General features: G+C 35.7%; 34 protein-coding genes, 1 other RNA gene and 2 pseudogenes. 21 read left to right on the forward strand and 16 right to left on the reverse strand.

What is annotated here, in order from left to right; genetic code table 11:
* Positions 1–308: 308 nt before the first annotated feature.
* From rsmI to F6K40_RS04355, 5 genes are all read right to left on the reverse strand, one after another.
* Positions 309–1,148 (reverse strand): 16S rRNA (cytidine(1402)-2'-O)-methyltransferase, encoded by an 840-nt coding sequence (gene rsmI, locus F6K40_RS04335; RefSeq protein ID WP_293131887.1) that lies wholly within the window; start codon positions 1,146–1,148, stop codon positions 309–311.
* A 544-nt stretch (positions 1,149–1,692) separates the two neighbouring features.
* Positions 1,693–2,124, reverse strand: a complete 432-nt coding sequence (locus F6K40_RS04340; RefSeq protein ID WP_293131890.1) for a hypothetical protein — start codon at positions 2,122–2,124, stop codon at positions 1,693–1,695.
* An 86-nt stretch (positions 2,125–2,210) separates the two neighbouring features.
* The gene (locus F6K40_RS04345) at positions 2,211–2,582 is read right to left on the reverse strand and encodes a phasin family protein (RefSeq protein WP_293131893.1); all 372 of its coding nucleotides are present in this window, start codon (positions 2,580–2,582) and stop codon (positions 2,211–2,213) included.
* Positions 2,583–2,610: 28 nt separating this feature from the next.
* Positions 2,611–2,707, reverse strand: an RNA gene (ffs, locus tag F6K40_RS04350) — signal recognition particle sRNA small type.
* A gap of 23 nt (positions 2,708–2,730) precedes the next feature.
* Entirely contained in the window at positions 2,731–2,997 is a 267-nt protein-coding gene (locus F6K40_RS04355) for a YciI family protein (RefSeq protein ID WP_293131896.1), read from the reverse strand.
* Positions 2,998–3,029: 32 nt separating this feature from the next.
* Between F6K40_RS04355 and F6K40_RS04360 the strand changes: the two genes are divergently transcribed.
* Positions 3,030–3,584 (forward strand): 2'-5' RNA ligase family protein, encoded by a 555-nt coding sequence (locus tag F6K40_RS04360; protein WP_293131898.1) that lies wholly within the window; start codon positions 3,030–3,032, stop codon positions 3,582–3,584.
* 457 nt (positions 3,585–4,041) lie between these two features.
* Here the strand turns inward: F6K40_RS04360 and F6K40_RS04365 are convergent, their stop codons facing one another.
* Together F6K40_RS04365 and F6K40_RS04370 are read right to left on the reverse strand one after the other, a co-directional pair.
* Entirely contained in the window at positions 4,042–6,489 is a 2,448-nt protein-coding gene (locus F6K40_RS04365; RefSeq protein ID WP_293131900.1) for a MinD/ParA family ATP-binding protein, read from the reverse strand.
* Between the two features lie 10 nt (positions 6,490–6,499).
* The gene (locus F6K40_RS04370; RefSeq protein ID WP_293131903.1) at positions 6,500–6,811 is read right to left on the reverse strand and encodes a hypothetical protein; all 312 of its coding nucleotides are present in this window, start codon (positions 6,809–6,811) and stop codon (positions 6,500–6,502) included.
* Positions 6,812–7,934: 1,123 nt separating this feature from the next.
* Here F6K40_RS04370 and F6K40_RS04375 point away from each other — a divergent pair.
* Together F6K40_RS04375 and F6K40_RS04380 are read left to right on the forward strand one after the other, a co-directional pair.
* Positions 7,935–9,344: a DUF2157 domain-containing protein gene (locus F6K40_RS04375; protein ID WP_293131906.1), complete on the forward strand. Its 1,410-nt coding sequence runs from the start codon at positions 7,935–7,937 to the stop codon at positions 9,342–9,344.
* A 363-nt stretch (positions 9,345–9,707) separates the two neighbouring features.
* Entirely contained in the window at positions 9,708–10,415 is a 708-nt protein-coding gene (locus tag F6K40_RS04380) for a GDYXXLXY domain-containing protein (RefSeq protein ID WP_293131909.1), read from the forward strand.
* Between the two features lie 41 nt (positions 10,416–10,456).
* Here F6K40_RS04380 and F6K40_RS04385 read toward each other — a convergent pair.
* From F6K40_RS04385 to F6K40_RS04400, 5 genes and pseudogenes are all read right to left on the reverse strand, one after another.
* Positions 10,457–10,675, reverse strand: a pseudogene (locus F6K40_RS04385) (element excision factor XisI family protein); the annotation flags it as partial.
* Between the two features lie 104 nt (positions 10,676–10,779).
* A pseudogene (locus tag F6K40_RS40635) lies at positions 10,780–10,950 on the reverse strand (element excision factor XisH family protein); the annotation flags it as partial.
* A gap of 266 nt (positions 10,951–11,216) precedes the next feature.
* Entirely contained in the window at positions 11,217–11,420 is a 204-nt protein-coding gene (locus F6K40_RS04390; protein ID WP_293131912.1) for an element excision factor XisH family protein, read from the reverse strand.
* A 603-nt stretch (positions 11,421–12,023) separates the two neighbouring features.
* Complete coding sequence (sppA, locus tag F6K40_RS04395; RefSeq protein WP_293131915.1) at positions 12,024–13,850, reverse strand: signal peptide peptidase SppA; 1,827 nt, start codon at positions 13,848–13,850, stop codon at positions 12,024–12,026.
* A gap of 318 nt (positions 13,851–14,168) precedes the next feature.
* A complete protein-coding gene (locus tag F6K40_RS04400; protein ID WP_293131918.1) occupies positions 14,169–14,306 on the reverse strand; it encodes a hypothetical protein in 138 nt (45 codons plus the stop codon).
* A gap of 1,783 nt (positions 14,307–16,089) precedes the next feature.
* On the opposite strand from F6K40_RS04400, the gene F6K40_RS04405 reads away from it, so the two are divergent.
* Entirely contained in the window at positions 16,090–16,731 is a 642-nt protein-coding gene (locus F6K40_RS04405) for a cupin domain-containing protein (RefSeq protein ID WP_293131921.1), read from the forward strand.
* A 197-nt stretch (positions 16,732–16,928) separates the two neighbouring features.
* On the opposite strand, the gene fni is transcribed toward F6K40_RS04405, so the two are convergent.
* From fni to alr, 4 genes are all read right to left on the reverse strand, one after another.
* Complete coding sequence (gene fni / locus F6K40_RS04410; RefSeq protein ID WP_293131924.1) at positions 16,929–17,978, reverse strand: type 2 isopentenyl-diphosphate Delta-isomerase; 1,050 nt, start codon at positions 17,976–17,978, stop codon at positions 16,929–16,931.
* 402 nt (positions 17,979–18,380) lie between these two features.
* A complete protein-coding gene (locus F6K40_RS04415) occupies positions 18,381–18,893 on the reverse strand; it encodes an N-acyl amino acid synthase FeeM domain-containing protein (protein WP_293131927.1) in 513 nt (170 codons plus the stop codon).
* A gap of 57 nt (positions 18,894–18,950) precedes the next feature.
* Positions 18,951–19,676 carry a class I SAM-dependent methyltransferase gene (locus tag F6K40_RS04420; RefSeq protein ID WP_293131930.1) on the reverse strand — a complete coding sequence of 242 codons (726 nt, stop codon included), beginning with the start codon at positions 19,674–19,676 and terminating at the stop codon, positions 18,951–18,953.
* Between the two features lie 614 nt (positions 19,677–20,290).
* Positions 20,291–21,502 carry an alanine racemase gene (gene alr / locus F6K40_RS04425; protein ID WP_375340546.1) on the reverse strand — a complete coding sequence of 404 codons (1,212 nt, stop codon included), beginning with the start codon at positions 21,500–21,502 and terminating at the stop codon, positions 20,291–20,293.
* Positions 21,503–21,894: 392 nt separating this feature from the next.
* Here alr and F6K40_RS04430 point away from each other — a divergent pair, with 392 nt between their 5' ends.
* The 17 genes from F6K40_RS04430 to F6K40_RS04510 all read left to right on the forward strand — a co-directional run bounded on the left by F6K40_RS04430 (position 21,895) and on the right by F6K40_RS04510 (position 40,351).
* Positions 21,895–22,392 carry an HNH endonuclease gene (locus F6K40_RS04430; RefSeq protein WP_293131932.1) on the forward strand — a complete coding sequence of 166 codons (498 nt, stop codon included), beginning with the start codon at positions 21,895–21,897 and terminating at the stop codon, positions 22,390–22,392.
* An 894-nt stretch (positions 22,393–23,286) separates the two neighbouring features.
* Positions 23,287–23,787 (forward strand): phosphohistidine phosphatase SixA, encoded by a 501-nt coding sequence (sixA, locus tag F6K40_RS04435; protein ID WP_293131935.1) that lies wholly within the window; start codon positions 23,287–23,289, stop codon positions 23,785–23,787.
* Positions 23,788–23,883: 96 nt separating this feature from the next.
* On the forward strand, positions 23,884–25,026 hold the full coding sequence (locus F6K40_RS04440) for a citrate synthase (protein ID WP_293131938.1): 1,143 nt from the start codon (positions 23,884–23,886) through the stop codon (positions 25,024–25,026).
* 763 nt (positions 25,027–25,789) lie between these two features.
* On the forward strand, positions 25,790–27,148 hold the full coding sequence (locus F6K40_RS04445) for a chloride channel protein (protein WP_293131941.1): 1,359 nt from the start codon (positions 25,790–25,792) through the stop codon (positions 27,146–27,148).
* 892 nt (positions 27,149–28,040) lie between these two features.
* Positions 28,041–28,280: a hypothetical protein gene (locus F6K40_RS04450; protein WP_293131943.1), complete on the forward strand. Its 240-nt coding sequence runs from the start codon at positions 28,041–28,043 to the stop codon at positions 28,278–28,280.
* 481 nt (positions 28,281–28,761) lie between these two features.
* The gene (gene nuoH / locus F6K40_RS04455) at positions 28,762–29,880 is read left to right on the forward strand and encodes an NADH-quinone oxidoreductase subunit NuoH (RefSeq protein ID WP_293131945.1); all 1,119 of its coding nucleotides are present in this window, start codon (positions 28,762–28,764) and stop codon (positions 29,878–29,880) included.
* A gap of 480 nt (positions 29,881–30,360) precedes the next feature.
* Positions 30,361–30,975, forward strand: coding sequence for an NAD(P)H-quinone oxidoreductase subunit I (ndhI, locus tag F6K40_RS04460; protein ID WP_293131948.1), 615 nt, complete (start codon positions 30,361–30,363; stop codon positions 30,973–30,975).
* Between the two features lie 683 nt (positions 30,976–31,658).
* On the forward strand, positions 31,659–32,282 hold the full coding sequence (locus F6K40_RS04465; protein ID WP_293131950.1) for an NADH-quinone oxidoreductase subunit J: 624 nt from the start codon (positions 31,659–31,661) through the stop codon (positions 32,280–32,282).
* Between the two features lie 41 nt (positions 32,283–32,323).
* Positions 32,324–32,629: an NADH-quinone oxidoreductase subunit NuoK gene (nuoK, locus tag F6K40_RS04470; protein ID WP_293101206.1), complete on the forward strand. Its 306-nt coding sequence runs from the start codon at positions 32,324–32,326 to the stop codon at positions 32,627–32,629.
* A gap of 1,749 nt (positions 32,630–34,378) precedes the next feature.
* A complete protein-coding gene (locus F6K40_RS04475; protein ID WP_293131952.1) occupies positions 34,379–34,651 on the forward strand; it encodes a hypothetical protein in 273 nt (90 codons plus the stop codon).
* A 236-nt stretch (positions 34,652–34,887) separates the two neighbouring features.
* Positions 34,888–35,088, forward strand: a complete 201-nt coding sequence (locus F6K40_RS04480; protein ID WP_293131954.1) for a hypothetical protein — start codon at positions 34,888–34,890, stop codon at positions 35,086–35,088.
* Between the two features lie 913 nt (positions 35,089–36,001).
* Positions 36,002–36,184 (forward strand): hypothetical protein, encoded by a 183-nt coding sequence (locus F6K40_RS04485; RefSeq protein WP_293131956.1) that lies wholly within the window; start codon positions 36,002–36,004, stop codon positions 36,182–36,184.
* A 189-nt stretch (positions 36,185–36,373) separates the two neighbouring features.
* Positions 36,374–36,685: a co-chaperone GroES gene (gene groES / locus F6K40_RS04490; RefSeq protein ID WP_293131958.1), complete on the forward strand. Its 312-nt coding sequence runs from the start codon at positions 36,374–36,376 to the stop codon at positions 36,683–36,685.
* 157 nt (positions 36,686–36,842) lie between these two features.
* Positions 36,843–38,477: a chaperonin GroEL gene (gene groL / locus F6K40_RS04495; RefSeq protein WP_293131960.1), complete on the forward strand. Its 1,635-nt coding sequence runs from the start codon at positions 36,843–36,845 to the stop codon at positions 38,475–38,477.
* Between the two features lie 22 nt (positions 38,478–38,499).
* Positions 38,500–38,664, forward strand: coding sequence for a hypothetical protein (locus F6K40_RS04500; RefSeq protein ID WP_293131963.1), 165 nt, complete (start codon positions 38,500–38,502; stop codon positions 38,662–38,664).
* An 861-nt stretch (positions 38,665–39,525) separates the two neighbouring features.
* Complete coding sequence (locus F6K40_RS04505) at positions 39,526–39,831, forward strand: BMC domain-containing protein (protein WP_293131965.1); 306 nt, start codon at positions 39,526–39,528, stop codon at positions 39,829–39,831.
* Between the two features lie 166 nt (positions 39,832–39,997).
* The gene (locus F6K40_RS04510) at positions 39,998–40,351 is read left to right on the forward strand and encodes a carbon dioxide-concentrating mechanism protein CcmK (RefSeq protein ID WP_293131967.1); all 354 of its coding nucleotides are present in this window, start codon (positions 39,998–40,000) and stop codon (positions 40,349–40,351) included.
* The last annotated feature ends 769 nt before the right edge of the window (positions 40,352–41,120 follow it).

Raw genomic sequence — 41,120 nt, forward strand, 5'->3', positions numbered from 1 at the left:
TATAGTTTTGAGTAGTCGATGAAAGATACTATCTGTTTGCCTTAATCTGAGAAATGCTACTATAGGACAACTCCAAAATTATCCTGATTTTTCAATTTTGAATTTGAGTTTTGCCGAGACTTGAGCCTAAATCTGCAACGTTATAGTTTTGAGTAGTCGATGAAAGATACTATCTGTTTGCCTTAATCTGAGAAATGCTACTATAGGACAACTCCAAAATTATCCTGATTTTTCAATTTTGAATTTGAGTTTTGCCGAGACTTGAGCCGAAATCTGCAACGTTATAGTTTTGAGTAGGAGGCCAATAACTATATTTTTAGAGCTATCTGATAAATTTTACTACGGGATAAGTTAATTTTTTGAGCAAGTTGGCGACTAGCTTGGGAACGGGAAATTCCTTGGGCAAAAAGTTCTTGTAACTCCTGTTTAATAGTCTCTTCTGATAATACTGGTAATTCTGGTTCAGCACCTGCAATGACAAGAGTAAATTCTCCTTTTGGTTGATTATTTTGATAATGAATAATTGCTTCTCCAACTGTTCCACGCCAAAATTCTTCATGGAGTTTTGTTAGTTCTCTTGCCAAAACTATTTTTCTATCTCTACCTAATACTTTTTCCAAATCTTCTAGAGTTTGTAATACTCTATAAGGAGACTCATATAAAACTACAGTTTCTAATGAATTAGATAATTTTTCTAGCTGTTCTTGCCGTGGTTTAATTTTGGTAGGTAAAAAACCAATAAATATAAATTTGTTGCTTGGCAGTCCGGAGGCACTTAATGCTGTAATACTAGCAGTAACTCCTGGTATTGGCACTACAGAAATATTTGTTTCAATACAAGCTTTTACTAATTCATATCCAGGATCTGATATTCCTGGCATTCCCGCATCGGTTACCAGAGCTATTGTTTTTCCTTGATTTAGTTTTTCTATTAATTCCGGTATGCGACTTTGTTCATTATGTTGATGGTAACTTAATTGTGGAGTTTGGATTTGAAAATGTTGCAATAATTTGCCTGTGTGACGGGTATCTTCTGCTGCGATTAAGTCTACTTTTTGTAATGTTTTAATTGCTCTAAATGTTGTATCTTCTAGATTGCCTATTGGTGTACCAACTATGTAAAGACTGCCTGAATTTACTTCACTCATAATTTGACTATCCTACTTCCTATAACTAATAACTGAAGAGGGTAACTTAATGCTCAAAAAAATCTAATATAAACTTATAAGCAAATTAATAATGAAGTTTTAACTATAATAGCTTTAAGTATTTCTGACCAAAAAATCAGCTCAATAACCTTTCCTTTTCAGGGGATGAAAAGAATAAACTTTAGTGCTGGGTAATGATAACTGATAACTGATAACTGAAGAGAGTGACTTCATGCTCAAAAATATCTACTTCAAACTTATAAACAAATTAATAATGAAGTTTTAGATATGATAGCTTTAAGTATTTCTGACCAAAAAATTGACTAAATAACCTTTCCTTTTCAGGGGATGAAAAGAATAAACTTTAGTGCTGGGTAATGATATAATAACTGATAACTGAAGAGGGTGACTTAATGCTCAAAAAAATCTAATTTAAACTTATAAGTTATAAGCAAATTAATAATGAAGTTTTAACTCTAATAGCTTTAAGTATTTCTGACAGAATTGATAATCTGTAACTTGATTAAGTTGCTTTATTCTTGGTTTAGTTAAAGCTACTATTACTTGATTCCCAGTCTGGACAACTTTCATCTTCTACACCATGAGGATGCATTGCACAAACTAATAGATTTCCTCCATAAACTTGACCATGATAGTTAATACATCCTCTACACGCTGGATGTTTTTCTAATGTAGGTTCTACACGATCAACTAAATAGTAATCTATATCTTCTTCTTCCTGTGTCTCAACATCAGAGTCTGAGTATACTTCAATGGTTGGATCAATTAAATCATTTAAATACTCATTTATTTCGGCAGCAATATTAATCTGTATTTCTTCAGTAATCTCCTCAGAGAGCTTTCCCCACTCATCAAAAACTTCTGAAATTTCTTCTGCCATTTCATTGAAAAAATTTTCTACCTCCAACACGGCAGTTTCAATTACTTCAAAGAAGTTTTTTGACCAATCTTCCATTATTACCTGTCTTTGCTTTGCTTTAAAATTATGAATACTCAGATTCCTTAAATCTTGCCATGAGCCATGATTTTTAGGTTATAGATTTAGTCTTTTTGTAGGCGACGTAATTCTTCTTGTAAGCTATTTACTTCTTGGCGCATTTTATCTACTTCTGTAGGATTATTATCTGATGAATTGTCATCCTCCGAAAGAATCTCTATACGACGTGGTTCATTAGGTCTTGTTTCTGGAGATGAATCTATAGGTGCTTGCTGCATAGCTTTATTCATCATATCTTCCACAAATTTACGAGCTTCTTCTGTGGACATTTCACCACGCTTAACCATTTCATCTGCCAGTTTTTGGGTTTCTTTCCTTAATTCTGTTAATTTCTGGTTGGCTTTCTCGCCTGCATAGGATGCTAATCCTACTCCTAGATAAACGGCCTTTTGAATAATTCCTCCGAAATTATCCATAACTATATATCCTGGCTCCTTGAAATTGGGTGACCCGGAGTCAACGCCTACCACAAGCATCCCGTGTTGCTGCTACCTTCCGGTCCTGACAAGGTTTGGGCGTTCTGGTCGCGCTGGTCCGAATCGTTTACTACTATAACACAAATTTTTATTCTGCAACTATACACCACTGAAAAATTTCATAAGTGACACAATTATTTTTGATGAGGGGGTCTTCAGCTACTATTTTTTCTGCTTCTGCCATAGATGCCGCCTCAAATAGTAACATTCCGCCTCCCATTTTTGCCCAGTAACCACTTTTGGCTTTATGTCCTTTAGCATTTAATTCTTGGACATAAGCTATATGGTCTGGTACATACTGGTCAAATATAGATTTTTCAACTATACCTTTTTCTATTTTGGCAAACCAAGGCATTTTATTTTTTTATTTTTTTATTTTTTTATTTTATGGGTCAATCAAAACGTTTATTATTTGTGGCTATTGTGCCACCTGAAAATATTCAAAACCAAGTTACGGAAATTAAGGAATATTTTGCTAGAGAATATAATAGCAGTCATGCTTTAAAGTCTGTGCCTCATATTACTTTACAGCCTCCTTTTAAATGGCCGACTGAAAATTTAGCTCTTTTGCAGGAATCTTTAGAGACTTTTGTTCAAAATTGCTCTGCTTTTCCGATTACTTTGTCTGGATTTGCTGCTTTTCCACCTCGTGTTATCTATATTAATGTTGTCAAAACTCCAGAACTTTTAAAAATACAAAAAGACTTAATTGGATTTACAGAAACTACTTTGGGAATTGTACATCCCGCTTCTAAAAGTCGTCCTTTTTCTCCTCATGTTACTGTAGCTTTTCGAGACTTAACTAAACAGAATTTTAGAGCAGCTTGGTTAGAATTTCGGGAGCGATCGCTTGACTTTGAATTTACAGTTTATCAGTTAACTTTATTAATTCATAATGGTAAGCGGTGGGATATTTGTAATGAGTTTCCTTTTCAGGGTTGAATAAATGCGGAATAATTTTAATAATTTTGCAGCATAGGTATCTTGCCTTTTCAAGTGGAAATTGGGTTTGGAGACCAAAACCCTACAGTTTTTTTTCAGCAATAAATAATTTACGATTACTATATTAGTCAAGCTACGTTTATTAATTATAATAAGCTTTAAATTACATCTCCTATATTTTTAACTCTTCTATTCCTAACAGAAATTTCTACATCATACCTAGACGAATCATTTCAAAACCATGAGCATATATATCCATAAATTTATAGCGTTTTTCTTTCTCCCGAAATTCAATAATACCTATTTCGTCCAGAAAAGAAACAAACTCTTCAAAATTTCCGACAACGTTTGCTGCTGAATTCTCCCATATTTGTTGTAATTCTTGTTTTTTTAAAAAAGCCGATTTGTCCTTAAGAGAATAAAAGAAATTATTTAGATTAGGATACTCTTCTTTAATTTATTCACATCGCTTTCTTGATGCTTCTTTTAACCCAAATTCTAGAGATTTTCCTTGCAATAAACGCTCTGCACTAATTTTAGTTGATGATTTTCCTCTGTAAGTTAATTCTTGTTCTTTTGCTGCTTCTAGTAATATACTTAAACTTCGAGGAAAAGTTGTACCACTTGAGTCTGTTAATCTTTCATAAACCCATTGAGATACTTTTTTCCCTCTTTTTCCGGCTCGCATACGGCTTCCCCACAGTAATTCTAATGCTTGATCGAGTTCTTCTTCATCTGCTAGATCAATACTTTCAATAGCAACAGGAGAAACTCGCTCAACTAAATTTTTGAAATCTTTAGACTGTATTGCCTGACGAAGCGCTAAACGTAAAAAGTCTATTTGAGTCCACTGTAAAATAATATCCCTTCCAGTAAAATGACTTTTATTATCAAAATTTAAACGATTCCAAATATCTTCTCTCAAGAAAATTTTAAATCTAATTTCCGTTAGTCTACTCGCATTACAAGACTGAACGAATTTAAATAATCCTGTTAATGCTTGTTGTCTTAATTCTCCTGCTTCTGAAAAATGTTCATCTAAATCATCGTAAAGAAACCACCATTTTTTAGAGTTGTCTTTCGCTTCTTTATGAAGAATAATATTTACTACGTCTTTTACTATCAGCCTTAATTTTGAGTTAGTAGATAATTCTAATAAAGCTTCAGTTGATTCAGATTGCCATATATCTTTTGGTAAATTATTAATTATTTTTTTCAACTCACTAAACTTTTCTCCTTGCTTATTTTCTGGAAATTTCAGTAATTCTTCCTGATAACATCTAAATAGTAAATAAGCTCTCCAAAAAGCTTCCCATGTTCCATTATTTTGTTGCAAATTTTGATGAATAATTTGAAATTCATCACTGCCGGGGGAATCTTTTCTAAATCTACCATGTCCCGACAAAAATAAGGTATTATCTAACCTTCCAGGAGCTAACATTTGAGCCAGCTCTTGATGTTTTAAAAATAACCAATATAGGGCAGTTTTACCTGTTCCTTTTTTTCCTCGAATTAGACAGGTTGTATCATCTAAAAATTTTTCAAAATCAGCAGTCCGCTGAAACAATAATCCTAAATTCTGATTAAGATCGGCTGCATTTACTTCAGGAAATTTTAGACTTTCAATAATTTCCCATCTTTTTTCAGCAATATTTAAAATACTACTGCGTTGAATTTCATCATTTTTTTCATCAATTAGGTTAGCAATTTTACTATAATAAACTTGCATTTCTAGTATGGGATAGCTATTAGCAAAGGCAATTGGTTGAAGATAAGGAACTATTAATAATTCATCATTTTCTGGTTGTTCGTTACTTGTATTTGAATCCTCTTCATCGGTATCATAGTTTTCATCTGTTCTATTTTTTATACTTTCAAACAATGACTTCCAAGTTTGTTTGACTTTATCTAAACCACTATTTTCCACATCAGGTACAGGAGAAAAAACAAAATTAATGGATAAATTTTTCAGACTTTGAAGAGATTCTAGTAGTACCTCTATTCCTTGTTTATTTTGTTTATTAGGAAAAATAAAAATAATTGCTTCATCAGCAGCTTGAATTAATGATAAAGCACCCCATTGATTAATCCCAGTTCTTGAGTCAATTAAGAGAATATCTGGTTTTAATTGTTCTTGAATTTCCTGCTTAAAAATAGACCAAAGATTTTTGTCTCCATCTATAACAGTTGTGGCATGAAGATCGTCAACTTTAGACACATAATCAAGACTAAGATATCCAGCAGGAACTACAAATACTCTCCCTGTGGCGTTAGGTATTTTAACTTCACTAAATATATCTGTAATTAAAATATTGGGGTCTACTTCTTCTGGTAAATAAGAACGTTCATAGAAATAATCAACAATTCCATATTTTGGTTGTAACTTAAGGTTAAATGCTGTACTTAAACCAGGTGCTTCTAGATCTAAATCTACAGCTACAACTTTACGACCTCGCATTGCTAAAATTGAGGCTACATGAGTTAATGCAGTAGTCCTTCCTACTCCTCCTTTAAAAGAATAAAATGTTACTGTTCTAGGTATACTAGGTTCTTTTTGGGGTAGTTGAAGTTGATTTTGTGGATTTGCTGCTTGGATAGCTAAATCTTGCCAAGTTACTAATGAAAATGTATCAGAAATTTGTGGAGGTGAAATATTTAGTGATTCAGCTTCTTGAGGTGTATATAAAGAAAGAAACCCAGGAGATAAATGAGGCACCTGAGATTCTAATAAGTTAGAAATTTCTTCTTTCCGCTGAGGGATAGATAAACCAAAAAAGCTGTTGCTAACTAAAGTTAAATTGAGCAAACCTGATGTGGAAATATTTACATCAACCCACTCTTGAGAATTTTGAATGTATTTGTCTTGGATATGTTGCTTTAGTAATACTTGCCAGTTTTCTTGCATTTTAAACTCCTTAAAGTGTAGTGGTTTGTTTCTGTAGCCATCCTATAAGCTTCTGATATGTGTTGAACCAGCTTTGATAATTTTCATTATTAACTTCAATACTAGAATAACGTATATCTATGAAATGTTGACCGATGGGGTTCTCAATTTCATCCAACCATTTTCGTACTTGAGGGAACTTATCAATTCTAGATTTAAGTTTATTATGTCGTTTTAATGCTTCTGTATAGCTATGTCCTGGATTAGTAAAAGTATGCCCTGGATTATTGTTATCTGTTTTCCATTCTTTAGTCGCACTTTTTGGTAAAGTGGCGAAAATCATTGCTTTTAATAAACACTCAATAGTTACACCTCGAAAGTGCATAGCTGCAATTTTTATTCCCGATTTATCTAATATTTCTGTATCAGAATAGCGTTCTAGAAAAGCCGCTTGTTCAACAATTAATAATTAATAATTAATAATTAATAATTACCTCTCCTTGAAACTGATAGGATTGACTAATTATGAAAATTTTTATTTATTATATCCTATCCAAGGGGAGGCTTTAAACCAGAATTTTTCGGTAATCTTCCATAAATCAAAACTATATTTTTTTGATAATTTAACTTTAATATTAAACCTTGGAGGTTTTAACTAATTCAGAAGTCAGAAGTCAGAAGTCAGAAGTTGTTTTTGTAACGGGGATTAGAGCAACACTTTAAAAACATTTCGCCTTAAAAGTCCTTGATATAAACCCAATTATTTTAGTAAGTTGCCAAACCTAACTCTAAAGTGTGGCAATTGAAAAACTGGCATCTTTATCTCAGAAGCAATTTACTATTTAAAGGAGAATTTAACTAATCTAACTTATAAATTATATAGCAATCCTAGATAGGTTTTCATTAATGGATAATCGATAATTACCTCTTTCTAAAAGGGAAAGGATTGACGCGGTAGGGAAAAAATTTATTTCTTGAGGGGAGATTGGATCTGGCGCCGGTAACCCATCCATCCCATCCTAACGGACTGCTCCGCTTGCCAACTGCTTTTTTGCCCTTGAAAGACGAGGTTATAAACCTAAATTATCTAATTATTTAATCGTTTAATTATTAATTATTTCGGTTAGATTTTATCTAACGGGGAAATTCCTTATGCGCTTGGGGAAAGGAGACCAAACCCCTACAGTTTTTTTCAGGAATGATTTATTATGGCTATATAAGTTGCCAAATCTAAGTATAACAAGCAAATTATCCTCCTAATATGTACTTTGTCAATCAGCTTTTATGCCAGTTTCGAGAAGTACAAGTTATACAATGTGGCAATTGAAAAACTGGCATCTCTCTCTCAGAGACGATTTACTATTTAGAGGAAAATGTAACTAACTTCGGTTCAATAATTATTAATTAAAAAGGAGATAATTTAAACCTTAATCATTAATGATTTAGTCAATAAAAATTAAAAACTAATGATTACAGAAAAGTTTCGTCGCCAACTCCGCCAAGAAGCGAAATTATGGCAAACAGAAGGATTAATTGATAATTATCTCTATCAACAATTATCAGAGCGTTACCAATTTGATTCTTTAGAAAAAGCTGCTAGTTCTCGCTTTATTACTATCCTTATTTCCCTGGGTGGTATTCTCCTTGGATTAGGTATAATCACTTTTGTTTCTGCTAACTGGCAACAATGGTCAAGGGAATTAAAAATAGTTATTTTGTTAACTTTATTTATCGGAGTTAATACCACTGGTTTTTATCTCTGGCGACAGCCAAATACTCCACCAAATACTATCAATAAAAAACAAAGATTAGGTCACGGACTATTAATATTTGGGGCATTACTTTTAGGAGCAAATATAGCACTAATGGCTCAAATGTTTCATATTGGTGGTTCTCCCTACGGATTATATATTGTTTGGGGATTAGGAGTTTTAGTAATGGCTTATAGTCTACAACTAAAAACTCTGGGAATTATTTCTCTTCTGTTAATAGGATTAGGCTATTTAATGGGGTTATCAACTGTATTTTACCCAGGAGAATTTTCCTGGTTACAGTTTATAATAGAATATATGTCTTTGGTAGGAATATTGTTGTTTATTCCCCTAGCTTACTGGTGCAATTCCCGAATAATTTTCTTTCTAGCTACAATGATCATTCTACTAGCTTTAGAAATTAGTCTGTTCCGAGTTTTTGATTTTTCAAATCATGGTTTATGGGGAGCGATCGCTTTAACTTTACCTCCTGCTTTATTGTGGGGATATGACGACATTATCTTGCCTAAAATAGATAGCAGAATTTTTCAACCTCTAACAAGAAATTTAGCTATTTGGTACTTGAGTATTGGATTTTTATTTTTGTCTTTTAGAGCAATTTGGCAGGATTTTCCATTTAGAAATTATTCGGAAACATCATCAGAAATTCACTGGTTAACTTTAGTTGAAGTTCTAATTTTTATAGGATTAACTATCTGGGAATGGTTGTTTTTAGCACGACCAAATAAAAGAGATTTTCAGAGTTGGCGATTAGATTTAGTTAGTGGTGTGATTTTAGGCTTTATTGTGGGAACAGCAATATTGTTTTTCTGGCATTTGAGTATTAATAAAATTCCAGAAATAGCAACTTTTATTATCAATATAGAAATGTTTCTTTTAGCAGCAGGCTTAATTAGGATAGGATTAATGCGAGGAATTAGAGGTACTTTTTGGGGTGGTTTAGTATTGTTGACTTTACAAATTGTTAGTCGTACTTTTGAGTACAATACTGGATTATTATTGAAGTCTTTTGTATTTATTTTATGTGGTGTAGGAGTAATAGCTGCTGGTTTATGGTATGAACATCATTTATCATTAGAAGAGGGAGTAGGGAGTAGGGAGTAGGGGAAAATAATTGATGAATAATAGTGCAATAATTAATTTTATTTTTTGTTATTGGAGATGTCTATTAGAAGAATTAGTAAGTAAGGAAAAATTTAGATAGTGTGGCAGGTATTTATCCACGATTTTTAATCTAATACTTCCTGATATATAAATTCTGATACTGGTAAGGTACAAAATTAGTTTGTAGAGACATTACATCCAACATCCCTACATAGAAACCGGGAAAAGTATTAAATTTACCACCATACTAACATCCACCTTCCATCAAGTCTGTTTCTGATAATAATCAACGCCCTAGGGGATTTGATATTACTTTTAACTTGGTAATTCCCGACAATTAAAATAAACAACAGGAGAACTAACATGAAAAATTTTAACCCTTTTAGTAAAAGTAATTTATCAACTAAAAATCAGGATAATTTTGAAGAGATAAATTTACTTATTAATCAAACGAAATCTTTGAAAAAGCAAATACCTATTTGGCGTTTTTTTCTACCTTTAACTTTGCAATTAGCATTAATTTTGTCAGTTCCAGCTCAAGCTATTTATACTCACATTACAGGTAGAACAGTTATTTTACAAACTGCACCTGTAGATCCTTATGATTTTTTACGGGGTTATTATCAGGTATTAAGTTATGACATTTCCCGCAAAGATAATTTGAGTAAACTTCCAGGTTGGGAGCAATTTGAATTGGAAACTTCCGGCAGATATTCTTCAGATAATCAAACTAATATTTATGTAATTTTAGTTGCACCTGAAAAAATAGAAAATTCAGAAATACCGAACGTTTGGAAACCTGTAGGTGTAAGTGCAAAAATGCCCGAAAATTTACCAGATAATCAAATAGCTATTCAAGGAAAATTTGATGGTTGGAGAGTTAAATATGGTTTAGAAACTTATTTTATGCCAGAGGATAGACGCACAGAAATTAATCAGGATATTTCCGAAGTACAACGTAGTGTTAATTCAGAAGGTGAAATACCCTTTGTCGTAGAAGTAAAAGTTAATTCTCAAGGTAAAGCTGTACCTTTAAGTTTGTGGGTAAGGGAGCAAAATTATAAGTTTTAATAGTTTTGTAGAATAGGCATCTTGCCTATTCATTATGTAAACTAATAATTTGACTGAGCTTCGCTGAAATGTTTAGCATTCATTTCCAATAAATGTCCTAAAATAATATTATTCTGAGGAATACCTTGATCAATTAAATCCTGAGTAATGCCACGTTCTATACCATCATATTCAACATACACTTTTCCCTCTCCTAAAGTAATATAAATAATATTTCCTCTAACTCGTTTGCCTCCGTTCCATCCCACTTGCATCAGAGCATAGCGATCGCGTCAGCGGAACGGAGTTCTATCGCTCTTTTGATCAAAAACAGTATCCAGTCTAATATTTCCATGAGAAGGACATAATTTAGCATATTTCCCAATTACTCGTTTGACAATTTCTCTATAGGTCTTTGGGGTATCCATTGTAAAACCTCGACTTTTTCTAAATCTACAACCAACAATTTCATAGGCAAATTATTAATTACTAATTCACCAAGAGATTCACTAAATAAATTATTATAAGTAGAGCTACTAATAGCTAAATAAATTTCTCTAACTGGGTCAAATCAATTCAAAATTCAAAATTATTAATTCAAAATTGTAACCTCTGCCTGTTTGCGCAGCATTCCGCAGGAAAGTCAGAGAGTTGAATACTTAATTAAACAATTATTGAAATTAAGGAATGAACCAAAATTTTTTAACTTTGAATTTTGAATTTTGAATTCAAAAAATGGTCAACTTCTTTAAGTAACAATTGATCAAGAATCTACTGCCCAATAGCTTGTTCTAAATCGACTACTGGAGAATTACCTCGAAACTATTTTATTTCAAGAGCAAGCTGAAAATTTCCTTTTTTAGCAGCAATCAAGTTTCCATTATTAAACTCGTGACTCGTAGCAGCTAAGTCTATAAACAAAAATCTTTCACCATAAGAAATTACATAGGGGTCATCTGTAATTTCCCAACCATCTTTAATAATTGCTTGCTTAACTAGATTGTGAATAGAATCTCTAGCAGACATTTAAAATTATCAAGCAATATTAACGCTAATAATTATATCATTTTAAGTAAGTCTGGATTAAGCTGTTTTTTAGTAGTCAGTAGTCATACAATTTCGACCTGATGTTGCGCTTAATAAAAGATAACAGTTATTAGTAAAATTAAGGTCTGGGTAAGAATTATTAAGCGCATTTTTACAGAGAAATGGTATCAGTAGAAGATACTTAACCACTTGTTTATATTATTGTCAAGAATTTGAAACTCAACTGCCTACACTATCCTCGAACCCTGTAGATACTTAGATTGTTGCAATTAAACCGACTTGATATTATATCATGTCCGGTAGCATCGGTATTGTATATAGAAGATAAGGAAGAAGTAGAGGCGATTTCCTAGGTCATGCTCCGCAAACGCGAATCGCCCCTACAAGAGAAGGAAAAATTTTACATGACGGTAGATATTTCCCCAACTTTTACACAAACGATACCAACGGACTTGATATTAAATACCATTTTTAACCATTAAACATTTCACGGAAGTTAAAAGCAGAACCCGCCAGAAGTGGGTGCGGGTTCCGCTAATTGAATGTTGATCTTATTAATTTAAACGTAGAACCAGTCCCTACTTAATCAATTCTCAAATTAAACGGCAAACGAGTATAAATCCCATAAGGATCGTTCATCGCTCTCAAACTACTTAACTCCTCCTGCAACTTTTGAAATTCTGCCGTTAACGGATCTAAAGGAATATTAGACACACCAACTTCCACACCAGAAAGACTTCTAAAAATCCGTTGTTCCAAACTACGAGACTTAGGATATTCCTCAACTTTCCAACTGTCTCCCAGTTCAGCTTTTTCCGCAGCAACTTTAATAGCAACTTCTATCCCACCAATTTCATCAACCAAACCTAACTCTTGAGCATCTGCACCAGACCAAACTCTACCTTGAGCAATTTCTGCTACTTTTTGCTTAGATAAATTACGAGTAGTTGCCACATTTGTAATAAACCGCTCGTAAATTGAATCCACCATATTTTGAATCAAAGCTAATTCTGCCTCTGTTTTAGGACGAGAAGTAGTATTCAAATCTGCAAACTCACCAACTTTCACTACATCCCAAGTAATCCCATTTTCATTAGCTAGTTCTTGAATATTGAACAACACACCAAAAACCCCGATCGAACCAGTAATAGTATTTGCCTCAGCAACTATTCGATCTGCATTCATAGAAATCCAATACCCACCAGAAGCAGCTATATTACCCATAGAAACAATCACAGGTTTTTCCTTACTAATAAGTTTAACTTCCCTACTAATAACTTCAGATGCTGAAGCACTCCCTCCTGGACTATTAACTCGCAACACCACTGCCTTAACTTTATCGTCAAGTCGTAGTCGTCGCAATTCCCTTGCTAGGCGATCGCCTCCTACCTGTCTAGGAGTACCAATACCATTAACTATTTCTCCTTCAGCGTAAACTACAGCAATTTTATTTTTGCTTTTAACATTTCTGCTGAGAGTTTCTGCAACTTTTGGTACATTCCCATAGTTGTTGAAACTAATTTGTCTGAAAGTCCGATCGTCCTCTTCTTTGCCAGTTAGTTCTTTAAGTTTTGTTAACACTTCATCGTAGTAGGCAACTTGATCTACTAATTTAGAGTCTAAACCGGTATTTGCCATCAATATACCTTCATTATTAGCGATCGCTTGTAAATTCTGTACTGTTAACCCTCGACTTGTAGCAATTGTTCGCAGATATTGACCCCAAATGTTCTGTAATAATTGGAGAGTTTGCTGTCGGTTCTCCGGACTCATTTTTTCTAGGGTAAAAGGTTCAACGGCAGATTTATATTTACCTACTCTCGTTACCTGAACTCCAATGCCGAATTTATCCAACGCCCCAGTTAAGAACATAGTTTGAGAACTTAAACCATTGAACTCAAAGACACCAAAAGGATTAATCACAACTTCATCTGCTACAGAAGCTAAATAATATTCTCTTTCTGTCCAGTCCATATCATAAGCAACGATAGTTTTGCCAGTTTCTCGGAACCTTTGAAGTGCTTGCCGTATTTCTTGTAGATTTGCTAATCCTGTTACTCCTGGAGTGTTGCTACCTTTAATGTAAATGCCGATTATTTTTTCATCTTGGGCAGCAGCATTGAGAATATTAATTGCTTTTCGGAGAGTAATGGTTGTAGGTTGGTCGCTGGATAAAGCTTCTTGGAGTGCTTCACCAGTAGAGGAAATGGGTCGAGTGTCTGTAATATTGGTAGCGAGATCGAAGACTAAGATTGATTTATCTTGAACTTGTGGACCTAAGTCTTTGGTTTTACTAGCGATGGAAACGACAAAAAATATTAATCCGCCAAATCCTAAGCCTATAGTTAGAGTAATCCCAAGTATACTACCAATTAGACTAGCAAAGGTGTATTTTAAGAAATTCTTCATTTTTCTAGTGGGAGTTGTTAATGTAGGAAATTAACTAATGGTATTAGTTTATATTCGTCTTTATCGTAACTAAAAATATATAAAACTTTGCAAAATTCACTAACTGCATTAAATTTTAAATTACAAAACTTATCAAATAGTTGTAAAAAACCGTAATTTATGCACTCTCCTACGTAAACGTAAAAAAATATACATATAAATCCTAGTGTTCATACATAACTACAGACTTTTTTCACATACCTGACAAGAGAAGATTTATTTATATTTATTATTGTAGCTATGAATTAAAACTATATGTTTCAAATATTTGGTAGTGTATCAAGGAAGTGTTGGAAGGGTGGGAACTGTGGGAGGTTTGCTCCGAGTGGGGAGACGCTCGAAAGTAGGAGAAATAATTCTATCTGTATCTTTTTGTACTTGTCTGCCTTTCGTCCTAAATGTTTGGTCTTGTACCATTTTGATAAATGTTTGCTACAAATAACTGGGGGATTGTTTAGGAGTCAGGAGTCAGGAGTCAGGAGTCATAATGAATGGCTTCAATACGACTTTTTAGGTCGGAAATCATCTTTTTGTCAAATGGATGTCTCCTGAAAATTATTTTTATCGCTCTTACTATTCGTAAAATTCTTTTTTCATGCATGGTCTTATAGCGCTACGCATTAAGGTTAGGACATTCCTAAATCTTGTTTGCGGAGCATTTCCCTACACGAAAAACCCTTTGAGAGTTTACTATTCCCTCTCTTGGTCAGCATTCCCCCACAGGAGTGCGCATTCCCTCTCTTGGTCGATTGAATAAGGCGTTTAGCTAACGCAAAACTTTCCTAACGGAATGCTCCGCTTGCCGACTGCAAGCGAGCTGTCGTCGTCGCGGGGTCGCACCGCTTGCGTCTGTCGGCGAGGCGGGGTCTGACCGCTTGCGCCTATCGGCGACGCGGGGTCGCACCTCCCTATTCCCTATTCCCGTTTCGCGTAGCGCTATAAAGGCTGAAAAATTTGCACTTTTTTTCCTGCAAAAAGGCGCTAAACCTTTATATATCAGTGCTTTTAAATTAGATTTGCCAGCCCTACGCAGGCGAATCCCACACTTTGCTGAGGCACAACCCAAATGTTTATTTGACTGACTTTTATAGGGCTTTTCATTAACATAGAATACAGATATTATGGTTTAAAAGTATTTCTGCTGAGGCCAGAAGCGAGTGCTAATTAGTGAGATATCCATTTCCTGCGGAAAGACTTCGCCAACAGAATGTAATACCAAATCGTCCTTAGTGAGGGGATATTTTTTAGGTAGTCCTGCATTGTAATGGTGAAAATGTATATTAGACTTGTCGCTAAATAGAGGGAAAAAATCGCTCAAACTCAGGCAGAGTAATAATTCCAGGCACTTGAGGCTATTGATGGCTATAATCCTTACATATCAAGGGTTTTGAGGATTTTTTAATTTATAAAGCGACAAGTCTATTTTTTAATTTCTTCCCACACCTCCCACACCTCCCACACCTCCCACACCTCCCACACTTCCCACACTCTCTCTACCATTCCTCAGCACCACCACCATTTTTTAAAGTTACAGCCATTGCTACATCAGGGATTTGACGATGGGATAAGTCTGCTTTTATACCCGGATTTGGTATAAGACGCACATCTGACAGGCAGAAGCAATGCAAGTCTACCTTTGTGAAAACCGCTATAAATCTATTTATATTTATATTTATTATTGTAGCTATAAATTAAAGTTTTATTTCCTTCAAATATTTATTTGACTGACTTTTAAATCTATGTTGTTTTTTTAAACTGTTTTAAATAAAAATTTATCGATCCCTAAAAATTTACGTAAATAGATTAAAGTTGCCAAAAAAAATATTTAGGAGATAGCCTAAATTATAGGTAATAAGTTTATTTGGAACATTAAAATGTAAGTATAAAATTATACTCAATTTTCATAGTTGCAGAATTTTTTTGAACCCGATAAAGTAGATAATTAAGACAGTCAAAGTTGAAAATGAATGAAAAATTTTGGCGAAACCAATATAAGAGAGCAATAAGTTGGAAATTACTCGGTTCTCACAGCAAATTGAGTTCAATCAAAAACTACAGGACTTAGGCAGTACCACTATATATGGTCTATATTTTGGTCAATATTCCCGATATTTACACTATCATTAGTGCCCTTGGGTAAGTCCTCAACTAGACTGTTATTTAAGATTCAACAATAATATAAGTCAATAAATCAATCAAAATGACAATCACAAAAGAAATAGCTACCAAAGATTTACTGAAACTTCCAGTGGGAGACAAACTTAATAATCTAATGACAATAAAGGTACAAGAGGACTTATTAGCTGGACAATTTTCAATTATGGAGTCTAAAATACTGGCAAAAACAATGGTTGCTCCCCATTACCACGAACATCAAGCGCAAGTTGTATATGTAACTTCTGGAGAGCTAGAAGTTGAAGTTGGAGGCGAAAATGGAACTAGATTCACTGCTCCTGCGGGTAGTTATATCACCTTACCACGGCAAATATATCATTGTTTCTGGAACGCTACCAATGAAGTAAGTACATATATTGCAATTACAGGAGGATGTGGTTTTGAGGAGTACATTGATGATATTAATGATGGATATCTTTCTCCAAAACCTACTCAGTTAGGAATTAAAGAAGCAAAAGATATACATAAGATTTTTTTTGATGTTGAGCGTATTCCAGGAATGTTAAAAAAATATGGTTTAAAAGGATTACATGGAATGCCACCCGGATACAAATCGGAAAATTATAGCACTTTTGAAGATGGTGAGGTACAGTCCAAGATTAATCTTTCTTTCCTATTTACTAAACTGATAAAAATTTGTACCTCACTAACTCCGAAACTGCTGTAAGCAAGAGAAACTGTCACTTTATGAGAAATCTACTGTCAGAGTAGGCTTTCAGTTTAGTCAATTTAGTTTAACAAACAAATAATGACAATATTTTGTAACAAAATATTTCAACTCTTAATTTCCCCCCTATTTTCCTAACCTCTACTTAACTTCCATCCCTTGTCTCAAATAGACTCTAGTTATTATATATTCAATATTTAGTAGATTCTGGAGGTTAATTTTTCTAAGGTTTGAGATTTTTTGAGTTTAGATAAATCAGAATTACCCGTACAAAATAGAACTGTCGTTATTTCTGCAATTAATATATCTACTAATAAATTCAGAGATTCTTCTGATTCCGCTGCTGCTTGGAGAAATGGCAAAGCTAAACCACCTAAGTCTGCACCTAGAGCGATCGCCTTTGCCACATCCAATCCATTTCGTAATCCTCCAGAAGCAATTAAAGGAATCTCAGAGTTCAAACTGCGGATCGCATTAATACATTCTGCTGTCGGTAAACCCCAATTAGCAAAAGTATTTCCTAACCTACGTTGACGAGTATCAAAGCTCCGTTCTCCTTCAATTTTGGCCCAAGAAGTCCCTCCTGCTCCTGCAACATCAATCGCTGCTACTCCAGCATCAATTAGCTTTTTGGCCATTGAACCAGAAATACCATTACCTACCTCCTTAGCAATTATCGGCACTGGAAGTGAGTAACATAATTTTGATATTTTGTCCAAAAGACCTCGGAAATTAGTATCACCTTCAGTCTGAATACACTCTTGGAGAGGATTGAGATGTAAAATTAGGGCATCTGCTTGTAAAATATCAATCGCTTTTTGGCACTGTTCAATGCCATAATCATAATTTAATTGGACAGCTCCTAAGTTAGCAAACAACAGAATATCAGGAGCAAGCGATCGCACTGCAAAAGTATCAGCTACCTGGGAATTTTCTACAGCGACTCGTTCTGAACCAACTCCCATTGCTATTTTATAGTGTTGGGCAACTTTGGCTAATCGATAATTAATCATTTTTGCTTGTTCGGTGCCACCTGTCATCGAAGATATTAATAATGGCGCACCTAGTTGCTTCCCAAGAAATGTGGTTGTGATGTCTATTTCACTGCGGTTTAGTTCTGGTAAACAGCAGTGGGTAAAACGGTAACCGTCTAACCCATTGGTTGTGTTGTTAAATTGAACATCTGATTCTAAACAGATTCGTAGATGATCTGCTTTGCGGGATTGAGTTTGTGAGATTGAGTTCATCAGTTTTGTTATTACAAATTTTGACAGAAGTTAATCAAAAGACTTACTTTATCTCAATATACTATTTATACTGCTAGGGAATAGGGAATAGGGAATAGGGAATAGGGAATAGTAAACTTTCAAAGGGTTTTCCTAGGTCATGCGGAGCAAACAGGATTTAGAAATGTCCTAATCTTTGCTTCGACTGCTATATAGTATTTAGCAAATTGGGTAACGTATTTATGCAAAATTAATTACACAGACTCTAGGTGCTTAAAAGCCTATATAGTAAAAATCATAGAGAAGAAAATAAGGTAATTAATTTTGCCTAGGCACTTATCAGCATTTTGAATAACTAGACTGGACTTTGGCAAAATAAGTATTTTTTAGGGAAAAGAAACTCGCTATCAGGGATCTTTCTCATCAAACAGGCGTTTGCATTGGGATAATAACTGACTCTTCCTTGTGGGAAGACTTAACAGTGGAGTCATAGAGTGGTTCCCCTACCTGTGAGAAACCATACCTTTTAAACAAAGATATATTACGAGGCAAAATTGCAACAATTAGATTAGAAGCATTGTAATTCTGTTTGGCAGCATTACGAGCGGAAGAGAAAACCTTGCTAAAAGGAATTTTACCTCGCTTTTCTTTAACTAAGACTAGACGTGACATTTCACAAACCTGGTTTCGATCTAGTTGCTTAAGGTTAAATCCAGTTTCCTGTATTGGCAGTCCGAGAGAGGTATTAGGGACAATACGGTAAGTTCCGACAACAACCTTGGAATCAATAATTTGCATATAGAGTGATAAGCGATCGTAGTCATCAGGTATTTTCATTCCGAACAAATTTAGTTCGTGATGAAAGATTGCTATTTGCATCTGATGGCAGACATTTAATTGCTCAGAGGTACTAATCTGCTGAATGGAAATGCTCATGGATAGTCTTTTTGTATTACTAGACTTTGTTGAGAAAGTTTTCAGGATTGAAATTGATTATCGCTTTTTGTAAATTGCGAAGCGATCGCCATTGCTAGTACCTTGGAAATCAAATCCCGCCTCACTTAATAATTTTCGAGAAATCTCTGGTTTGAAACAGGTAATCTTGATTTGCTCTTGAACCACAATTTCCCCTTCTTTCTTGAATAAATAGCTCTTCAGAAGAGTATGATAATCTGCCGTATTTTCTACTTCTTCAATAGACTGGGAATAGATTATCCCCTCACCTAAAGATTGTTCATAGTTTTGATGTGGTTTTTGCAGATGTAATAATAATAACCCTCCTTCTCGTAAGTGGCGAGCTAAATTTCTTAATCCTTGAGTGTTAGCTTCAACTCCTGAAACATGGCCTCCAAATTCCCATTTATATCGATCGCCTAAATCAAGAATTCCCCACACTCCTCCATTAGATATGGCCACATCAAATTTTGTATCTAAGTCCATTGTTACTGCATCAGCTTCAATTAATTTAACCCGATTTGCCAAACGTTTTTCAGCAATTTGAAGTAAGGAAGCAGTAAAATCAACTCCCGTAAACTCGCAGGTTGGATCGATATTGATGTACTCTTGTGCTAGTAACCCTGTTCCTACACCTAACTCGATAATCTGACAACCATTCCCCAGAACTGAATATACTTCCTTAGCGATATCCAGGTAGTCGTAATAACCAGAAGTTACCCACAAATCGTAATACTCAGTAAACCCTGTATATTGATTGTTCATTTTTATTTTTATAAACTAAACCAGTCAATAAATAACATAAAATAGTGGTGTTGCACAATTAAAAACTATCAAATCCAAACATTTGATATTTTTAGATAATTCTTTACCTTAACCTTAATATATGTATAGTTTAAAATCTATTATCATTTTTTAATGTGTAACTCCAAAATAGTAGTGGTACATTGTAATTATTACGAGAGCATTAAATAATATTATTTAGTAGTATTTCTAAGTAAAAAAATATAACAATCATAAATATTTATTTGCTGGAAGTTTTCTAGAATAAACATAAGCGTGAAAATTAAAAATTCAATCAATTACTATCCATAAATTATCAATTATATCTCCCTGTTCCCTGTTCCCTATTTTCCCGAGAGGTCTAATATTAATTCTCATTTATCATTCATTTATAATTAAGAAATTATAGAAATGTAAGTAGTGATCTAAGAAATATTTTATCGAACATATCTACATTTTTTTGACAACTGATAACTGATATCATGTCCGGTTGAATAATTAGATTTTAGTAGAAGGAAGGCAGAAGGTTTTCTCCCATTGTTATCTTAATTTTATACACGCTCCGATGCTACCGGACATGATATGACATAATATTTCTAAACAGCTACACGAGGTAACCTATTTTTAAAACTACAAAGAATTTCCCAAGAAATAGTTCCTAAAGTATTTGCCCAGTCTTCAGCAGAAATTTGATGTTTACCAACCTCTCCCAATAATGTCACCACTTCACCTGTTTCTAGATCGGGAATAGCACTCACATCCAGCATCAACTGATCCATTGTAATAGCTCCCACTTGCGGAATTAGGCGATCGCGCACAATAACTTTCATCTTATTGGAAAGGTTACGAGGTACACCGTCAGCATAACCAATACTCACTACTGCCAAACGCATCTGTTTTGGAGCAATAAACTGATAACCATAACTAACACCAGTACCTGCTTCAATAGTTTTGACTTGTGTCACTCTAGCTTTTACTTGCATCACTGGTTTTAAGTCAATTTTCTCCTGTAGATGAGGTGCTGGATATAAACCATAAATAGCTAAACCTACTCTCACCATATCATAGTGCAAAGTAGAATCAGTTAAAGTTGCTGCCGAGTTAGCTAAATGAAGTCGTATATCCCCAGGAAAACTTTTGCCATTAATACCACATAAACCTATTGCTTCCTCAAACCTTTGATGCTGTTGTCTCATTACTGTCTGATCAGGGTTATCTGCTGTAGCTAAGTGGGAATAAATACTAGCAATTTTTAAATTTGGTAACCTCTGCACAAATTGCACAAATTCCACTGCTTGTTGCCAAGGTGTTCCTAAACGAGACATTCCCGTATCCAATTTGAGATGTATTGGCATTGCCTCAGTGTAATAGGAAAGAGTTTCCGAGAAAACTAAAGCTTGTTGAGGCGTACAAATAGTTGGTTGTAGTTGCCAGTGAGCGATCGCCTGAATTTGTGCTCGTCGATCTGTTGCACCTAAAATTAAAATTGGTGCTGTAATTCCAGCTAACCTTAATTCTATTCCTTCTGGCACTGTCGCTACTGCCAACCAATCTGCACCAGATTCTAAAATAGTTCGAGATACTTTACACGCTCCATGTCCATAAGCATCTGCTTTTACTACTCCCATTAATTGAGTTTTAGCTGATAAAAGAGTTTTAAGTTGTTGAACATTATAAGTCAATGCCCGATCGTTAATTTCTATCCATGCTCTTTGGCAAATACCTCCATAAGCATCACTTTCTATTGCTCTCTGATTTAAACTTTCTATTGCCATAGTTTTAAAAGAAGCATTTTCCCAGCTCAACATTTTTGCTCACTCCTCAATCAGTTAAATTTTTCATGGCATTGGTGATAGGTGACTATGATTTTTCAAGTGTAGAAACCGGGTTTCTATTAGATATCTCACTACACTGAATCTATCTCCAAAAAACCCGATTTCTGATAAAACGCTCCTTAGATTTCATAACTCAATTAACCAACGCCAAATTTTTCATTTATTAAAACAATCTACTGTCAAAATTTATCAAATCAGGTTATACATAATAAAATTAAAAAGATTATTTTTAAAAAATCAAAAAATATATTTTTTGAGATTTATAAATATTTTTTAGTGGAAAACTTCTTAACCTAAAATTTTGTCCCAGATCAAGAATTAATTGTGCTAATATCTGAGAAAATATTCTCTTTTCAGAAATATCAATGGCCAATGTTTTAGTGTTGAACGCTTCTTACGAACCGCTCAATATCACGAGTTGGCGACGAGCGATCGTCTTGTTGCTCAAAGGTAAAGCGGAGCAGATTGAACATAACGGAACATACGTTCTGCCAGATATTCCCTTACCGACAGTCATCCGACTGCGCTACTATATCCGGGTTCCTTACAAAGATATTCCTTTGACGCGCCGAAATATTATGCACCGAGATGGTAATTCTTGTCAATACTGTGGTTATGTGGGTGATGATTTGACTTTAGATCATGTAGTACCGCGATCGCGTGGTGGTGGTGATACTTGGGAAAACCTAGTGACTGCCTGTGTTCGCTGTAATGTAAGAAAAGGAAGTCGGACTCCTAGAGAGGCTAATATGCCTTTGCGTTGTCCTCCTCGAAAACCCTACAGTGGTCTTTACTTTGAATTGACTAAACACGTTAAAAGTGGTAAGAATAAAGAATGGCGAAAATATGTTATTGGTCTGTAAAACCCCTGCCGGTCTGAGCGCAGGGGTTTTTTGTTTCAATTCCCCTGCTCCCCACAAGGTTTTCAGGAGTTCCTGATTAGGGATAGATAGAATAGGGAGGCTTGACATAAGGAATATTCTCTTTTTTTATCCCCTTAAAACCCACATTCCGCACGACAAAATGTAGTATAGGGGAAGGAGTCAGGAGACAGGAGACAGGAGACAGGAGGCAGAAGAAAACTATAGTGGTCAATAGGAGTTAACTATTCAGTAAGTATTTATGCTTAACATTTCACTGATAATTTGACTCGTGATCGAGGTAAATGAATAGCATTTATATAGTATAAATACTTAAGCAAGCTACAGATTTTATACTGATTTTTATGTTACAAATTGAAGTGGGGAATGTAGGTTAAAAGGGCAGGCTGTAGACCACAATTTTTCGGTAAAATTACTTAAGCGATCAAAAAATGTATTGAAAAATATATTTTTCTCCGGCAAAAACCTTTCAAAGACTTACTGATAACTTGTCTATAATGCCCAAGTTTTATTAGGTTCAGAATCTGTTTGACTTAACAAAAAAATAGTTGATAATCTGGTTGGAGATGATTTGATTGTACGCTAAAAAACTTGAATTAAAACTAAGTTTTAACCAAGCCTCTTCTTTTTAAGAAGACGTAATTATTAATTATTAATTATTCTCAATCTCTGGCAATTTTTGGTAAAAACTGAAAAAAATAGCGGGATATTTTTGACTTAACAAAAAGATAGTTGATAATCTGGTTGGAGGTGATTTGATTGTAAGGCAAAAAACTTGGGTTAAAACTAAGTTTTAACCAAGCTTCTTCTTTTTAAGAAGACGTAATTATTAATTATTAATTGTTAATTATTAATTATTCTCTACTCCCTAAAAATATGAGTACAAATATTTATTTTATTCGTCACGGTATAGCAGGCGATCGAGAAAATTATGCCACAGATGAAGAACGTCCTTTGACAGAAATAGGCGATCGCAAAACTAATAAAATTGCTCAAAAACTTAAACAAATAGGTCTTGATTTTAACCTAATTCTTACCAGTCCTTTAGTTAGAGCAAATCAAACTGCTAAAATCCTTCAAGCTAATAAATTAAGTGCTAAAATAGAGAAATTTTCACCTTTAGCTCCTGCTGGAGATATTAATCTCTGGCTACAATGGCTAGAAACATGGCAACCTCAAGAAAATCGGGAATTAGCCCTAGTTGGCCATCAACCAGACTTAGGAAACTGGGCAGAAATTCTGGTCTGGGGAGAAACCAGAGAAGTATTAATACTCAAAAAAGCAGGCGTGATAGGTATTTCTTTACCTGAAATTGGTTCACCAGTAGGCAATAGTCAAATGTTTTGGCTCACAGCGCCAAAATTTTTACTAGATTAACCAGAATAGTTAATAGATTATTGTCAAAACAGCAACATAACTAACCTAGTTGATAATGTAGCTTGAGAATATTCTAATCAAGTAAAGAGGATCGTCATGTCTGCTGTCTGCATAGAATTTAAGCCAGGTTTAGAAGGTATTCCCGCTACTCAATCAAGTATCAGCTACGTCGATGGACAACAAGGGATACTGGAATACCGAGGCACTAATATTGAGGAGTTGGCAAAAAAGAGTTCTTTTCTAGAAACAGCATATTTATTAATTTGGGGTAATCTTCCTAGCAAAGAAGAATTAGATAGCTTTCAAGAGGATATTCGTTATCACAGAAGAATTAAATATCGTATTCGGGACATGATGAAATGTTTCCCAGAAACTGGACATCCTATGGATGCTTTACAAGCTTCAGCAGCAGCTCTAGGTTTATTTTATTCTCGTCGCGCTCTTGATAACCCAGAATATATTAGATTTGCGGTAGTAAGGTTATTGGCTAAAATTCCCACAATGGTAGCTGCTTTTCAGTTAATGCGTAAAGGTAATGACCCCGTACAACCAAGAGATGATTTGGACTATGCAGCTAACTTTTTGTATATGCTCAATGAAAAGGAACCTGATCCATTAGCAGCAAAAGTATTTGATGTTTGTCTGACTCTCCATGCTGAACATACTATTAATGCTTCTACATTTTCAGCAATGGTAACTGCTTCTACTTTGACTGACCCCTACGCTGTTATAGCTTCAGCAGTGGGGACTCTTGCTGGCCCACTACATGGAGGAGCAAATGAAGATGTGATTACTATGTTGTCTGAAATTGGTTCGGTAGAAAATGTTAGACCATATCTAGAAAAATGTTTGGAGACTAAGGCTAAAATTATGGGTTTTGGTCACCGAGTTTATAAAGTGAAAGACCCAAGAGCAATTATCCTTCAGGAAATAGCAGTAGAGTTATTTGAAAAGTTTGGCTACGACAAATATTATGAGATAGCTTTGGAAATGGAAAAGGCTGTGGAGGAAAAACTAGGACATAGAGGAATTTACCCAAATGTGGATTTTTATTCTGGTCTTGTTTATCGGAAATTAGGTATTCCTAGCGATCTATTTACACCTGTATTTGCCATTGCTCGTGTAGCTGGTTGGTTAGCTCACTGGAAAGAGCAATTGGCAGCTAATCGGATTTTCCGTCCGACACAAATTTATACGGGAGAGCATAACGTTTATTATACCCCTATCCAAGAACGTTAAGTATTTAATAATGGATAATGGATAATTGATAATGGATAATTAATAGACCTTTCCAAAAATCAAAAATAAAATCAATTTTTACCCATAAATTATCAATTACTTCCCCCTATTGCCTATTGCCTGTTGCCTGTTGCCTGTTACCTAATTCTCTATTTCCTCTTTTCTGGAGATTTCTAATAGTTCAGAAATTGTTTTTTCGGCTTTCTTCTACATTAAACGGTACAGGAAATGAAAAGTTTAGCTTTTCTAGAAGAAATAGTTAGAATTGAGAATTCAGAATTGAGAATTCAGAATTGAGAATTGAGAATTCAGAATTCAGAAGTCATAAAGTTAGATTATTACTGTTTGACGACGTACGGAGTTTAGAATTCAGAAATTGTTTTTTCGGCTTTCCTCTACATTAAACGGTACAGGAAATGAAAAGTTTAGCTTTTCTAGAAGAAACAGTTAGAAGTCATAATTCATAATTCATAATTCATAATTTAGAATTCAAATGAAAAGTTTAGCTTCTCTGTAAGAAACAGCATGACAAAAGGAAAAACTCATGAGTGTGTAACATAAATTGTTCATCTTGAACAATATCTCAATAGCAGCGTTGGGAGGATGTCAAAGATGTAGCTACAAAACTTTGAAAATAGGAAATAGGAAACAAGTAATTATTTTTGTAACCTATGAATATTTATTTCTGTTTCTATCTTTGTAATAAGCTTTCTCCTAATTAGCATTCGGATTCCTCACCCAGGATATTTTGATTAAGAAGAATATGAGACGGTCTTTCCCAAGCATGGATAACCCAAATGTCAAAGACAACGAACCAAAATTAAGCAGTCAGACTCAAGAATTGTTGTACTCCAAAATTCTGCTTTATACTACTGCTGTTGGAATTATGGGGGGATTAGTTGCTACAGCTTACTACTTTGTTTTAGAACACTTTTTGGAGTTGGTCTGGGAAACAGGGCAGCACTACTTCACAGGAATTTTTCCAGATTGGCTACCAGCATGGAATTATACCTGGATTGTATCAACAATTGGGGGATTTGGCGTTGGTTTATGCCTCTATTTCTTTGGCCAACCTGGAGAGATGGCAAAGGTGATCGATAAAATTCACGATCCTGGCCGTTTGGAACCAAGTCAAACACCAGGGATGATTGCCACTTCCTTAGTATCAATTACTGCTGGTGGAAGTTTAGGCCCTGAAGCACCTCTGGTCCAAATCAATGGCAGTCTAGGCAGTTGGATTGCAGATAAACTGAATTTGAGTCTCAAGGAAACACGAGTTCTGACGTTTTGTGGTATGGGTGCGGCATTAGCAGCATTTTTTGGCGATCCTGTTGGTGGTCCATTATTTGCCCTGGAGATTCCTCATCGTCGGGGGATTCAGTATTATGAAGCAATTATTCCGGCAGTCGTTGCAGGGATTTTTAGTTTTGGCGTGTTTCGGTTTGGCACTGGGTTAGAAATCGGAGGTATCTATCGCTTTGACTACTTTGATGCTATTCCTGCTTTGAGTTGGCTAAATCTTCTGGAAGCTGGAGTTCTAGGAATAGTTGGTGGTTTAGCTGGAATTTTGTTTATTGGGATTTTTCGACTTACAGAGTTGGCGATCCAACCGATTAAAAATAGGCATATTTGGCGAGCAATTTTGGGAGGATTGGGAATTGGTTGGTTGGCAGTTTTATACCCTCAAACTCTCTTCTTTAGTGAGCAGCAAATTGAAACTCAATTAATTGAGCCAGCTACTACACTTACAGTTGTAACGTTACTCGGAATTTGTCTGGCGAAAATGATTGCCATTAGTTTCACGATTCATGGTGGATTTCGAGGGGGTTTTATCTTTCCCCTATTTTTCACAGGAGCAAGTTTAGGGTTGGCCATCAGTTTTTTGATTCCAGCAGTACATCCAACTATTTCGATGTTGTGCTGCATGGCGGCCATTAATGTATCGATTACCAAAACTCCGATTAGTACCTCGATTATTTTGAGTGTTTTATCTGATACGTCGATAATTCCGATTATAGCGATCGCTAGTTTTACCAGCTTTGTATTGACTAGCAATATTGGTTTATTAAGAACTCAACGCCCTAGACAGCAAGAGGAAAATTTAAGTATTGGTATTAGTTAATGTGTCATGCTTTTCTATTGAATGTTTATTAATTAAATGATAAAAAATTTTTGTTTGTAGTATTGTTCTAGTCCTAAGATTGATTTAGTTAATGTGTAATATTTTTCTACTAAATGTTTATTAATAACTGAGAAAAAAATTTTGTTTGTAGTAGGTCTTTAGCCCTAAAATTTTGTAGTAGGGCTTTAGCGCTAAAATTGATTTAGTTAATGTGTAATATTTTTCTACTAAATGTCTATATAATAACTGATCAAAAATTTTTGTTTGTAGTAGAGCTTTAGCCCTAAGATTAATTTAGTTAATGTGTAATGTTTTTCTACTAAATGTCTATATAATAACTGATCAAAAATTTTTGTTTGTAGTAGAGCTTTAGCTCTAAGATTGATAAAATTTTTTGTTTGTAGTAGAGTCTTAGCCCTAAAATTGATATTTCATTAACATAGAATACGTAAGCATTCAGCTATTACCTGTCAGCTTTCAGCAATAATATCTAAATTTTAAGGAAGGACTTAAAATGAATATAGCTTTTAGCCTTTAAAGTCAGCTTTTATAAGCAAGATTCAATTTGCTTCAATCCTCAATTAATAAAGCTTTTATCTAAAACTAAAATAAATGGCTGATAGCTGATAGCTAGCTGCTGAATGCTTACTAGAATACAGAGATTTTTGATTTAAAGGTAGGAAGCAGAAGTTTTGTAGTCTACCTTTGTGAAAACCACTATAATTATAAACCAGACGTATTCTCAATGAATGAGACTACTACTATAAGTCTAGAAAAATTTGTGTATCAACTAATTTTCCATATCGTTAAGCTTAGATACTAGATGAAGATAAAAACTTACTACAGCTAAGTTCAAGCTATTATATTAATCCCGCCCTTAACAGAAAATATTTTGAACAATTTTGGATTTGTAGTCAAGATTTTATATTATCTAGGGGTGAAGGCTTACCTGGACGAGTTTGGTTATCAAAACAACCGGAATGGATTTATAGATGTCACTATTGAATCTGAGGAATATTTTTTAAGCAATCAAATGGCGAAAGCTTTTGGGGTAAAAAGCGCTTTTTTTGTGCCTATAATTGCGCAAAATAAAGTTTTGATGATGTTGGCTTTTTTTGACAGAACAAACTGATCCTAAAGATTCCAAAATTATAGAAATAGTGACAAGCAAAGCTGAAAGTTTAGGAGAACTTCTTAACTTAGACTAAATTTATCATTAATAAATCAATATAATTTACCAGCCTTGATTTTACTGAAATTAATATAATTTTTGCATAAGATAAGAGAATATGTAATAGGGAATAGGGAGTAAAAATTGTTTATTTCATGTCTTAAATTGATTTAATTAAAAATTTTGCAAATTGTCTAATCTACTTTACTAGGCTAAAAAATGCTATATCTTATCTCTGGCATAACTCATTAATTTTGCCAGATCTTGATTCAATAAAATTGTCAAAATAGATGACTCAATGTTATAAGTTTTGACTTTGAGAGTAAATGTATGTTTGCTCCATAAAAATCTCATAAAAATATTTGATTTTACTTCTCCCAAAACTTTATCTTTCTGATAAAATCAATAAGCCAAATAATAATACTTATTAACCCTACTCTAAATGAATTCAGGAATCGATCTACAAAGAACATTTATTCAGGCCCTCGTAGATTTGGGCTTACCCCCAGAAATAGCCAGAACTCTATGGCTGCCATTCCCCATGTTATCAATGATTATTGTTGCTACTGTCGGTGTTCTAATAGCAGTATGGCTAGAACGAAAAATATCTGCAGCAGCACAACAAAGAATTGGTCCAGAATTCATGGGGCCCCTAGGCACCCTAGCACCTTTAGCTGATGGTCTGAAGCTAGTTTTCAAAGAGGACGTTGTTCCCGCTAAAGCAGATCCCTTACTATTCACATTAGGACCTGTAATTGTAGCTATACCTGTATTTCTATCCTACCTAGTGGTTCCCTTTGGACAAAATTTAGTAATTACAGACCTTGGGGTAGCAATATTTTTGTGGATTGCTCTTTCGAGTATTCAGCCTATTGGACTACTAATGTCTGGTTATGCTTCTAATAATAAGTATTCTCTACTTGGAGGTTTACGAGCAGCAGCACAATCTATTAGTTATGAAATTCCTTTGGCCTTAGCTGTATTGGCAGTAGCCATGATGTCCAACAGTCTCAGCACAATTGATATAGTTGAACAACAATCTAGCTATGGCATCCTTGGATGGAATATCTGGAGACAACCAATGGGCTTTATAATTTTCTGGATAGCAGTATTGGCCGAATGTGAACGTCTTCCTTTTGACCTTCCAGAAGCAGAAGAAGAATTGGTGGCTGGATACCAAACTGAATATACTGGCATGAAATTTGCTTTGTATTACTTAGCCTCCTATATCAACTTAGTTTTATCTTCCCTACTTATAGCAGTTTTATATCTGGGTGGTTGGCAATCTCCAGTTCCGGTAGAACTTCTCTCTAACTTCTTAGGGGTAAGTGAAACGACCCCTTGGTTACAAATAATCAATGCTACCTTGGGTATTATTATGACGTTACTCAAAGCTTATCTGCTTGTATTTGTAGCAGTTTTGTTACGTTGGACATTACCAAGGGTGAGAATTGACCAATTATTAGACCTGGGTTGGAAGTTCTTGTTGCCAGTAGCTTTGGTTAACTTATTATTAACTGCAGCCTTAAAATTAGCCTTTCCATTTGCCTTTGGCGGTTGAAGAAGGCAGAAGTTAATGGATAATGGATAATGGATAATGGATAATGGATAATTACCTCTCCCTTTTAGGCAGAGGATTGACGCGGTAGGGAAAAAATAAATTTTTTCCCCTTTCAAACGGAGGCTTTTAACCTGAATTATTTAATTAATAATTACTAATTATTAATTGTTCGGTACAGACTAGACAGTGCGAAAACTTGTCTAAAGTTTATCAAACTTACTCATAACTATAGCTATAAAATAATTCCTGATGTCTTTGACCAAGGAATAAATAAAGGGTTTCCAGTTTAACCCTGTAGTGGTTGATACGCTCGCGTTTAACCAGACTTTCAGACCTTTGAATAAGTTTAGTTGAGCGGTACTAATACCCACAAAAGAAAAGATAGATCAATAGCTGATTTGAGATTTTTTAATTACACTCATCAATAAAGCTCAAATTGTCACTTTGTTACCCTGTTTCTAAGTTTTATAAAGTAAAACCATGTTCAAATTCCTCAACCAAGTCAGCGATTACGCCAAAGAAACTTTTCAAGCAGCCAAATATATTGGTCAAGGTCTATCTGTAACTTTTGACCATATGAGCCGTCGTCCTGTTACTGTACAATACCCCTACGAAAAGCTGATTCCTTCTGAAAGATTTCGAGGTAGAATTCACTTTGAATATGACAAATGTATTGCCTGTGAAGTTTGTGTAAGGGTTTGTCCGATTAATTTACCTGTAGTAGATTGGGAATTTAATAAACAAACTAAAAAGAAAAAGCTCAAGCATTACAGTATTGATTTTGGAGTATGTATTTTCTGTGGCAACTGTGTAGAATATTGTCCTACTAACTGTCTATCTATGACAGAAGAGTATGAGTTAGCAGCTTATGACCGCCATGAGTTGAACTATGATAATGTAGCTCTGGGTAGATTACCATACAAGGTGACAAATGACCCGATGGTAACTCCTATGCGAGAATTAGCTTACTTACCTAAAGGTGTTATAGACCCTCATACAGTTTCTCATACTGAGCGTCGTGCTGGTCTCCGGCCAGAAGAAATTTTGGAACAAATGGAAGCAGAAAAGCCAGTAGCAGAAACAACAGATAAGTAAACAGACAACTAAATAGTTAGGGTTTGCTGAAAAAGTCTTTTTAAGGAGCAGGGAATTTATTAATGGATAATGGATAATGGATAATGGATAATTGCCTCTCCCTTTGAGGGAGAGGATTGACCAAGAAGGAAAAGATTTATTTCTCTTGGTCGATTAGATATCGCGAGGAAACCCGCTCTTTCAGATCCGCTCCGCTAACGCCATCTCTCGACCGCTTTTTTCCCCTTTATTGGGGAGGCTTTAAACCTGAATTATCTAATTATTTAATTATTTAATTATTAATTATTTCGGTAATTTTTTGCCCTTGTTTAACCAAAATGCTAACTTTTTGAGTATTTTAGACTGAAAACCTGGTACTTTTTTTGAACTTAACAAAACACTTACCTTGATTTTTAATGTTAATGATTTGAGATTTAATCAGCAAGCCCTAGTTAACAAAAACAAATATTTATTAGCTATTAGTTATCAGATGGTTAAGTTGACTTTTAGCTACTGCCAACTAATAACTACCAACTATAGTAATCCTAAATGATTTGTGAGAAAAAATTGTAGTGGTTTGGTATCAAAACCCAAGCAAAAATGGGATGAAAAAACTAAACTCCCACGATCAAATTTTACAACCTATTTAGAATTGCTATAACAAAATATAATTCCAAATTAAAACATATCTAAAGGAATAAAAAGTGGATTTAGCACAAGGAGTTCAATTCGTTTCATTCATTATTTTAGCTGTAATGATGATTGGGGCAGCTTTGGGAGTAGTATTATTTTCTAATATTGTCTACTCAGCTTTTCTTTTGGGTGGAGTATTTCTGAGCATTTCTGGTTTATACCTTTTATTAAATGCTGATTTTGTAGCTACTGCCCAAGTTTTGATTTATGTTGGAGCTGTTAATGTCCTGATTTTATTTGCGATTATGCTTGTAAATAAACGAGAAGATTTTAAAGCTTTGCCTAATGCTTGGTTTAGAAAGGTAGCTACAGGTTTAGTTTGTTTTGGTTTGTTTGCTTTACTAAGTACAATGGTATTGTCTACTTCTTGGTCAATTCCTGTTAGTGGAGCTGCTGCTGAAGAAAGTTCAATTGTATTAATTGGCAAGCACTTTTTTACTGACTTTTTACTTCCTTTTGAACTTGCTTCTGTGTTTTTATTAATGGCAATGGTGGGTGCTATTATTTTGGCTCGTCGAGATATTTTGCCTGATGAAGTACCAACTAATATTCCTCAAACGCCTGTTTTAAGTTTGCCAGAACGTCCTCGTGAATTAGTTTCAACTTCTCAGGAAATTTTCGATCAAAACGTTTAAGATAATTCAGTAAATTTCAAAGGTTAATTAAGTTTATGCAATTGCAACTGGAATATTTTTTGTTATTAGCAGCAGCACTTTTTTGTATAGGAATTTATGGTTTAGTTACCAGTCGTAATGCAGTTAGGGTGTTGATGTCTATTGAGCTACTTCTGAATGCTGTAAATTTGAATTTGATGGGATTTTCTAATTTCTTAGATGCTCAAAATATTAAAGGTCAGGTTTTTACTGTATTTGTAATTACGGTTGCTGCTGCTGAAGCTGCTGTTGGTTTAGCTATAGTTTTAGCAATTTATCGTAACCGTGACACGGTGGATATGGAAGAATTTAACTTATTAAAGTGGTAATTTTAAGGTAACTGTTTAGCATTTCCTAAAGAATGCTACGCAAATAGTTTTTGTTTGTAGTAGGACTTTAGCCCGATAAATATCCATACTTATTACTAAAGTCCTACTTACGAGAGCTTCTAATTATTTATAGCTATTTAACCAGAGATAATATTACTCAGATTAGCCGATAGTCTTTTTTGTTCCTGTAGAATTCTCCACAAACATAGCTATTAATTCTCCTTAGAGCTGATTTGTAAACTTCGCTAAAAGTCTTATATTACCGAAAAATTTTGGTTTAAACCCTCCCCTTGGATAGGGGATAATAAATAAAAATTTTCATAATTAGTCAATCCTATCAGTTTCAAGGAGAGGTAATAATTAATTATTCATTATTCATTATTAATTATTAATTGTTGAACTAGCTTTTAGCAATTAGGGGTGTACTTAACAATAACTCCTAAAACCTATAATTAGGGCTTGATATCTTAATCTAAAAGCATTGACATTAATCATGGTTTGAGCTTTTTTTTAGTCTGGAAAAAGTACAAGGTTTTCCTTAATCAAGAGCTGCATAAAGTGAGGATGAAAGGGTTGACTTAGGAAGAAAAATCACGAATTAAATTCTGACTCCTCCCTTCTGTACGGACGTTTTGCTGACGCTTTCGCTCCGCTAACGCTACGCGACATGGAATAGGAGCATTCCCTATATGAAAACGCATTAATGCTCAAGCAACGTCCCTACCCCATTCCTCCTGTCTTCCCCTCCCAGGAGGGGTTAGGGGTGGGTTGTCTCCTGACTCCTGAGGACTACCCTTACTCATAAGACTTTTGAGGGCAAACCCTAAGCATAGCAAGTGATTCAGCGTCTTAAATATTTAGTTTTTGACATCCTCCCGACTCTGGGAAAGCGAGACAGCGCGGGATTCCCATCCACCAATCAAACAGACTTTAGGGGCGAATGGCCATTCGCCCCTACTTGAAGGACTCAGGGCGGGTTGACACCTCGCTGGAAAATGCGGGCAATGCCAGTAATCAAGCTTCCTCTGTGTCAGATAAATAATCGACCAGTGCCCCTTCCCTCCGGGACGCTACGCGAACGACGACTTGATTAAAAAGCGATAGTAGTCTCAACCTTGGTTTTTGCTTGAGTAACATTTGCATCTTGACATACTCCCGACGTTGCCCTTCTATTCCCCCCTTTCAAAGGGGGGTTAGGGGGGATGGAAAAATAGGGATTCTTCAGTGTGGGAAACCCTGACCGCTGCGCATGACAGAGGTGATGTCCTCCCCCTGTGTTGACATTGATAATAACAAAATGCTCCTAAAAGTGTCAAGGGCCTATGAACGTTGAGCTTATGAAAGTATCCGAATCCGGGCCCAGGCTTTCATCCCGACGCTCCCCTCCCCCCTTGGAAAGGGGGGTTAGGGGGGATGGAGAGCGCGGGACTTCCCGCCAGGAAAGTTAACATGCTTATCTGCAAAACCGCTCTTATTGATTGGTTTTCATCCCGACGCTCCCCTCCCCCCTTTCCAAGCTATCCCTTATAAGGAACTCTTGAAACCCTTGTGGGAGGGTGGTCCGGATGGGGAGGATGGGGAGGAGGGGGAGGAAGAATTCTGTCTACATTCATAAAAAAGTGTGTTTTTCAATACACTTTTCTCCTGAAAAAGCCGATTCAAGAATTCAACATAACTTGTCTATGTTGTCAAGTTTTATGTTAAGAAAAATGTTGATAAAGCATAGCTTTCCAAGGCAGGGTCAATTTATTGTCATCAGAGAAAAAAGTAGGAGAGGGTGGGGAGGTGTGGTCCGTGTGGTCCGTGTGGTCCTTGTGGTCCGTGTGGTCCGTGTGGGAGAAAAGTCCGCTTTTATTCATGCAGCGCCTTTACTTCGAGACCTCATCCTCCCCATCCCCCCCATCCTCCCCATCCTCCTCATCCTCCCCATCCTCCTCATCCCCCCCATCCTCCCCATGCTCCTCATCCTCCTCATCCTCCCCATCCTCCCCATCCTCCCCATCCTCCCCATTCTCTCCCTAAATATTCTAGCTCAGACAAAGAATTAGCCCTGCCTTGGAAAGGGGGGTTAGGGGGGATGGAGAGCGCGGGTCTTCAACCAACGTTGAGATAAATTTTTTTAGATACTATGTAAAGAAATGTAATTTTATTTGCTGAAAAATATTAAGCTTCATTACTAAACTGCAACATAGAGATTCTCTCTATGGTATCCTTCCTGATCATAAACAAGCTCAAATAATTAAGGGGAGGAGAGAACTTTGAATTCAGAAATTAAAAAATATCCATCTTGTTCTTTACATCAAGATGTTAGTGAATATGTAGCCGATCTACAATTTCACATGACTTTACACGCTCGTAATTTAGTTCCTTCTCTTAATCAAGTAAAAGATGGTCGCGAGGAAATGTTGCAGCAAACTCAAGCTCATTTTGAAAAGTTGATTTCTAGACAGCCTCTTTAATTTTTTTTCTATATATTTTTTTGGAAAAAGCCCAATTTCAAGTAATAAATAAAATTGGCTTTTTTAGTTTTTTTCAAAACTTCAATTACCCCACATTCTATAGAACCCCTAAACGTATCTTTTACATTAACTTTCCTTTTTGATGCACAACCAAAAAACGGAAAGAGCGATTACTTTCTAGGGCGTCTAATAAATTAAAGAGGTTAACAAAATGGGTATTGTATGATACACATCGATGGCGTTGGCGGAGCCTAGCGGCTGCTACATCGCTATACCAATCAAATGACTGAGGCTACCTCTAGGAATTCCTCCCAGAAAGTTTACGGAACGCTTGTCATACCTTGTGCTGATATAGCTGGGGCTAGGCTCCGCCAACGCTCTATATTATTTGAGGCAAAGCGAATAAATTTTCTATGAGATAAGGTGCTTTATACAATATCTCATCGTAGTTACAGAGTTCTTTAAAGAGGCGGTTGTCTGTTGCTGTCCATCAAGATGAAAATGCAGCAGTAAATGTATTAGTCGCGGGCGGGCAGTCTGAAACAAAAGACGGACGTGGAGGCAAGGGTAAGACTAGGGTCAAGGTAGCAGTCTGTGAAACGTCAACTTGCCCTTGAGCTACGGCTCGGTAGGAACCCTCGTGTCTTTGGGCTAGGCAGGATGTCAAAGAATGAGATGGAACTGTCTAGAAAAACTCAGACGTCTTAGTTATTTCTACTAATTTAGATTTTTGATTTGGGATTAGTAAATAGTTCAGAGGTAAAAACCTTTGACTTTAGAGTGCTTCACACAATGAGATGGAACTGCCTAGAAAAACTCAGACGTCTTAGTTATTTCTACTAATTTAGATTTTTGATTTGGGATTAGTAAATAGTTCAGAGGTAAAAACCTTTGACTTTAGAGTGCTTCATACATGCAGCCCACACCTCCCCATCCTCCTCATCCTCCTCATCCTCCCCATCCTCCCCATCCTCCCCATCCTCCCCATCCTCCCCATCCTCCCCATCCTCCCCATCCTCCCCATCCTCCCCATCCTCCCCATCCTCCTCATCCTCCCCATCCTCCCCATCCTCCCCATCCTCCCCATCCTCTATAATTTAACTATTGGCAAATACCCAAATCCTCAGTTCGGGAACCCGTACAGTTTAGTTAGTTGCGATCGCAACTCTTATTCAGCTAAATTAGCACTCAGATGGTGAGAGTGCTAAAAAAACAAAATGAAGTTGAATTTTCAGTTTTACTTGAAGCCTCTCAACAACAATAAAACTAATCTGGAGGTAATGTAATGGCAGCCGTAACACTGAGTGTTTCTACTGTTAAACCCTTGGGCGAACGTGTATTTGTTAAAGTTAGCGAATCTGAAGAAAAAACAGCAGGTGGTATTCTTCTACCTGACACTGCGAAAGAAAAACCCCAAGTAGGAGAAGTTGTTGCCGCTGGGCCTGGTAAACGCAACGATGATGGTTCCCGCGCCGAAATGGAAGTCAAAGTAGGAGATAAAGTTCTCTACTCCAAATATGCTGGAACTGATATCAAACTCGGTGGCGATGAATATGTCCTACTTGCAGAAAAAGACATTCTCGCAATTGTTAACTAATACCTCACCCTTAAGGGCAAGGTTTCAAAGAAGTTGTTCCATAGCACTAGCAAACTTTTTCTTGATATTTGATGTTTGCTAAAGTGCTAAAACAACTAACTATCGACACAGAAAAAAATAATCATCTAGAAATTACTAATCAATAGGAATCACAACTATGGCTAAACGTATTATTTACAACGAAAATGCTCGTCGCGCCTTAGAAAAAGGCATGGATATCCTCGCTGAGTCTGTAGCAGTAACACTTGGTCCAAAAGGTCGCAACGTTGTTCTAGAGAAAAAATTTGGCGCACCTCAAATTGTTAATGATGGTGTTACTATTGCTAAAGAAATTGAATTAGAAGACCATGTAGAAAATACAGGTGTTTCTCTAATTCGTCAAGCAGCTTCTAAAACTAATGACGCAGCAGGTGATGGTACAACTACTGCAACTGTTTTAGCTCATGCAATTGTTAAAGAAGGTCTACGGAACGTTGCTGCTGGTGCTAACCCTATAGCTATCAAACGTGGTGTTGATAAAGCTGCTAGCTTCCTCGTAGAAAAAATTGCAGCTCACGCTCGTCAAATTGAAGATTCTAAGGCGATCGCTCAAGTTGGTGCTATTTCTGCTGGTAACGATGAAGAAGTAGGTCAAATGATTGCTGAAGCAATGGATAAGGTGGGTAAGGAAGGTGTGATTTCTTTAGAAGAAGGAAAGTCTATGCAGACTGAGTTGGAAATCACTGAAGGTATGCGTTTTGACAAGGGTTATATTTCTCCTTACTTCGCAACTGACATGGAGCGGATGGAAGCTGTTCTTGAAGAACCTCAAATTCTAATCACTGACAAGAAAATTGCTCTAGTACAAGATTTAGTACCAGTATTAGAACAAGTTGCTCGTTCTGGCAAACCCTTATTAATTTTAGCGGAAGACATTGAGAAAGAAGCTTTAGCAACTTTGGTTGTTAACCGTCTACGGGGTGTATTGAATGTTGCTGCTGTGAAAGCTCCTGGTTTTGGCGATCGCCGCAAAGCTATGTTAGAAGACATTGCAGTATTAACTGGTGGTCAAGTAATTACTGAAGATGCTGGTTTGAAATTAGAGAATGCGAAGTTAGATATGCTTGGTAAAGCACGTCGCATCACTATCAATAAAGACAACACTACCATTGTTGCTGAAGGTAACGAAAAGGAAGTTAAGGCACGTTGCGAACAAATTCGCCGTCAAATGGATGAAACTGAGTCTTCTTATGACAAAGAGAAGTTACAAGAGCGTTTAGCTAAGTTAGCTGGTGGTGTAGCAGTTGTTAAAGTTGGTGCTGCTACTGAAACTGAAATGAAAGACCGCAAGTTACGCTTGGAAGATGCTATTAACGCAACTAAAGCTGCTGTAGAGGAAGGTATTGTTCCTGGTGGTGGTACAACTTTAGCTCATTTAGCTCCCGAGTTGGAAACTTGGGCAAATCAGAATCTAAAAGCTGAAGAGTTGACTGGTGCTTTAATTGTTAGTCGTGCTTTATTAGCTCCATTAATGCGCATTGCTGAAAATGCTGGTCAAAATGGTGCTGTAATTTCTGAGCGCGTGAAAGAGAAGGATTTCAATACTGGTTTTAATGCAGCAAGCAATGAGTTTGTTGATATGTTTGAATCTGGTATTGTTGATCCTGCCAAGGTAACTCGTTCTGCTCTACAAAATGCTGCTTCTATTGCTGGTATGGTGTTAACAACTGAGTGTATTGTTGTTGACAAACCTGAACCCAAGGAAGGTGCTGCTGCTGGCGCTGGTATGGGTGGTGGCGATTTCGATTACTAGGTTTTTTGAGGTAGGGAACAGTTTGGATCTTGTTCCCTCTCTAATTTGTTTGTGTGAAAAGTGTGTATTGTGTTTGAGTCACTTCCAGTTTTTGGAGGTGACTTTTTGGTTTTATGGAACTGATTTGGGTTCTTTTTTCGGCGATCGACAGATAGATGATAAATTTGATTTTTGCGGAATTAATTAATCAGGACTTACGCAAAGGCAGTATATATGGTGTCCTGGTGCGTTACTAAGCGCGCTAACACACCCTACGAATAGCGTTCATGCGTAATATCATGTCCGTTGGTATCGTTTGTGTAAAAATTGGGGAAATATTTACCGTCATGTAAGGTTTTTCCTTCTCTTGTAGGGGCGAATGGCCGTTCGCCCCTACTTCTTCCTTACCTTGTCTATACAATACCGATGCTACCGGACATGATATAAGTCCTATTAATATCTAAAAATTCATCATTAATAGGACTTATATTATGTTCGGTTGAATACTTACACTTAGGAGGAAGGAAGGCAGAAGGTATCCGCCGTACCCCACGAGTGAAAGCTATGCTTTATATCATGTTCGGATAATCAGTTATAAATAAAATTTGAGCTGCTGAGAGTAGGGAAAAGATATTATACTTCTACTTTTCTCCTGACTCCTTTCTCCAGAAATTCTGAGGACCTACGGACGTTGCTTGAACATTAATGCGTTACATGTCGCGCAGCGTTAGCGGAGCGAAAGCGTCAGCAATACGTCCCTACCTCCTGACTCCTTGATAATTATTTATAAGTATTCAACCGAACATGATATTACCCACATCTTTCTTAACATAAAACTTGGGCATGATAGATTAATAATGATAGCTTTTTTATAATAGACATAGGCGTGAAAATTAAAAAGAGAATCAATTCTTATCCATAAATTATCAATTACTTCTTCCTGTTCCCTGTTCCCTATTCCCTGTTCCCTCTTTTCCGGAGAGGTCTAATTTATAAATTTATATATACAGCATTACCTATTGAGATTACAATTATATTAATTGATTCTTGATAATGGAGGAACGTTTCCATGCCAGAAGCAGTAGGTGTCATAGAAACTATTGGTTTTCCTAGTATTTTAGCTGCTGCAGATGCAATGGTTAAAGCTGCACGAGTTACCTTAGTTTACTATGATAAAGCTGAAAGAGGCCACTTTGTAGTTGCAGTTCGAGGACCAACTTCTGAAGTTTATCCTTCAGTCCAAGCTGGTATTGAAGCAGCAGAAAAAGTATATGGAGGTATAGTGGACAGTCATTATATTGTTCCTAATCCACCAGAGAATGTAGAATCTGTATTACCACTAGAATATACAGAAATTAGCGAACAGTTTAGATGATAATGGATAATGGATAATGGATAATTGATAATTAATCCCCAGAGGTTTAAAGCCTCTACTTTTAAATGGATAATTGATAATTAGAGATAGTTTTCATTATCTATTATCAATTAATGAAAATTAATCTAGAGAATTTAATTCTTAACTGAAATTTAGGAGAAATATAATGGCGCAACAAGCTGTTGGAGCATTGGAAACTAAGGGTTTTCCTGGTATTTTAGCTGCTGCAGATGCAATGGTGAAAGCTGGTAGAGTTACTTTAGTTGGTTATATTAGGGTTGGTAGTGCGCGATTTACTGTTCAAATTAGAGGTGATGTTTCGGAAGTAAAAACTGCTATGGATGCAGGAATTGCAGCAGTAGAAAAAGTTTATGGTGCTAGTTTAGAGTCTTGGGTAATTATTCCTCGTCCCCATGAGAATATTGTGGCAGTTTTACCGATAGATTTTAATCCAGGTGTTGAAGAGTTCCGCCAGCGAGTAGAAGGAATAACTGTACCAGGATTGCCTGGTGGTAGGTGATTTTTGATTAGCTAAATATATACTAATCCTATTAAAAACCGTCCACATTACTGTTGTATTACCAAGAGTTATGCTCCGAATAATTTTAGTTATTATTCACTGTAATAGTCTGTGGACGGTAAATATAAATATGAGTTTAGGCTGTTAATTTTGATGTAGTTATCTGTTAGGCTTTAGCTAGTAATTAGTAGGTGTTATTTCAGTTATCAGTTCTCAGTTCCTCTGGCGCTCACCCAGAGGCTTGAAATACGGAAATTGATTTTTTTCATCCTCTTAAAATCAGTTATCAGTTATCAGTTCCTCTGGCGCTCACCTAGAGACTTGAAATACGGAATTAGACCTGATTTTTTGGTAAAAGATTAAAAGCAAGTACAGGACAAATCAACTGTAATTGAATAAGGACATATATATCTTTATAAATATCAATCCAAAAATTAATTAGGGTTTGCTGAAAAAGTCTTATGGGTGAGGGTAGGAGTCAGGAGACTCAAGACTCGAGACTGGAAGAGTAAGGAATGAGCGAGGAGGCAGAAGGAAGAATTTAATTGGTGATTTTTCGGCTCTTGTCAACCCTTTCATCCTAACTTTATGCAGCTCTCGCGGAGCAAAAAACTTGTACTTTTTCAAGACCTAAAACGGCTAAAACCTTTATCTGTCAATGCTTTAAAATTTAATCAGCAAACCCCAATTAATTTCGAGTATTAAAATACAAAAAAAAGTGATAAGTGAAAATTTTATATATATAAAATACACTAAATTACAATTATTA

The sequence above is a fragment of the Okeania sp. SIO3I5 genome, assembly GCF_010672085.1.
Classification (GTDB): Bacteria; Cyanobacteriota; Cyanobacteriia; order Cyanobacteriales; family Microcoleaceae; genus Trichodesmium.

Coding starts and splice junctions, on each gene's coding strand:
- F6K40_RS04420 (WP_293131930.1), bottom strand. CDS start 19,676: ATGAACAATCAATATACAGGGTTTACTGAGTATTACGATTTGTGGGTA.
- F6K40_RS04400 (WP_293131918.1), bottom strand. CDS start 14,306: ATGGTACAAGACCAAACATTTAGGACGAAAGGCAGACAAGTACAAAAA.
- sppA (WP_293131915.1), bottom strand. CDS start 13,850: ATGAAGAATTTCTTAAAATACACCTTTGCTAGTCTAATTGGTAGTATA.
- F6K40_RS04365 (WP_293131900.1), bottom strand. CDS start 6,489: ATGCAAGAAAACTGGCAAGTATTACTAAAGCAACATATCCAAGACAAA.
- nuoH (WP_293131945.1), top strand. CDS start 28,762: ATGAATTCAGGAATCGATCTACAAAGAACATTTATTCAGGCCCTCGTA.
- F6K40_RS04485 (WP_293131956.1), top strand. CDS start 36,002: ATGCAGCCCACACCTCCCCATCCTCCTCATCCTCCTCATCCTCCCCAT.
- F6K40_RS04390 (WP_293131912.1), bottom strand. CDS start 11,420: ATGTCTGCTAGAGATTCTATTCACAATCTAGTTAAGCAAGCAATTATT.
- F6K40_RS04415 (WP_293131927.1), bottom strand. CDS start 18,893: ATGAGCATTTCCATTCAGCAGATTAGTACCTCTGAGCAATTAAATGTC.
- groL (WP_293131960.1), top strand. CDS start 36,843: ATGGCTAAACGTATTATTTACAACGAAAATGCTCGTCGCGCCTTAGAA.
- ndhI (WP_293131948.1), top strand. CDS start 30,361: ATGTTCAAATTCCTCAACCAAGTCAGCGATTACGCCAAAGAAACTTTT.
- F6K40_RS04340 (WP_293131890.1), bottom strand. CDS start 2,124: ATGGAAGATTGGTCAAAAAACTTCTTTGAAGTAATTGAAACTGCCGTG.
- groES (WP_293131958.1), top strand. CDS start 36,374: ATGGCAGCCGTAACACTGAGTGTTTCTACTGTTAAACCCTTGGGCGAA.
- F6K40_RS04505 (WP_293131965.1), top strand. CDS start 39,526: ATGCCAGAAGCAGTAGGTGTCATAGAAACTATTGGTTTTCCTAGTATT.
- F6K40_RS04510 (WP_293131967.1), top strand. CDS start 39,998: ATGGCGCAACAAGCTGTTGGAGCATTGGAAACTAAGGGTTTTCCTGGT.
- F6K40_RS04360 (WP_293131898.1), top strand. CDS start 3,030: ATGGGTCAATCAAAACGTTTATTATTTGTGGCTATTGTGCCACCTGAA.
- sixA (WP_293131935.1), top strand. CDS start 23,287: ATGAGTACAAATATTTATTTTATTCGTCACGGTATAGCAGGCGATCGA.
- fni (WP_293131924.1), bottom strand. CDS start 17,978: ATGAACTCAATCTCACAAACTCAATCCCGCAAAGCAGATCATCTACGA.
- F6K40_RS04380 (WP_293131909.1), top strand. CDS start 9,708: ATGAAAAATTTTAACCCTTTTAGTAAAAGTAATTTATCAACTAAAAAT.
- F6K40_RS04440 (WP_293131938.1), top strand. CDS start 23,884: ATGTCTGCTGTCTGCATAGAATTTAAGCCAGGTTTAGAAGGTATTCCC.
- F6K40_RS04430 (WP_293131932.1), top strand. CDS start 21,895: ATGGCCAATGTTTTAGTGTTGAACGCTTCTTACGAACCGCTCAATATC.
- F6K40_RS04375 (WP_293131906.1), top strand. CDS start 7,935: ATGATTACAGAAAAGTTTCGTCGCCAACTCCGCCAAGAAGCGAAATTA.
- alr (WP_375340546.1), bottom strand. CDS start 21,502: ATGTTGAGCTGGGAAAATGCTTCTTTTAAAACTATGGCAATAGAAAGT.
- F6K40_RS04345 (WP_293131893.1), bottom strand. CDS start 2,582: ATGGATAATTTCGGAGGAATTATTCAAAAGGCCGTTTATCTAGGAGTA.
- F6K40_RS04445 (WP_293131941.1), top strand. CDS start 25,790: ATGAGACGGTCTTTCCCAAGCATGGATAACCCAAATGTCAAAGACAAC.
- F6K40_RS04355 (WP_293131896.1), bottom strand. CDS start 2,997: ATGCCTTGGTTTGCCAAAATAGAAAAAGGTATAGTTGAAAAATCTATA.
- F6K40_RS04370 (WP_293131903.1), bottom strand. CDS start 6,811: ATGATTTTCGCCACTTTACCAAAAAGTGCGACTAAAGAATGGAAAACA.
- F6K40_RS04405 (WP_293131921.1), top strand. CDS start 16,090: ATGACAATCACAAAAGAAATAGCTACCAAAGATTTACTGAAACTTCCA.
- rsmI (WP_293131887.1), bottom strand. CDS start 1,148: ATGAGTGAAGTAAATTCAGGCAGTCTTTACATAGTTGGTACACCAATA.